A 47656-nucleotide genomic window follows, 5' to 3' on the forward strand; every position below is an offset into this window, starting at 1 on the left:
CGCTCGGCCTTGCGGTCAGGCGCAAACAGATAGACCGCCGCCGGCGGCTCAGGCCCGCACCACGGCCGCTGTTCGCGAGCATAGACCCAAAGACGCCCGGTCTTCGTCCGTCCCCGGCCGGGATCGGGCGTGTCGTCGGCGAACAGATGATCGGAAGCAAACACGTTCTTGCACAACCGTTCGTGCAGGGCTTCCAGCCACCAGCATGCGCCACCAACCCAGCCGGCCAGCGTCGAGCGGCTGAGATCGACACCATGTCGGGCAAAGATCTGCGACTGCCGATAAAGCGGGGTGTGGTCGCAGTACTTGCTGACCAGCACCTGCGCGAGCAGCGCCGGCGATGCCAGGCCACCCGCAATCGGCCGCTCCGGCGCGGCCGCCTGCACCACCTTGTTGCAGGAGCGACACGCGTACTTTGGGCGAGCGAAGCGCACGACACGAAGTTGTGCCGGTACCCAGTCCAGCATTTCACCGACGCTCTCGCCGATGGCATGCAATGTCCCGCCGCAGCAAGCGCAGACCCTGTCCTCGACATCGAGCACGATGTCTTCGCGAGGCAGATGAGCGGGCAACGGCTTGCGCCGCGACGGCGCATCCGGGTTGTCCGTAACGACCGTTGGACGGCTCTCCCTGATGCGGCCGATATCACTGTCGATATCCTCCAGACCGAGCGCCAGTTGGTCAGGGTCGATGCGTTCGGAACGGCGCCCGAACTGCATTCGCTGGAGCTGTTTGATGATCGACTGGAGACGCTCGATCTCGCCGCCTTTGTGCTCCATCGCCGTGGCGATATCGCGCACCAGGCGCTGCAGAAGCACTGTATCTGTCGGGAGATTATCGAGATCGAGCTGCATGTTCGATTCTACTCGAGCACGCTGATTCGAAGAAGCAACTTCGCCTTGTTTGATGCGGGTCTGTGTGATTCACCCAGCGAGAACTGGCTTCCACACACGTTCGGGTGCGCGCCAGTCGATGCCTTCGATCAACATCGCAAGCTGTGCCGGTGTCAGCGTGATCGAGCCGTCGTAACCTGCCATCACCGGCCAGACAAAGCGACCCTGGTCGATCCGCTTGGTGAACAGGCAAAGACCATTGCCGTCCCAGAACAGGACCTTCAACATCGATGCCTTCTTACCGCGGAAGGCAAACAGATGGCCCGAGAACGGATCTTTCTTCAGCACTTCCTGGACCAACATGGCGAGGCCATCTATGCCTTTCCTCATGTCCGTGTAGCCAAGCGCCAGGTGCACTTTCACGCCAGCAGGAACAATCAGCATGGCGTGATCTCTCCGCTCTCAACACGCGCCCGCACAACATCGGGATCGCTGCCGACGGGCGCAAAGACACGCCGCCCATCAGGCAGATCAACAGCCATCATTCCTTCCGGCGGTCGTAGATCGAGAGCGGCCGTCGTGTCGTCCGCCAGCGCGACGGAAGCAAGCCTTGCGCGCTTCTTCTGCGCCACGCCGAACTCCACCCGCCAGCGGAATAGCAATCCCGTGACGATGCCGTGCTTTCGGGCGACGCCGGAGACCGTGGCGCCCGGCTGCTCGGTTTCCATCACGATCGCAAACTTCTGTTCGTCGCTGAAGAAGCGTCGGGCCGACGTCGCGGGCGTGGTCGGAGCGTCGTTCACGCCTTCTGTCAAGCTGCTTCTGGAGGTCGATTCCTTAGCACTAGTGCTAGCGACGGGGCGGGCGGAGGGGTGAAGATGCGCACGCCAGTCGATTTCGACCTCGCCGTCGTCCAACCGATCACGCCACGTGCGCAGCGCGTAAGGCGAAAGCGACAGCGCCGCAGCGTATTCGCACACCCATGCCGCTCCAATTCATCGCCTCCACATGCATCGCCCAGAACGCTTGCATGGCGCGATTGCGCACGTCCGTGCTGATGCCAAACGCTTGCCGGCGGCGTTTTCGCAGCCCTTTCTCCCGCTCTTCGCGGCGCTTCTCGCGACGCAATTCCGTCTGATATTCCGTGAGCTTGCGTGCAGCTTCCTCGCCAGCAAGAACCTTGAGCCAGCGCGTGAACGTGCCCTCGTCCAGCCGATGCTGACGGCAATACGCCTTGCGCGAAGTGCCGCTGCGCCGCCAGGCCTCGATGTGAATCGACCACGATTCGCGCCTGGCTTTGTTCTGGAAATGTTTTGGACCCACCGGAGATTCTCCAGTGCAGCAGAGAACCCGAAATGGAACGAGAACACACCATCGAAAAGTCGTGCAGGATTCGGACGCTTACAGCCGACCGGGGATGGCAAGGGAAAAGGCCGGCCGTCGGTCCGGCCTATGTGGTTGGTTGTATTGGGGGATATGGTCATGCGGGCGATGCCTCCTGCTGGCGCTTTCCGCAAGTTCTCGAGCGCAATCAATGCCTCGCGCGCCATACACCTGCGCAAGAGCAAGATTCTCAGCCGTGACGTCACGTGATAACGACCTGCGGATCCGCCCCGGCCGCATCCACCACGGCAACCGCGGGGCCAAGCGCCCGAAGAGCTTTGTCGGGGAGGTGATGCGATCTGCAAAGAGGGCGGGTCACGTCGGCAACAGTTTCCGGTCAAGCCCGGCCCACAGTCGTTCCCACTTCGGGCGCGGCCGTCGCGCGGCAGTCTCGATCCGCCTGCGCTCGAATGCCCGGCGGGTCGTGACGAAGGCACGCGTTGTGCGTCACAAGGGCTCGCGTTTTCGGTCGGCACCCCTGCCCAAGCACATGGCCTATCTCAAGCGTGATGGCGTAACGCGTGAGGGCGAAGCCGCGGGCATGTTTGACCAGACTTCTGATGCGGCGGACGAGCGAGCCTTCGCCGCACGCTGTGAAGAGGATCGTCATCACTTCCGGTTCATCGTCTCGCCCGAGGACGGCGCCGCGCTGGGGGACCTCAAGACATTCACGCGCGCGCTGATGCGTGACGTTGAGAAGGATCTCGGAACCAGGCTCGACTGGATCGCGGTCGATCATTGGAATACGGACAACCCGCATGTCCACATCCTCATCCGTGGGCGTGCTGATGACGGTCAGGACCTCGTGATCAGCCGCGAGTACGTCAGCCGCGGCCTTCGTGATCGGGCAGCGGACCGAGTTACGCTTGAGCTGGGGCTGCGCAGCGAGGACGAGATTCGCGCAAGCCTTGAGCGGGAGGTCGATGCGGAGCGCTGGACCAGCCTCGACCGTGCGCTGCGGGACATCTCCGACGCGAATGGGGGAGTGGCAGATCTCAGGCCGGGCCTGGATATCCAGGATACCGACCTGCGCAGCCTGCTGCTTGGCAGGGCCGCCAAGCTGGAGCGCCTTGGCTTGGCAGAGCCCGCAGGCCCCGCCTGTTGGACCTTGAAGCCTGGCCTTGACCAGGCGCTTCGCCAGATCGGCATGCGCGGTGACATCATCAAGACGATGCACCAGGCCTTAAGCGGGGCTGGTCGCGAGCCGGACATCAGCACTTTTGCCCTGCACGGCGAGGAGCCCACGGATCCAGTGCTCGGCCGATTCGTCCAACGCGGTCTCGACGATGAGCTCAAAGGGACCGCTTATGCGATCGTCGCCGGTATCGATGGTCGTATGCACCACCTACGCTTCGGCGATATCGAGATGACCGGCGATGCGCCGGCTGGCGCCATCGTCGAGGCACGCGCCTACGATGATGCGAACGGGCGCCGGCGCGTGTCGCTCGCCATCCGGTCGGACCTGACCATCGACGAACAGGTCACCGCGAAGGGCAGCACTTGGCTCGATCGCCAACTCCTCGCCAAGGATCCGCCGCTCAGCCACGGCGGCTTCGGAGCCGAGGTGCGGGAGGCGATGGAGGCCCGCGTCGATCACCTCATCGAGCAGGGCCAGGCCCGCCGGCAGGGGCAGCGCGTGCTGTTCGCACGCGACTTGCTCGCGACATTGCGGCGTCGAGAACTGCAGGACGCGACCGCCAAGCTTGCCGCTGAAACGGGGCTTGACCACCGCTTGGCTGCTGAGGGCGATCATGTTGTAGGCGTGTACAGACAGCGGGTGACCCTTGCCTCGGGCCGCTTTGCCCTGATCGATGATGGCCTCGGTTTCCAGCTCGTGCCATGGCGGCCGGCTTTGGAGCAGCATCTCGGAAAGCAGGTGACAGGCGTCATGATGCCAGGCGGCAGGGTCGATTGGGATTTTGGTCGTAAACGCGGACTGGGCCTCTAGCGCCATCGCCCGGATACTCTGTCCGATTTCTGCGCAGGGACCGCACAACGCACCCTTGGGTCGTCTTGTCCTTGATGTCGCGCGGGTAGCCTGCTGCATCTCTGCTATGTCGACAACCAAAGTGCTTTGGGGCCAGATCACGCTCGTCCTTGCCATCGTGCTCATCACCACGTGGGCAGCGACGCAATGGGTTGCCTGGAGGCTGGGATTCCAGCCGCGACTCGGGCCCCCCTGGTTTGAGCTCGGCATGCCCATCTACCTTCCGCCCGCCTTCTTCTGGTGGTGGTACGCATACGATGCCTATGCTCCCAAGATCTTCGTCGAGGGGGCCTGCATCGCGGCGTCCGGCGGGGTGATCTCGATCATGGTCGCCTTCGGAATGTCGATCTGGCGAGCGCAGGAGGCACAGACCGCGGCCACCTATGGCTCTGCCCGATGGGCAATGCAGAATGAAATTCGCGGCGCGCAGCTCCTGGGGCCGGACGGTGTCGTGCTCGGTCGTTTTGATCGCTACTACCTTCGACACGATGGCCCCGAGCACGTGCTCTGCTTCGCGCCCACGCGATCGGGCAAGGGCGTCGGTCTCGTGGTGCCGACGCTTCTGACGTGGCCGGGCAGTTGCATCGTCCATGACATCAAGGGCGAGAACTGGCATCTGACATCAGGTTTCCGCGCCCGCCATGGAAAGGTCGTGCTGTTCGATCCGACCAACCGCAACTCGGCAGCCTATAACCCTCTCCTGGAGGTACGCCGCGGGGAGTGGGAAGTTCGGGACGTCCAGAACATTGCCGACGTGTTGGTCGATCCGGAAGGTGCCTTGGAACGGCGCAACCATTGGGAGAAGACCAGTCATTCCCTGCTGGTAGGCGCGATCCTGCACGTCCTTTATGCCGAGCCAGACAAGACCTTAGCGGGTGTCGCAAAATTCCTGTCGGATCCCAAGCGTCCGATCGAGGCGACCTTGCGCGCGATGATGTCGACGACTCATCTTGGCGATGCCGGCGTTCACCCGGTTATCGCCTCTGCGGCGCGAGAGCTTCTGAACAAAAGCGACAACGAACGCTCTGGCGTGCTTTCAACTGCGATGTCGTTCCTTGGGCTCTACCGTGATCCAGTTGTGGCGCAGGTAACGCGCCACAGCGACTGGCGGATCCGCGACCTGGTGGAGGCAGACCAGGCGACTACCCTTTACCTCGTCGTACCGCCATCCGACATCAGCCGGACCAAGCCACTCGTGCGGCTGATCCTCAACCAGATCGGCCGCCGCTTGACGGAGGATTTGAACGCGATGGGACGTCGGCATCGTCTGCTGTTGATGCTCGACGAGTTTCCGGCTCTCGGCAGGCTGGATTTCTTCGAGTCAGCGCTCGCGTTCATGGCTGGCTACGGGCTCAAGAGTTTCTTGATCGCCCAGTCCCTGAATCAAATCGAGAAGGCCTATGGCCCGAACAATTCGATCCTCGACAACTGCCACGTCCGGGTGTCCTTCGCCAGCAACGACGAACGTACCGCCCGGCGCGTGTCGGAGGCGCTGGGAACAGCGACCGAATTGCGCGCCATGAAGAACTATGCCGGCCATAGGTTGAGCCCGTGGCTCGGTCATCTCATGGTGTCGCGGCAGGAGACAGCACGTCCGCTTCTGACGCCCGGCGAGGTGATGCAGCTACCACCGGACGACGAGTTGATCCTGGTCTCGGGGTGTCCACCGATTTGTGCGAAGAAGGCGCGCTATTACGAAGACCCACAATTCCGCGGGCGAGTGCTTGCACCGGCTCTATCCGGGACTGTTGAGAACCTCGTCCGATCGCCCGACGACGACTGGAGCAAGCTGCCCCTGCCGGGCAACTCGCGCGGCGGTCAGATGCCACTTGCTCACGGCAAGGACGGCAAGTCCGCGGACGATCCGGCCAATGGCGGCATCAGGCGAGAGCCGGAGCTTCCCGAGCACGAAGACGTGGCGCCAGATCGGACTGCCGTGAAAGCTGAGTTCGAGTTCACCGACGAGGATTCCGATGATGACATCCAGCGCGCAAGCGAATTACGTCACGCAGCCGCCGGCGTCGCCCGTCAGGCGGCGATGGATCCTGATGATGGCCTTGATCTCTAAGGTGAGGCGATGCGGAGCAAACATACATTTCGCCTGCCCCCCGATCTTGCCAGCCAGTTAGCGGACTACGCGAACCGGAAGCGAGTGCCACAGGCCCTCGTCGTCGAATCGGCGCTGTCATCATTCCTGTCTCCGGATGGCTCCGAGCGCATGGAAGCGGCCCTCGGCCGGCGATTGGACCGGCTGACGCGCCAGGTCGAGCGCCTCGAGCGTCACGTGACGATCTCGAATGAAGCGCTGGCGTTGTTCGTTCGCTTCTGGCTGACGGCGACCCCACCCCTGCCGGATACCGCACAACCTGCTGCACAGGCCAAGGGGCGCGAGCGCTATGAAGGGTTCATTGAAGCGTTGGGTCGGCGGCTCGCACGAGGCCAGAGCTTAGCGCAGGAAATCACCTTGGACGTCGAGCCGCGTGTTCGCTCGAGCGACAAACCTGATCCGGCCTGAGCGCCCGCCGCTTCTTTCTTATCCTACGCCAGATTGCGACATCGATGCCTGTGCGGTTGAAGCAATAACGGAACTTCTCCTTCTGTGACCCTGCAGCCCTCGAAGACGGCTCATTCGTTCGATCGGATCTCGCCTCGCTGATTGCGAGCGCGAGCTGCACCGATCGATCTAGTTGCACGAGGAGGGGAGATCATGACGGTCGAAGTCGAACGCGACGGACAGGTCAGCCTGAGTTTGGATCAAACAGAGGCGAACACTTCGCCGATCCCGCCTCGAACCAGAAAGCTCAGCGTTCAGCTCTCTGAGACGGTTTTCGAACGGTTGGAAGCTGCAACCGGCCGGCTGGGCGCCGGCAAGAGCACGGTCGTACAGGCCGCTCTCGAACGTTTCCTGAATCAGGCTCCGCAGGTGGAAGTAATGGTGCACGAAGCCTTCCATCGGATCGGCGATCAGATTGAACGCCTGGAGAGCGAACTTGCGATCATCGCCGAGACGGTCGCGTTGCACGTCCGCTATCACGTCACGGTGACGCCGCCGATGCCGCCTTCGCAACAGGGCGACGCGTGTGTGCTGGGCTATCGGCGGTTCAAGGCCCTGGCCGAGCAGGTTGATCGGCGTGTGCGCTCGGGCCGGCCGCTGATGCGGGAGACGATCGCCAGTCTCAGTATGACCGAGCGCGACGTCCCTCCGCCTGAGCGCGATGGGGAAACCGTGTCCGGTCGTTCAGAAGATCAGGCCGATATCCTCCAGGACGCCGCTCCAGACGTGGAATCCAAGCAGACGGCTGCCGTCCAGGAGGACGGCAGCAACCGCAACTTTCGAAATTTACCAAACGCGTTCTGCAGACTCGACTGAGTCGGCTGGAAGGAGGGCAAGCCAGGTCCCGCTCGTCCCATCTGCCGCACCCACAATCCCCGAGGCAAGTGCCGCGGGGCGACTTCCAATATCGCGGTTGATACTCGGCGTTTTTCTGCCGTTTGCGGCAGGCTACTATCTCTCCTTTCTGTTCCGAACGATCAATACGCTGATCTCTGAACCACTATCGGTGGACCTTGGTCTGAATGCCGGTAGTCTCGGGCTGCTAACATCAGTGTATTTCCTGATCTTCGGGGCCGCGCAGATTCCTATCGGAGTCTTGTTGGATCGTTTTGGTCCGCGCCGGGTCCAGAGCGCGTTGATGCTGGCCGCGGCCCTAGGGGCCGCTCTGTTCGGTGCCTCGACCGGATTCCTGTCGCTCTTGCTCGCCCGCGCAATGATTGGGCTCGGCGTCGCGGCCGCATTGATGGCTGGGCTGAAGGCGATCGTCCTCTGGTTTCCCAGAGAACGGGTCGCGCTGATGAACGGCTACATGATTATGCTGGGTGCTTTGGGTGCGGTGACGGCAACCCGACCTGCCGAATGGTTGCTGAACTCGACGGGTTGGCGCGGAATATTCGAGGTTTTGGCGATCACAACGCTCGCAGCCGCCCTTCTGATCTTTCTAGCGGTCCCGGAAAGCAAGATTGCACAGCAAGCGCGACCGGCCGGACTTCGGCTGGAAGCGATCTTTACGGATCGCCGTTTCTGGCGAATTGCACCTCTTTCGGCGAGCTGCGTTGGGTCGGCTTGGTCGTTGCAGGCATTGTGGGCCGCGCCCTGGCTCAGGGATGTCGAGGGACTGAACCGCGAAACCTTGGTGACCCAATTGTTCGTCACGGCGATTGGCGTATGCGCCGGCGCCTTGCTGCTGGGCACGATTGCCGACCGGTTGCGAAGACGTGGTATCGGTTCGGAAACGCTGCTCGCAGTGATGGCGTTACTGTTCATCTTGGCTGAGCTCACGCTGATCCTGCGTCTACCGCTCCCGTCGATGTTGCCATGGTCAGTGGTTGCCGTTGTTGGCGCCGCCACTGTCCTTAGCTACGCGACAATTGCAGAATACTTTCCAGCCGAGCTCGCGGCTCGCGCCAATGGAAGCCTAAACGTCTTGCATTTCGGGTGGGCCTTCGCGGTTCAGTGTGGAACTGGACTCATACTCGAGCAATGGCCCGTTCAAGATGGGCACTATCCACTGATAGCCTACCAAGTTGCCTTCGGGTTGAGCGTTGCCGTACAGGTCGCGTCGCTGGCTTGGTTTGGCGTTTCCTGGGTTCGAGAATTAGGTGGCAGGACCGTCAGATCCCTCTTGCATCACCGCTCGCGACAAGGTGCTTCGTTTGAAGTAACCGCTCCGCCTAGCGATATCCCGATCATGGAGGCGCACGAAGACACGGAATGGTAACGTCTGTCGCTTCTATGAGGGCGCAGGTCTTGGAATCGGAGGCCCTGTAGGTGCAGCGATAGGCGCCGCCATCGGCTTATCGCTCGGATTCGGCACAACACAAGGCGTTGTTTTTGCGATCAGTAGAGCGGTCGCAGATAAGGCCGACGACAATGACGGCGGAGACACGATTTGCAACCTGATCTTGCACAAGCACGGCATCGCTCCGGCCACGGCACGAGGAAAGATGGCGCTTGCGCCGTCGATGAAAACGACGGAACGGGGCTCCTCCAAACCGCGAAATCTAAGTGATTGTTTTGAATCAACTTCTTAAGCGGTGTGGAGAGGGAGTTCGTTTGTAGCTACGGTGACAAGCTACGGATGACACTCCAACCCACTCCAACTACGGCAGCTCCTGGTGCGCAAGCAGACCAGAGAGCACTCCTGGGTTGTTTGGGGGTAGGACAGGGAAGGGACGACCCGATACCCGGGCAGAGCTTGTTCCGAAATCTTCGGCCGTTCGGAGATCTGGACCACGCGCCAAGCTGCTACATCGACGCGCGGCTTGCCGATTGTTGGAACGGTCGTTTGCGCTGCAATAACAAATTCACTGGCACGAAAAATGCTGAGCCGCCTCGGCGATGGCGAGCGCGAAGTTCGCCGGGCAGACGGAGGACAACATGAGAGCCCAAGTATTGAGAGCGTATGACGAAAAGCTGTCCAACGATCGGTGGGTCAGCGAGGAAAAAGTGCCGGATCCCAAGCTAACCAAATCGACGGACGTCATCGTCCGTATCGGCGGCGCTGGCGTATGTAGGACTGACCTTCATATTATTGAAGGCGTCTGGAAACCGCATATGGATCCAACCGGCGATAAACTGCTACCCATCATCATGGGACACGAAAATGCGGGCTGGATCGAAGAGGTTGGCAAGGAAGTTGAGGGCCTGAAGAAAGGTGACCCGGTTATCGTTCATCCGAAGATCACCGGCGGCACGTGTCTCGCCTGTCGCCGTGGCTTCGACATGCACGGTCCCGGCACGTTTCCGGGTCTCGATTGCAACGGCGGCTACGCAGAATTCTTATGCACCTCGGAACGAAATATCGTGCCGCTGCCGCGGACACTTGCTCCGAAGGATGTAGCGCCCTACGCGGATGCGGGCCTTACGGCCTATCGCGCAATCAAGAAGGCCACGCGTCACCTTTTGCCAGGCGAATTCTGCGTCGTTATCGGAGCGGGTGGGTTAGGCCACATCGGAATCCAATGCCTCAAGGCAATGTGTGCTGCCGACGTTATCGTGGTCGACAAGTCCGAAGCGTCGCTGAAATTGGCCGAAAAGTCCGGCGCCGATCATCTGGTGAAAGCTGACGGCAACGAAGTGGCAGCATTGCTGGCTCTGACTGCCGGAAACGGCGCGGAAGCGGTGATCGATTTCGTCGGCGAGAAGGGCACGACATCCAAAGGCCTGGCGATGACCCGTCCGATGGGCAGCTATTACGTCGTTGGCTATGGTGAGGACATCCGTGTTCCGACCGTCGACATGGTGATTACCGAGAAAAACATCATCGGAAATCTGGTCGGCACATGGGCCGAGCTAACGGAGTTGATGGCCCTCGCGGATCGAGGTTTGGTTGAACTCGCCACCGCCGAGTATCGCCTGGCGGATGCGAACAAGGCGTTGCACGATCTCAACGCCGGCAAGATTCATGGACGCGCTGTTTTAATTCCTTGATTCAGAACCACGTCATCCATCGCGAGAATGCACTTCTCGCGGTGGATTTGACGGCCCTCCGTCTGTCCAGGTGACCGCACACAGACTGCTCATGTTGCGGCGCAAACGCTGCGAGTGCTGGACGGGTACCCCGCGCGGTTCGCACAAAGTCTCATTTTGCGTCGTCGTCGCAATCTGCAACGCGACCGGTCTCAGGGCGACACCCGCAATCATCCAATGTCGCCCAGCTCTGTCTTCTGCTGCTCAGAAGACGATCCGAAAGAAGCCCTCGAACGATCTGGCACGGCCGTTGCACACCTCCTTGCAGGTACTCGCCGGCGAAGCACACCGATACGGCCAAGAACGAGCCGCTTCGCCTTGAGGCGCACTTCAGAGGCAAACTCTTGCGCCTGGCGTCCGTATCCGCCGCGAGACATTGCAAGCCAACGCCATCGCTGACGCCGCACTTCGCGTGTGGTCGCGGTGCTATGTGGAAGCTCGGAGAATTATTCGCGCGATATCGACAGGAGGCCAGAATGGGCAAGAGCTCCAAGAATCCTCACCACGGTTCAGCGGGTTGCTGCGCCGTCTGCGGCGGAAAGTTTGGGCTTATTCGTTACTACTGCTGGCGCACGGCGCTCTGCTCCAGGAAGTGCGTCGCCCGGTTCAGAGTGCGCAGGGAGGCCGACCATAGATGGCTCCGCTGGTTGCGAGCCGCTTAGGTGTTCAACGATGACATAGTGGCATTGTAATGCTTCGCATTGGGACGCGCCACATGAGGTTCATTCTGGTGAACGGCAGGACGCCATGTCCAAAAACGTTCTGCATGCTTTGCTGTGAGCCAATACATGCAAGCTATCTGAAAGAATTCAGTACCGGATTGCCCTTTTGCGATCATGATTGTTACGCCCTCTATTCCGGCCGCTGGATGTCGAGAGTTGGGCAATCAACGCACTCAGCCGGCGTGGAAGACTATCGCTAGTTCGAGCGGGCGAACAAGGAACCAGCTCGCAACGCGCGGCCGCCGGCATGAGCGAAAGAACGCCGATTGCAAAGTGCGGCCAAGTGATCAATCTAGAGGAGCGCCGAACCATTGGCCCCCGTAGGAGAAGCGCTGCCACGCCGTCGTTTCAATCTCGATGAGATGCACCAGGTCAAGAGCGCGTCATCCAACATGTAGTCTGCTGGTGATCCAGGGATGTGCTGTCGAAAAGTCAGGACCGGTTTCGATCTGCACCTATCGCCGACAAGTGCTTGCTGGCCGGATGAGAGAGGACCTTTAAAAAGTCTGTCTCTGGTCCTCTCAATGCGCCATCGATCAACAGCGAACAAAGTAATTTCGGCATCCAGGCGACCGATCGATATTGCGGCGCAAACATTGCGGTGCAAAATAGGCGCCCATACGCGTCACTGAGATTCTCATTTTGCAATTCGTGTCGCAAATTGCATCTCAGTTAGTCGCGACCCAGGCATTGTGGCCCCTCGGCGTTCGCTCATTTCCCCACTTACTCAATCAGAAATTACTCGGCGGGCCCCCAAAGACGCGCTGGCACGCCCATTGCAAAGCTCTTGGCACAACAACGCCGACTGCTCCGTCTGGGGCGAGCCGCGAAAAGAACGAGGGAAGGGGATGCTCAGCTGAAGGCGCGCTTTCATGCGGGATGGGACAATTGCGATCGGGGGCCGCTGGGTCCGAAGATCGTCCCTGATCATCGCTGGAGGGCTCCACAGTCATCCTATGACCCTTGCCGATATCAAACGTCCGGTCGTGCGAACGGCCGCGAGGTGGCCCGTAACGCACGGGTAAGCACTGCCCGGCCCGTCGAGGTCCTGGGCAGGCGGAATATCGAAGTGGTCTCTGACCCGATCAGGAGGATAGACTAGATGTCTGGAACTTTAACACTCAACAAGATCACCGCTCAGCGCGGCATTTCCGTCGGCGAAGCTGCAAAGAAGATTGCGGATCTCGGGTGGAATCCGTCCTACGTGCAGGAAGCGATGACCTTCCCCACGGACTACAAAATCACGAAGGCGCCGAAGGATCCGATGAAGCAAGTCCTTCGCTCCTACTTCCCGATGCAGGAAGAAAAGGACAACCGCGTGTACGGCGCGCTCGATGCTGCTTTGCGCGGCGACATGTTCCGCAACGTCGAGCCGCGCTGGGTCGAGTGGATGAAGCTCTTCCTGGCGATCATCCCGTTCCCTGAGATCTCCGCTGCGCGGTCCATGGCCATGGTCGGGCGCCTTGCCCCGGGTGAAGATCTGCGCACCGGCTTCACAATGCAGATGGTTGACGAGTTCCGCCACTCGACAATCCAGATGAACCTGAAGAAATGGTACATGGAGAACTACATCGACCCGGCCGGGTTCGACATCACGGAGGAGGCGTTCGGGAAATGCTACGCCACCACCATCGGCCGCCAGTTCGGTGAAGGATTCATCACCGGCGACGCGATCACGTCGGCGAACGTTTACTTGACCGTGGTCGCCGAGACCGCGTTCACGAACACGCTGTTCGTGGCCATGCCATCGGAAGCGGCCCGCAACGGCGACTATGCGCTGCCGACGGTTTTCCTCTCGGTTCAGTCGGACGAGAGCCGCCACATCGGCAACGGCCACTCGATGCTGATGTCGATGCTGAAGGAGCCCGAGAACCATCTTCTGCTCGAGCGCGACATGCGCTACGCGTTCTGGCAGAACCACGCCATCGTGGATGCCGCCATTGGCACCTTCATCGAGTACGGCACCACCAACCGCGACAAGACCAAGGAGTCCTACGCGGAGATGTGGCACCGCTGGATCTTCGAGGACTATTATCGGACCTACATGCTGCCGCTCGAGAAGTACGGCATCAAGATCCATCATGACGACGTTCAGACCGCGTGGAAACGGCTGACCGAGAAGCACTACGTCCACAAGGTCGCGCAGTTCTTTGCGGTCGGCTGGTCAGCGAACTTCTGGCGCATCGAGGCCCAGACCGACAAGGACTTCGAGTGGTTCGAGCACAAGTACCCGGGTTGGTATGCTCAGTTCGGCGAGTTCTGGAAGTGGTACGAGAAGCTATCGCATCGCGGCCAGACCAACATCCTCTTCAACAGCGATGTCGGCTATGTCTATCCGCATCGTTGCTGGTCGTGCCTGGTGCCTTGCCTGATCCGTGAGGATATCGTCACGGATGAGATCGACGGCAAGCTCTACACGTTCGCCCATGAGATCGATCGCTGGACGGCGGTTGAAGCTTTCGCCGGCGAATATGAGGGGCGTCCGACCCCGGCGATGGGACGGTTCAGCGGCCGTCGCGAGTGGGAAAGCGTCTATCACAACGTGGATATCGCCGACGCCATCAAGGATCTGGGCTTCGTGCGTACCGACGGCAAGACCCTGGTCGCCCAGCCGCACCTGCGCTTCGACGAGAAGGAAATGTGGACGCTCGACGATGTCCGCGGCCACATTCTCAAGAGCCCGCTGCTCACCCTGCGGGAGATGAGCCCGGCCGACCGAGAGACGCATCTCGCCGACTATCGCAAGGGATTCACCATCAATCCCTGCAACTAAGCGTGGGAGAAGGAGCCGGCTCCGCTGGCTCCTTCCCTGCCAATCACCGGAAGATTCGCAAGCCTTGGTTTGAGGAGGCCCCTATGGGCGCGCCCGCTAATGTCGTTCGCCTGCACCCCGTAGGCATAGAATTCGAGGTCGAAGAGAACGAAACCGTTCTCGACGCCGCTTTCCGCCAGGGCATCGCACTGCCGCATGGTTGCAAGGAAGGCCAATGCTCAGCATGCAAGTGCGTGCTTACCGGCGGCGATGTGGAGCTGAAGAAATACTCGACGTTCGCCCTCAACGAGATAGAGCGCAGCCAGGACTACATCCTGCTGTGCAGGACGCTGGCCTATTCGGATCTTGAAGTGGAGCTCCTCAACTACGACGAGGAGGTGCTGTCGAAGTCGATCCCCGTCAAGGACTTCACGGGCACAGTCACGAGCATCTCCGCGCTGACCCACGACATTCGGCGGCTCGAAATCTCGCTGGAGCAACCTCTGAAGTTCTGGGCGGGTCAATATGTCGACATCACGCTCCCGGGGGCAGAGACGATTACGCGCTCGTTTTCCATGGCAAATTCGCCGGGCGAAAGCCAAAAACTCGCATTCATCATCAAAAAGTACCCGAACGGACGCTTCTCCTCCCGACTTGACGGAGACCTCGCCGTCGGAACCGAGGTCGGGATCAAGGGACCCTACGGGACCTGCTTCCGGCGAGAAAACAAAACCGGAGCCATGATCCTGGTCGGCGGAGGATCGGGAATGTCGCCGCTGTGGTCGATCCTGCATGATCACATTCGCTCAGGCGAAGTGCGTCCCGTGTATTTCTTCTACGGGGCCCGTACGCAAAACGATCTTTTCTATCTCGATCGATTCAAGGAACTGTCCTCGAAGCATCCGGAGTTTACGTTCGTCCCGGTGCTCTCCCACGCTGTCGACGACGCAACCTGGCATGGAGAAAAGGGTTTCGTGCACGAGGCGGTCGGAGCTCACCTGCGCACTTCCGGATATGGCGAAGACGTCGACGTCTATGCCTGCGGTCCATCGCCCATGATCGAGGCGCTCACGCCGGTGCTGCAGATGAACGATGTCGAGTCTGATCGCGTCTTCTTCGACAAGTTCACACCAGCCAATAACTGAAACTTTAATCGAGATTTTCCGCGTGTCGATCCAGCAAGTGTAAAGCCACCAATGGGAGGAGAAAGACTATGACTGCCGTTCCAAGCGTTTCAGCGGGCTCCGGTGCAGCAGGCGCTGCGGTGTTTCCGGACTCGGACAGCCGCAAATATCGGTACTTCGAGCCGCGCAGCAAGCGAGCGACGCATTACGAGGACGTGACTGTCGACGTTCAGCCCGATCCGGAGCGCTACCTGTTGCAGGACTGGATCATCTCGTTCTCGAACGGGAAGGGTGCCTACACCAAGGACAACACGGCGGCGCTGAGCTCGAATTGGCATGCCTTCCGTGCTCCGGACCAGGAGTGGGAACGGACCCATTACCAGCGGCAGTCCAAGATCGAGGCGATGGTTCAAGCGGTGATCGCCAACGGCCGCAAGTCCGGCGCGCCGAAGTCCTTCGACAAGGCGTGGATCAAGATCCTGCAGAATCATCTCGGTGCGTGGAAGCATGTCGAGTTCGGGCTCGGCACTTCGCTGATGCAAGCTCAGCGTTACGGCTACACCCAGATGATCAACAACGCGACGCTGACCAACTCGTCCTACAAGCTCCGCCTCGCCCAGGATATCACACTCTATCTGGCCGAAATCGGAATGGATATTCCGAGCTTCGACGACGCAGCCGGCAAGCACACCTGGCTCGAGGACAAGGGTTGGCAAGGCACTCGGGAAGCGATCGAGTCGATCATGGGCTCGGCCGATTACCTTGAGCAGTATTTTGCCACCAATATCGTGTTCGAGCCGCTCGTCGGCGAACTGTTCCGTAGTGGCTTCTTGATGCAGGTGGCCTCATCGAATGGGGACTTCATCACGCCGCCCGTCATCTCGGCGGCTGAAGCCGACTACGAGCGCAACCTCGCGAATACGATCGACCTGATGCATCTGCTCGTCACCGACAATCAGCATGCCGCCCACAACAAGAAGCTGTTCCAGGGCTGGGTGAACAAGCATGTGGCGCTTGCCAACAAGGCGGCCGCGGGCCTGCAGCCGATCTGGTCGCAGCCGCATTCGAAGCCGGTGCAGTACGCCGACGCCCGCGCGCAGTCCGTCGAACGCATCAAGAAGATTCTCGGCGAACTCGGCCTCACCCTTCCCAAGGAGTAAATTGCAATGTCCGTTGCTTCCAGAGCTGCGACCAACCAGAACATCTTCCAGAAGATGGGAGACCTTCGTTTCGAACAAACGATTTCCCATCAGTGCGGCGTCACGATGAACGACAGCGTGGAGGCGCGTGCCATCGCCGAGTTCATGGGCAAGAAGCCGAACGTGACCGTGACCTATCAGCCAGCCCTGATCCGCATCGACGGAGAGGGCAAGCTGATCTTCAAGATGGACGAAATCAGCGAGATTCTCGGGAAGGAAATGACAGCCGAGATCTTCGAAGTGAACACCTCAACGCATTACGGCCGAATGGTTCGCATCGACGACAATACGGTGACCCTGTTCGGCAACATGGACGAGGTGTTCGAATACATCGAGTAACCGTTTCTCCCGAGACTGGGTGGGGCTGCATCCACCCAGATTGCAGCTCCACCACTTTCTCGCGCGGTCGGTCGTTTCCGACATCGATGAAAAAGCACCTATAAACTTTGGAGACTATCATGTTCATAACCCCTTCTGGCGAGGACGTGTTCGTCATCGACGGTCACACCCATTTCTGGGACGGCAGCCCGGCGAACCAGCTCAACATTCACGGCAAGCAATTCATTGATTGCTTCTACGCCTATCACACCTCGCTCAGTCCGAAGGACAAGCTCTGGCCGAAGGAGCAGTTCGAGAAATACAGCGCCGAGCAGATGTATCGCGACCTGTTCGTCGATGGCCCGAACGATATGGCCATCGTACAGTCGACCTACCTGACGGAATTCTACAAGAACGGGTTCAACACCATCGACCGCAACGCCGAGATGGCGAAGAAGTACAAGGATCGCTTCATCGTCAATGGCGCGTTTGATCCGCGGGACGGAGAGCGTGCGCTCGAGTACATCCATTACATGAAGGAGACGTTCGGCATCAAGGGCGTCAAGCTCTATACGGCGGAGTGGAAGGGCGATTCGCGGGGCTGGAAGCTCACCGATCCCAACGCCTATCGCTGCTTCGAGCTCTGCGAAAAGCTCGGTATCAAGAACATTCATGTCCACAAAGGGCCGACGATCATCCCGCTGGACAAGGATGCGTTCGATGTCCACGACGTCGATCACGCAGCCACCGACTTCCAGGGGCTGAATTTCATCATCGAGCATTGCGGCTTGCCGCGGCTTGACGATTTCTGTTGGATCGCGGTGCAGGAGACCAACGTCTATGGTGGCCTGGCGGTGGCGCTGCCGTTCATTCACGGCCGCCCGCGGTATTTCGCCGAAGTGATCTCCGAACTCTTGTTCTGGGTCGGCGAAGACAAGCTTCTTTTCGGCAGTGACTACGCCATCTGGACGCCCCGTTGGCTGGTCGAAAAGTTCTGGAACTTCGAGCTGCCCGAGGATCTGAAGCAGGAGCACGGCGTCGATCTCACCCCGCAGGCCAAGAAGAAGATTCTGGGTCTTAACGCCGCGCGCCTTTATGGCGTCGACGTCGAAGCACAGAAGGCGAAGCTTGCGAAAAAAGCTCACGCGGTCGCAGCGGAGTGATGAGGATGGGCGAGGTCCTCCAATATCGTGACCGAAAGACCAGCGAGGTGTGGGCACGCCTCGCAACGGTCACGGATCCCGAGCTAGACGAGTCCGTGACCGACCTTGGGTTCGTCGAACTCATCACCGTGCATGACGATGGCGGAGTCGACATCGTTTTTCGCTTGCCGACCTACTGGTGTTCGGCGAACTTCGCATTCCTCATGGCCGACGACATGCGTCAGGCGGTGTCAGCGCTGCCGTGGGTACGTCATGCGCGACCGCAGCTCCGGGATCACATGGTCGCTCAGGAGATCAACCAGGGCGTCAGCGAGGGGAAGTCATTCGCCGACGCGCTCAAGGAGTTTGCACCTGGAGGCTCTCTTGACGACTTGCGCGAGAAGTTTCGCCGGAAGGCGTTCGAGCGGCGACAGGAGTTCATGATCCTGGCGTTGCGCGGCCTGGGTTACGAGGATCCGGCGATCTGCCGGATGACCATGGGCACCTACGATGGGGTCGACTTCGGGCCGGGAGACGTTTCGCGTCAGAAACTGCGTTATCGTGAGCTTCTGCTTCAACGGCACCTCGCTCATCTCCCCGACGATCGCGCTTTCGTCACTTACGAGGGCGACACCATCAGACGTCACGAGCTGCCCCCGTATCTGCAGCGGCTGCGGGGGGTGCGGATCAATATGGAGTTCAACAGCTCACTATGCAGGGGTCTTCTTGCTGCCCGTTATCGCGAGCTCGGCGGGAGCAGTACGGAACGGACATCTGCATGCGGGGCTTGTGGCAGTGGTTGTTCCGCGCGGACCATCGGGCTGCATGGGGCTACCGAACAACGTACCGTCGCGCCCGCGTGAGGCGCGTCTGCGAGTGCCGAAAAAGGAGCGGTCAGCAAGTCCGCCCGACCTGACAAACAACAGACCACGTGGGGAGTGAAACGCGATGCCAAAAGTTCTGCTGCATGACGTAGAAGCCCGTCGCGCTCTTGCGCGCGGAGTCCAGAAGCTTGCCGCTGCAATCGAATCGACGCTCGGTCCGAAGGGCATGAACGCGATGGTCGACAGGCCGATCGGTACGCCTATCGTGTCACGAGATGGCGTTACAATCGCCTCGGAAATCGAATTGCCGGATCGTTTCGAGAACATGGGCGCGCAGGTGGTGCGCGAGGTCTCGAAGCAGACCAACGAAGTCGCGGGCGATGGAACGACGACCGCGATGGTGCTCGCGAACGGTCTCATTCAAGGAGGCGTTGCGGCCCTGGAACGCGGCGCCAAGGCCGTGGATCTCTGTAAAGGTATTGACCGGGCCGTCGAGGTCGTTGTCGAGACCCTGAAGAGTTCGGCAATCACCGTATCGGATCGCAAAACGCTGCAAGCGGTGGCGACGATTGCGTCGACCGACGCCCATCTTGGTGGATTAATCGCCGAGGCAGTGGAGCGCGTCGGCAAGGACGGCATCATCAGTTCCGAGTACGGGTTGACGACCAGCACGACGCTCGAGGTCGTTGAAGGCATGTCGTTCGACCGCGGCTACATTTCCCATCACATGGTGACGGACGTCGCGAAGATGGAAGTGGTGCTGGATCAGCCCTACATCCTTCTGACCGACCTGAAGATCAAATCGCCGAGCGAGCTGTCCGCGGTGCGTACGTCGGTTGCCACGACCGGGCGGCCGCTGGTGATAGTCGCTGAGGAGATTGCGCCCGAAGTCGTCGTCACACTGCTTGGCGATAGCAACCGCGGCAAGGTACTGGTGGTCAATCCGCCCGACTATGGCCACTGGCGCAAGGCGATGATGGACGATCTTGCCATCATGACCGGCGGACGCGTGATCGCCCGCGAGCTTGGAGGCAGGCTGGAAGAGGCGAACCTTGCCGATCTCGGTACTGCGCGGCAGGTTCGGGCCAGCGCGCGCGAAACGGTGATCATTCGTGGCGGTGGCGACGATGCGGCGATCGCGGCGCGGCGCCAGCAGGTGGCCAAACAATACGACCTGGCACCACCTAATATCGAGCAAGACAAGCTCAAGGAGCGGCTCGCAAAGCTCTCAGGTGGGACAGCCGTGATTTTCGCCGGGGGTGTCACGCCAGTGGAACAGAAGCGGACGATCCAGTTGATCGACGATGCACTCAGCGCGGCGCGTGCGGCAGCCGAAGAGGGCATCGTGCCGGGAGGCGGCACGGCGTTGGCGCAGTGCGCGCCGGTGGTTGCTCGCACGCTCGGCAACGTCAATGGCGACCTGGGCGAAGGAATCAAGCTGGTGCGCGAGACGCTATCCCGTCCCGCCGCGTTCATTGCCCGAAACGCGGGGCATGATTCGGAAAAGGTCGTGGCCGACTTGCAGCGCGCGCCGGCGGGTGTCGGCTTCGACGCTGCCAACGGCAAGTTCCTCGACATGGTCTCGGCTGGCATCGTCGACCCGGTCCGAGTGACATACACCGCCCTTCGAAACGCGGCTTCCGTGGCCACGCTGGTGCTGACCACCAACACGTTGGTTGCAGACGTGCCGGAGTACATCGATCCGACACAGGGGCCGGCCCTAGGCGGCGGGGCAGAGAAGCTTGGGCGTGCATGAGGCACGTGTGCGCGGTCCGTATTCCGCCGCGCCGGATCCGGCGCGCGGGACACCGTGGCCAGATACTCGGATCAATCGCAAACCTGAGCGAGCGGAGAGGGGCGGATCGGGCGCCTCGGCATCGAAATATCACCATGGAGGGGAAGTCATGCGTAAGTATGTTGCAGAATTCATCGGCACGTTCGCACTCGTGTTCTTCGGCTGCGCGACCGTGATCTTCATGAGATCCGAAGTCGGTTTACTGGGCGTGGCGTTTGCATTCGGCCTGTCGGTGGTCGCGATGGCCTATTCGATCGGGCATATCTCGGGCGCGCACCTCAACCCGGCCGTCAGCCTCGGCGTGCTCGTCGCCGGTCGGATGTCGCCGCGGGATTTCTCGGGCTACATCGTCGCACAATTCATCGGCGGGATCGCAGCTGCAGCGGTGCTGTATCTGATCGCGGAAGGCAAGGTCGGAGGTTACGACGTCGCAGCGAACGGTTTCGCCCAGAATGGCTGGGGTCAGTATGGCGTACTCTCCGCGTTCGTGTTCGAGGCGGCGGCAACCTTTCTGTTCCTGACCGTGATCCTTGGTGCAACCCAAAAGGGTGCGGCGTCGGTCTACGCGGGTTTGGTGATCGGCCTCACCTTGGTTGCGATCCATCTCGCAGGCATCACCGTATCGGGCGCATCGGTCAATCCGGCGCGCTCGTTTGGCCCTGCATTGTTCGCTGGCTCCGATGCGCTGTCGCAGGTGTGGCTCTATTTCGTGGCACCGTGCGTCGGAGCCGCACTGTCCGGTTACGTGTTCAAGGCCGGCGTGACGCGCGAGATGGTGGCGACAGCTTGAGCTCCGCGATCGCGTGATTGGGCGGTGACAATGATCTAGAACGAGCTACAATCTTGGAAGCTCCGGCATGCGCCGAAGGAGGCGGCACAACAAGCCTCCACGGCCATCCGACTGACCGGGGAAGGAGGAGACCATGGTCCACATCATTTCAAAGCGCGACGGTCCGTGCCGCGAGGAGGCCGCGGCGAAGGACTTCATTCAGAAGAACTGCACGAGGATCGACGCGCTCGCCAACCATCTGACCGGTGGGCGCTGGCAGGAGTTGCGCAATCCCACGCCTCCTCCGCAGCCCCAGCCATCAGGCAAGCTGTGGTACACGCCGCCGGGCCGTCCAAGAGAGGCGGAACCCTACGTGCGGATCAGCCTCAACGGCCGTGTCGTGATCGCGGATCTCGGGTCGGGGCGGCAACTCCATTTTGTCGGCGAACTGCGTGGAAAGGGCCAATCGCGATACTTCGCCCTGGCGACGCGGGAGAACGGGATCTTCGATCCGCTGGATGATGGAATCCGGAAAGTCCTCGCCGATCTTGAGGGCGTGAGCGTGCCCGACGAGACGTCCGAGCAGAGCTTGGAACAAGTCATCGCAGGCCGTCTCGGCCTGGATGCCGTCGCCAAAATCGCCGAATGATCTCCGTGAGCCGGGCCTATGGGAATGACGATCCCGGTCAGGTTCGGTTCAGGTCGTTTCTGCCGATCGGGTTGTTTGCCAACTTAGGTATGGTGCTCCAATGCTGACGGAAACGCTCATGGCTAAGCCGCCGTTCTCCCTGGAAGGCTACAAAATTCCGGACGCAACGGATGCGGAGCAGGGACAGCCATATGATGAACGAGAGACCAATAGGGCCTGGGAAGACTTTCTGACGTTTGGCGACCTCAAGCGCGAGAACGCGCTTGTGCGAGGTGTCATCGAGAAATCATGGCAGCGCAGCGTCAACTCCGGGGTCAATGCGCATTGCAAGGGCAGCAATCTCGTGGCCTCGCCGGACGATCTCTACGAGCTGCGTCTGAAGAATGATGACTTGCTGGGTTCGAGCGCTCAGACGTTCCGCCGCGTCGCGGAAGTGCTCGGCGACGCCGCGACGATGCTGGTTATCACCGACAGGAACGGCGTCGTGCTGGATGTGGGAGGCGATCAGCGGACGATTGACGCAGGGCACGATATTCGCCTCGAGGTCGGCGCCGCCTGGGGTGAGACGGTGACCGGCACCAACGGCATCGGCACTGCGCTGGTCACGGGAAAACCGGTCCATGTCCATGCAGCCGAGCATTTTTCGGAAGGCATCAAAGCCTGGACTTGCGTCGGTAGCCCCATTCGCAGCCCCATCGACGGCAGCATCATTGGCATCATTGATTTTTCCGGACCTCAGGCGATCTTTCACCGGCACAACGTCGCACTGGCGGTGATTGCGGCCAATCACATCGAGCTCGCGCTCTCGGAAAAGATCCGCCTTGAAAGAATACGGCTGCTCGAGGCCAGCATTTCTCGAATGCCGGGGATGGGCAGCGCGGACGGTGTGGTGATCCTGGATCGCTTCGGTCGGGTCGTTCATCACAACGACATGGCGTCGGTTCGCTGGCAGCGGATCGCGCAGTCTCGCGACTTGACCATCGGAACTCAGCTTCTTCCGAGCAACGAAGGCCTTCTTGGCAAAGAGCTGGCTAGCGGGTTGCCCGACGAATTGCGCGACCAGCGGATCGAGCCGCTGTTAGTCGACGGGGTTGTGAAGGGAGCGATGCTCGTGCTTGCATCGAGGCCACGAATAAATTCCGCTGCGCCTCAGGTGTCGCCGGCAACTCGTGCAGCCATCATGTCGGCCAAGGAAGCGATCGTCGGATGTAGCGACGCATTGCAGGATGTGGTCGAGAAGGTTGAGCGGGCGGCACTCGGCCGGACGGCTATTCTGCTCGAAGGCGAGACTGGAGTTGGCAAAGAACTGTTTGCTCGTCTCGTTCACGCCGCCAGCCAGAAGACCGGCAAGGAGCCTTTCGTCGCCTTCAATTGCGGTGCGGTCTCGAAAGAGCTTCTTGGCGGTGAATTGTTCGGACATGCCCCAGGCGCCTATACCGGCGCGACGCGAGAGGGAAAGCCGGGCCGCTTTGAATTTGCCAATGGCGGCGTGCTCAGCCTCGACGAGATCGGCGAGATGCCGCTGGATCTGCAGCCGTACTTGCTCCGCGTTCTGGAAGAGCGTGCGGTGTACCGCCTCGGCGACAACAAGCCGCGTCTGGTGGACGTCCGGCTCGTGGCGTCGACCAATCGGAATTTGAAGCAGGAAGTGGCGGAAGGACGTTTCCGTAAGGACCTGTATTTCCGGATCGGCGTTGTCAAGATCACTATCCCGCCGCTCCGCGAGCGCTTGGGTGATGTCGAGATTCTGATCGATCATTTCAACCGACAATTCGCGGAGATCTATAGCACCGAACCGCTACGTTTCGAGGCAACCGCAATGGAAATGTTGCGGCGTTATAGCTGGCCGGGGAACGTCCGCGAACTGCGCAATCTGATCGAGAACCTAGTGCTGATGACGCTCACCGGCGTGGTTACGGCCAGGGAGTTGCCCGAGGATTTCCTGGAAGCAACACCGGCCCAGCCGAGTCCGGGCGCCTTGCAGACAGGGCATGGCACCACGAGACCCGAGGGCGAAGAGATCGCTCGCTTCGATGATATGGAGCGTCGTGCCATCGAGAGGGCCGTCGCAAATGCAGGCGGCAACATTGCAGCCGCGGCCGAGAAGCTAGGGCTCTCGCGTGCCACTCTGTATCGCAAATTGCATCAATATCGTTCACGGACCTGAGGACAGGATTGGGCATGGCGACGGTCTGGGACGGACAAAAGGGGGCAGAGGAGCTAGCCGCTGCGGCGCTCGCGTCGGAGATCCTTTCGCGTGCGGACCGCGACGTAACTTTCATGGTGCACTTGGTTGGCGAAAGCCAAAATCTGCTGGTTAGGCATTTCGTGGTGTTCATCGAGACCGAACTCGCGAAGCGCGGCATCAGCTATGGCGCGCATCCGCTATTGCGTCCTTTCATCGAAACGCATGCGCGCGAACTGACGGATTTTGTTTTGCAGGGCATTGGTTTGCGGCATCAGTTCGGTCTGCAGGCGCTTGAGACCATGGCTGGCGATCCATCGCGGTTGCTGAGGGTTGATCTATGGGACTCGCTGGAATCTCACATCAATGATGCGCAACGCCACTTTGCATCGGGCGTGGGTGGCCTGCAGCGGATCCTGGTCCAGATCGAGACTGATGTATGAGCACCGGTCCCCTGACCGTTGTCGAGATGCTGACCCAGCGGCTGCGGGTCGTTCAGGAGATATCGGCCGCCCAATCGCGCAATCTGCTCAACCGTCAGCTTAGCGGCGGCGCCGAATTCGATATTCAGGGCATCGAGCAAGAGATTGCGGCCTCCGGCAGTCCACATGAGCTCGCCAGGACCCTCGCGGATGCGCGCGAGCGCTTGCGAAAGGCGAATGCGGCAATGACAGAATGCGACGCTCATTGCGCCGCGCTGGAGCAGCGTCTTGAAGAGCTAGACAGGTGGATTGCCGGTGAGACGATCCGAACGAGAGGCGACGATGGATACGATGGAAGCAGAGATCGCGACGCTCTATGAATTGCTTGGGCGGCATTGGACTGTGGGTACGGCCGTTACAAATACGGCCTTCGATCCTGCGGGACAGGGAGTTGCGTTCGCGCTCGCCGATGGAGCGTTGGCGGTAGCTCCGCTAACTGACGTTGAGCCGGCGCAAGATCGCTGTCGCGCGGCGCTCGACGACGGCCGGACGGCGATTTCACCGCGACGGAAACCAGTGCCGCCATTGATGAAAGTGATAATCAGCGATGCTCCGCTTCACCTCGCTCCGCTCGGGGCCTCGGATTTCGTCGCCAGTGATCACGGCCGGCTGCTTCGGGTGTCGGCGTCCGGCGTCACACGGGTGGTCTCGAGCAACGGGGCGCCTATCGATCTGATTGCCCCGGTATCGGCGGGGGGCATCCTGACAGCTTCCGGCGGGTCAATCATATTTTACGATTCCAATGGTGAGGTCGCCTGGCTGCAAGAGCGGGTCGGAGGGCATGCGTCGGCAATGGCTGTATCGCCGGATGGCCGGCGCTTTGCGATTGGAGCCGACGGCCGTCTGCTCGTCCGTAGCTTTGGGCCACGACCCGAGCCCTCCGCCTCATTTGAGTTGGGCACAGTCTCAGCCTTGTCGTGGAGCCCGGATGGGAGCTGGTTGGCTGTGTCAGTCGGCAAAACTGGGATTGTTTTGGTGCGTCTTGCCGATGCGCGGATCGTCCGGATTCCGACCTATCCCGCAACCGTTGCCTCTCTTTCGTGGAGCGCGGACTCCCGCGTCCTCGTTACGAGCGGAGCCTATCGGATGATCGCATGGGACGTTTCCAGCCTTGATGACGAAAGCGATCAGCCGGCGAACCTCGCTACGGGGCGCGCCCGGTTCGTCCTCGTCGAGACGGTGGATATTCATCCAGAGCGTGGTCTGGTTGCGGCAGGTTACGCCGACGGCATGGTCGCGGTCGCGAGGATCGGACAATCCGACGAATTGGTCGTCAGGTCGCCTGGTCGAGGCGCCGTCCACACCCTGCGTTGGTCTAGCGACGGCCAGCATCTTGCATTCGGAACAAGCGACGGGGAGGCGGCGATCGTGACGTTTCCTCCGTACATTTTCAAATAGTTGACCCGGTGCCACGCCAGAGAGCGTTGCCAGCATCATCAGGAGACAAAGTTATGACAGCTACTCGATCGCACAACGAAGCCGAAAGCAAGGATCAATTCTTTCAGGAGTTGGCGGAACTCTCGGAGCGTATGATCGCTGCGCATGGAAAGGAATTTTCGATGGGCGCTTTGGTGCTGGCCGCAAGGTTCATCGCTGAAAATAAGCCCTTTGAGCGAAGTGCAGCAACGCAGTGACGCGGGCTTCTGCTGAAGGCGAAAGTTATAGTTGGCCTTTGCGATGGCCGTTTCCGAGGATATTGGCGGCGCGCCTGATCTCACGGCGGTCTTCGTTATTCTCACCTGTGTTCTTGCCGCTGCGCTGGGGGACGTTGTGCTCACGACGCTGCCAATCCGTTCGAGCCTCGCACGGGGCGCTCTGCTCGGCGTGAGCGCCCACGGCGCCGGCGCCGCAAAGGCTCACGATGTTATCTGTTTGGCCACACTCGACGGGCTGCCGAAAGCGCGCTGAGCAGGCTCTTGCGGAAAGGGCGAACGTTGACTTTGCGTGCGATGTCACCCGACGTTGCTGCGATGAGATCGTTCTGCAGGACCATGATCGACGTGGGTGTATGCTCACGAGCATAGTTCTCGACCGCGCTATCAATAACCGCGGACGGGTCTGAAAGCTATGAGTTGCTTGCGGCAGCCCACTCCGCACCGTGACGTTCGAATGACCACGGTTGGCCCATCGCGCCGTTCTCCGTCGCTAAAATCATTCGTTCTCGGACTAAAACGAGCCTAGGTGAAATTTCTGAGTTCCTCCGGCCCAATCTTTCTTTTCCTACGCCAGGCCACGAGCGTAGTCAGCCTCTCGTTGTGCTGATTGGTTTTCTGCTTTTTCTAATCCCCCTCTGAGGCGCTTGGTTTGCTTTCAGTTGTTGGGGGACAGCGGTGCCAATCCATTCTCTTCAGTCGGAGGCAATCTCGCGTGGGGCGCGAATGCTGCGTACGGCACTTGGCCCCGCCATCGCACGCTTTCTGGAAGATTCGTCGATCGTTGAAGTGATGCTCAACCCCGATGGCCGGTTGTGGATCGACCGGCTATCAAACGGCCTCATGGATACCGGCGAGAGCCTGTCAGCTTCCGACGCGGAGCGCATCGTCCGGTTGGTTGCCCATCATGTTGGTCACGAGGTCCACGCCGGCGCGCCGCGCGTGTCGGCCGAGCTGCCCGAGACGGGTGAACGTTTCGAAGGCTTGCTGCCGCCGGTCGTCGCCGCCCCGGCATTCGCGATCCGCAAACCAGCGGTGGCCGTGTTCTCGCTTGATGACTACGTCGCGGCCGGAATCATGGCCTCGGACCAGGCCGATGCGCTACGCGTGGCCGTCACCGCTCGTAAGAACATATTGGTCGCAGGCGGCACCTCGACCGGCAAGACGACACTGACAAACGCGCTGCTTGCGGAAGTCGCCAAGACTGCCGATCGCGTCGTTCTTATCGAAGACACGCGAGAGCTTCAGTGCAAGGCACCGAACCTCGTCGCTTTGCGTTCACGGGATGGTGTGATCTCGCTCTCCGATCTCGTCCGTTCGTCGCTACGGCTGCGGCCTGACCGTATCCCGATCGGCGAAGTCCGCGGAGCGGAGGCCCTCGACCTGCTGAAAGCCTGGGGCACCGGCCACCCCGGTGGAATCGGCACCATTCATGGCGGAACCGCGCTTGGCGCTTTGCGTCGGCTCGAGCAGCTCATCCAGGAAGCCGTCGTCACTGTCCCGCGCGCCCTCATCGCCGAAACCATCAACGTCATTGCCGTGCTCGTCGGCCGTGGTGCCGATCGCCGGCTTGCAGAACTGGCCCGTGTAACCGGGCTCGGGGCCTCCGGGGACTACAGCCTTGCACCAATGGGAGATCAACCATGAGTTATCGTTCGTTTCGCGCAAGGATCATCCCTTCGACCGGGGCATTCACCGGGTACTGCCTGATTGCCGTCCCCGCGTGGGCCGCGGGCTCCAACATGCCATGGGAGCAACCGCTCAACCAGATCCTGCAATCGGTCGAAGGTCCCGTTGCCAAGATCATCGCAGTCATCATCATCATCGTGACGGGCCTGTCGCTGGCATTCGGCGACACGTCAGGCGGTTTCCGCCGGCTAGTTCAGATCGTGTTCGGCCTGTCGACCGCCTTTGCCGCCTCAAGCTTCTTCTTGTCGTTCTTCTCATTCGGCGGCGGCGTGGTGATCTGATGGAGGGGCAGGTCACAGGATTTGTCGCGCCCGTGCATCGGGCCCTGACCGAGCCGATTCTGATGGGTGGCGCGCCGCGATCGGTTGCCATCCTCAACAGCACCTTGGCGGCGGCGCTTGGCCTTGGGCTGCGACTTTGGCTGGCGGGTCTTCTGCTCTGGTTCGTCGGTCACATGATCGCGGTCTGGGCCGCTAAGCGCGATCCGGCCTTCGTCGAGGTCGTGCGCCGGCACGTTCGCATTCCCGGTCATCTCAGCCTGTGAGTCCTCCCATGATGAATCTTGCCGAATACCGACGTTCAACGACGCGCTTGGCGGACTTCCTTCCCTGGGCGGCCCTCGTCGATGAGGGAATTGTTCTGAACAAGGACGGGTCGTTCCAGCGGACCGCAAAGTTTAGAGGACCGGATCTCGACAGCGCTGTGCCGGCCGAACTCGTCGCAGTCGCCGGTCGTCTGAACAACTCGCTTCGCCGCCTTGGATCTGGATGGGCGGTCTTTGTCGAGGCACAGCGGCATTCCGCGGGCGCCTATCCACAGAGCACGTTTCCCGACGTCGCATCGGCCCTGGTCGACGCGGAGCGGAGAGCGCAGTTCGAGGAAGCGGGCGCCCACTATGACTCAAGCTACTACCTGACGTTCCTCTACCTGCCGCCCGAGGAAGGCGCCGCGATGGCAGAGCGTCTTCTCTATGAAAATAGCAGCCGCACGGTCGGCGCCGACGCGAGAGAGGTCCTGAGCGGGTTTGTCGACCGGACCAACCGCATACTCCAGCTCATTGAAGGATTTATGCCGGAATGCGCCTGGCTCGATGATGAGGCAACGCTGACCTACCTGCACTCCACCGTTTCGACCAAGCGGCATCGGGTGCGCGTGCCAGAGATCCCCATGTATCTTGATGCGTTGCTGGCCGATCAGCCCCTGACCGGCGGCCTTGAGCCGACGCTGGGCGAAGCCCATGTGCGCGTCCTGACGGTTGTGGGATTCCCAACGGCGACCACACCGGGGATCCTCGACGACCTCAACCGTCTTGCGTTCCCGTACCGCTGGTCGACCCGGGCGATCATGCTCGACAAGACGGATGCGACGAAACTTCTCACCAAGATTCGTCGTCAATGGTTCGCCAAGCGGAAGTCGCTTGGTGCGATCCTCAAGGAGGTGATGACCAACGAGACTTCCGCACTTCTCGACACGGATGCGCAGAATAAGGCCATCGATGCCGACGCCGCGCTCCAGGAACTGGGAACGGACCAGATCGGCGAGGCCTTCGTCACCGCGACCGTCACCGTCTGGGACAGGGATGCGCGTGCCGCCGACGAAAAGCTGCGCCTCGTCGAGAAGGTGATTCAGGGGCGTGATTTCACCTGCATGATCGAGACAGTGAATGCGGTCGAGGCTTGGCTCGGCAGCCTGCCGGGGCACGTCTATGCCAACGTCCGCCAGCCCCCGGTCTCGACCCTGAACCTGGCGCATATGATTCCGCTCTCAGCGGTATGGGCGGGGGAGGCGAGGGACCGTCACTTCAAGGCGCCGGCTCTGTTCTTCGGCAAGACGGAGGGATCGACCCCGTTTCGGTTCTCCCTCCACGTCGGCGATGTCGGGCACACCTTGGTCGTCGGCCCGACGGGCGCCGGCAAGTCGGTGCTGCTGGCGCTGATGGCGCTGCAATTCCAGCGCTATCCGGGTTCGCAGATTTTCGCTTTCGATTTCGGTGGATCGATCCGGGCGGCCGCGATTGCCATGGGTGGTGACTGGCACGATCTTGGCGGCGCCGTTGCCGGAGAGGTCTGTGAGTTCGTCTCCCTCCAGCCGCTCGCGAGAATTGACGATGTCGCTGAGCGCGGCTGGGCTGCCGAATGGATCATTTCGATCCTGACCCGCGAACGGATCGAGGTCACACCCGAGGTCAAGGACCATGTCTGGTCGGCCCTGACGTCGCTGGCTTCAGCGCCGCTTCCGGAACGAACCCTCACAGGTCTTTCCGTCCTCTTGCAGTCGAATCCATTGAAGCGGGCACTCCAGCCCTATTGCCTGGGCGGTCCCTATGACCGGTTGCTCGATGCCGAAAGTGAGCGATTGGGCGAATCCTCGGTCCAGGTCTTCGAAACCGACGGATTGATCGGTACCGGGGTTGCGCCCGCCGTCCTGTCATACCTGTTTCATCGGATCGAGTACCGGTTCGATGGCAGGCCTACCCTGCTCATCATCGATGAAGGGTGGCTCGCGCTCGACGACGTCGACTTTGCCGGCAAACTTCGCGAATGGCTGAAGACACTGCGCAAGAAAAATGCCTCCGTAGTTTTCGCAACTCAATCGCTGGCGGACATTGACGGCTCAGCGATCGCACCCGCCATCATCGAGAGCTGCCCGACCCGGATCCTGCTTCCCAATGACCGCGCCATCGAGCCACAGATCACCGCGATCTATCGCCGCTTTGGGCTGAACGACCGACAGATCGAGATCCTCGCCCGCGCGACACCGAAGCGGGACTATTACTGCCAGTCGCGTCGCGGCAACCGCCTGTTTGAACTTGGTCTTGGCGAAGTGGCTTTGGCCTTTACCGCCGCCTCCTCGAAAACCGACCAGGCGCTGATCGAAAAGGTGCTGATCGAAGAGGGCGGCGAGAATTTTGTGTCTGGTTGGCTTAGAGCCCGAGACATCGGATGGGCCTGCGATCTCATTCCACATCTCACCAATCTGGAGGCCTCCTCATGAGTTTCGTCCGTCGTGTCGTAGCGGCAGGCGCCATCGCTATCGTTCTTGCCGGCAATCCCAAGCCGACATCTGCGCAATGGATCGTGTTCGATCCCAACAATTACGCGCAGAACGTGCTGACTGCCGCGCGTAGCCTGCAGCAGATCAACAACCAGATCACGTCATTGCAAAATCAGGCGCAGATGCTGATCAACCAGGGCAAGAACCTGGCGATCCTGCCGTTCTCGTCCCTGCTGCAGCTCGAGCAATCGATTCTGCGGACCCAGCAATTGCTCGGACAGGCTCAGCGCATTGCCTACGACATCCAGCAGATCGATCGGGCGTTCTCGACGACGTATGCGCCGGCGTCGTCAAGTTCGTCGGACCAGGCCCTGGTCGCCAATGCGCAAGCGCGGTGGCAGAACGCGGTCGCGGGACTGCAAGACGCGATGCGGGTGCAGGCCTCCGTCGTCGGCAATCTCGACACCAACCGAACCCAAATGTCGACGCTCGTGACCGCAAGCCAAGGTGCGACCGGCGCACTCCAGGCAAGTCAGGCAGGTAACCAACTCCTCGGATTGCAGGCCCAGCAGCTCGCCGATCTCACCGCTGTCGTTGCTGCACAGGGACGAGCTCAGAGCTTGGAGTCCGCGCAGCGCGCCGTCGCACAGGACCAGGGCAGGGAGCAACTCCGCCGCTTCCTTAACTCGGGCCAAGGTTATCAACCCGCAACCGTGCAGATGTTTCACTGATGATGACAGACAGGTTCGACCACATTCCGATCGGGGCGGCGGCACTGCTCCTCGCCGTGGCCGTCGGCGCCTGCGCATTCCAGTTGCGCGGTGGCGCGGATCAGACCGCCGCTGCTGCGTCGGCTACCCAGGAATCCGATCCTCTCGCATCCAAGCTCGGGCAGTGCCGCACCGTCAACTACGAACAGAAGGATGCACTACTCGAATGTCGAAAGGTCTGGGCCGAGAAACGGCGTCAATTCCTGAGCCAGAGAGAGGGCAGTGCACGGCAAGTGATTGATGGAGCGTCAGCTAACAGCCCAATTCCACCATCACCGAAGGACGAAAGCCGTCTGCCGTCCGGCTACCCCTCCGTGCCGACATCCGGAAGGGATGAGCGATGAACAGCACCGGTGTCATCGACCAGTTCCTGGAAACCTTCACCCGCTACATCGACTCCGGATTTGGGCTGCTCGGCAGCGAAATCGGCTATCTCGCGACCACGCTCGCGGCGATCGACATTGCGCTAGCTGGACTGTTCTGGTCCTGGGGCGGCGATGAGGACATCGTCGCTCGCCTCGTCAAGAAGACCCTGTTCGTCGGCGTCTTTGCTTATCTCATCGGCAATTGGAATGGCCTCGCGCGGATCGTGTTCGAAAGCTTCGCCGGCCTCGGCCTAAAAGCCTCCGGCACAAGCCTTTCGTCCGCAGATTTCTTGCGTCCCGGCCGGATTGCGCAGGTTGGCCTCGACGCCGGGCGGCCGATCCTCGAGTCGATCTCCAGCCTGATGGGCTATGTCAGCTTCTTCGAGAACTTTGTCCAGATCGTCGTTTTGTTGTTCGCCTGGGTCGTCGTCCTGCTCGCCTTCTTCATCCTGGCGATCCAGCTCTTCGTCACCCTGATCGAGTTCAAGCTGACGACGCTGGCGGGCTTCGTGCTGATTCCCTTTGGCCTGTTTGGGAAGACGGCCTTCGCCGCGGAGCGAGTGCTCGGCAACGTGATTTCTTCCGGCGTCAAGGTTTTGGTGCTGGCCGTGATCGTCGGCATTGGTTCGACGCTTTTTGCGCAGTTCACGGCGGGATTTGGCGGTAACCAGCCGACCATTGAGAGCGCGATGGCACTGGCGTTGGGGGCGCTCTCATTGCTGGGTCTCGGCATCTTCGGACCCGGCATCGCCAACGCGATCGTTTCTGGTGGACCACAGCTCGGCGCCGGTAGCGCTGTCGGCACCGGCTTAGCGGCCGGCGGCGTGGTTGCGGCCGGAGCCGCGCTCGCATCCGGTGGCGCCGCGCTGGCTGGAAGTGCCGTGGGAGGAAGCCGCGCCATTGCGGGCGCCACCTTGAGCCCCTTCCGTGCAGGAGGTCAGTCCGGCGCTACCGAAGCAACCACAGCAGCTTCGGTTAGCCCCCTACGTACCGCTGCCGTCCACTCCGGGGGACCGAGCGGCAGCGCAGGCGGTGGCGATTCCGCATCGTCCGAGACAGCACCTGCCTGGGTGCGCCGCATGAAACGGACACAAACAATCAGTCATGGAGCCTCAAGCGCCACGCAGGCGGTACGCGCTGGCGACCACGGCGGAGGTGGCGCTTCCGTCGATCTCTCACAGGGCGAGAGCTAATTCCTGCGATCACCCATCTGCCGCTCCCATTCATCTCCTGAGGTCAAAGCATGTTCAAACGATCGGCCGTCCACTATGGCCGCACGCCTGCACCGGTCACCCCCTATCAACGAGCAGCTCAGGTCTGGGACGACCGCATCGGCTCGGCGCGAGTCCAGGCCAGAAACTGGCGTCTGATGGCATTCGGCTCTCTGTTCCTGTCCGCCGGTTTCGCCGCCGCGCTTGCTTGGGAGTCCGCACGGGGCACCATCACCCCCTGGGTGGTCGAGGTGGATCATCTAGGCGAAGTGAGAGCCGTCGCACCCGCAGATGCTTTCTACCAACCCAGCGATCCCCAGATCGCCTTTCATCTATCCCGGTTCATCGAGCATGTTCGCGGCCTTCCCATGGACGCGATCGTGCTGCGCCAGGATTGGCTCCGCGCCTACGACTTCACGACGGACCGCGGTGCTGTCGCCCTCAATGACTACGCGCGCAACAACGATCCCTTCGCCAGGGTGGGGAAGACCCAGGTGGCCGTCGAGGTTTCCAGCGTCATCAGAGCGTCTCCAGAAAGCTTCCGCCTGGCCTGGATCGAACGGCGCTACGAAAACGGCCAGATCGCCGCCACGGAGCGGTGGAGCGCAATCCTCACGATCATCTTGGAGCCGCCTCGCGACGTCGATCGCCTGCGTAAGAATCCGCTCGGCATCTACGTCAACGCCATCAACTGGTCGAAGGAATTGGGATGAGCATGCCCTCCATTTGTCACACCTCGGGAATGTTGCCGCGAAGCTTGGCGTCGGCCCTCTTGATCTCGGTCTTCGCGCTCGGCGGATGCACCACCTTCAGGCCTCCACAGATCAGCTACGACAACGATATCCCGCCGCCTCCGGATCCGCCGACGGTGAGCGACGATCGGCCGCGACCGCTCCACGTGCCGCTCTCCTGGACTCCGGCGCGCGGCGGCAAGCAGAAAGAAGCCAAGGAGCCGATCGAAAGGATCGAGATCGCCAACGATGCGGCTCGTGTTCAGCCCCGCAAGGCGGCATATTTCAACGCGGTGCAGGTGTTTCCCTATAGCCCGGGCGCGCTCTATCAGATCTATGCCGCACCGGGACAGATCACCGACATAGCGCTCGAGCCGGGTGAGCAATTGATCGGATCGGGACCTGTCGCCGCCGGCGATACCGTGCGCTGGGTCGTCGGCGACACCGAGAGCGGCAATGGGGATACTCGCCGCGTCCACATCCTGGTCAAGCCGACCCGTCCGGAAATTGCGACAAATCTTGTCGTCAACACTGATCGGCGCACCTATCTGCTCGAGCTGCGTTCCCGCGAAAAGCCGTACATGCCTTCGGTGACCTGGTTCTATCCCGAAGATCGCACGCGTGGCCGGACCATGCCACCAACGCCGTTCATCCCCGATCCGACCCAACGCCGCTATCGCTACACCATCGAGGGCGACAACCCGCCCTGGCGTCCCATCAACGCCTACGACGACGGACGCAAGGTTTACATCGAGTTCTCGCCAGGCATCGGACAGGGTGAGATGCCACCCCTTTTCGTCATCGGGCAGGACGGGAAGACCGAGCTTGTCAATTATCGCGCTTTCGGAAGCCTACTGATCGTCGATCGGCTGTTCGCCGCTGCCGAGTTGAGGCTGGGAGGTGAGAACCAGCAGAAGGTGCGTATCGTCAGAGCCGATGGGAGGTCCTCATGAGCGGCACAAGTGGTGGTCCTACGAACCAGAATAATGTGCCGTCGCGGGCGCAGGACGACGCTTCGAAAGCTTTCCAGTTACGCCCAGAGCGGCCACACGTGACGCGGCTCTCGCGTAGGGTCTTGATCGGCGGCTCCGCACTACTCATCGTCGTGATGTCGGGAGCCGTGTTCTTGGCGCTGCAACCCAGCAAGAAGCGTGCTCCTGCTTCGGAAGAGCTCTACTCGACCGATCATCACAGTGTCGCCGACCAGCTTGCCGGCTTACCAAGGGATTACATCGCAATCCCGCCGCCGTTGGGACCGCCTTTGCCCGGTGATCTGGGGCGTCCGATCGTTGCCGCGCAGGCGCAGACTGGTCCACTGGCGGTTGATGCCGAGCAACAGCGCGTGAACCAGGAGAGCGAAGCGGCTCGCACCAGCAAGCTGTTCGCCTCAACGAATGTCCGGCCGCTCTCCGCAACAACGGCGCCGAATGACGCTCCGACGAGCGGGACGGCCTCGTCCGACGAAGCGTTCGCGCAGAACGGCCAGGACCGAAAGCTCGCGTTCGTGAATGCGGCGATCGATCGACGCACCACGAGCCCCGATCGTCTGGTCAAACCCGCATCGCCGTTCGTAGTGCAAGCAGGGGCAGTGATTCCTGGTGCGCTGCTGACAGGAGTCCGCTCAGATCTTCCTGGCGTAATCACAGCTCAGGTGACCGAGGCGGTGTACGATTCTCCTACGGGCCGGGTCCTGTTAGTTCCCCAGGGAGCACGGCTGATAGGTACGTACGATAGCCAAGTCGCATTCGGGCAATCGCGTGTGCTCCTAGTCTGGACCAGGCTGATCATGCCCAACGGCCGCTCCATCGTGCTGGAACGGCAGCCGGGAGCCGACGCTGCGGGGTATTCTGGCCTTGAGGATCAAGTCGACAATCACTGGAAGGAGTTATTGGGCGCGGCCGCGCTCTCAACTCTGCTCGCCGTCGGGACCGAAGTGAATTCTGGGAGCGACGTCAACAATAGCAACAGCGCCATCATACAGGCGCTGCGGCGGGCAGCGGGAGATTCTCTCAATCAAACCGGTCAGCAAATCGTGCGGCGTAGCCTCGACATCCAGCCGACACTGACCATACGTCCAGGGTTTCCGGTACGGGTCGTTGTGAACCGCGATCTCGTGCTTGAGCCGTATAGGAGCTAAGAGCATGGCCAAACTTAAGCTCGGTGCGATCGCGGACGATAAGCCGGTCAAGGTCACGCATGAGCTTCCGGCAAAGGTACATCGCGATCTGATTGCGTATGCCGAGCTGCTTGCGCTCGAAAGCAGTCAGCCTGCCGGTGACCCCGTCAAGTTAATCGCCCCCATGTTGGCGCGCTTCATGGGGACCGACCGTGCCTTCGCAAGAGCACGCAGGCAATCTCACGCCTCAGGCAGGAAGGGATAGCGCTCGGCTAGCAATTTGAGAAAATTGGCGAGCGCGGCGTTTTCGTTGTCTTTGCGAAAAGCACCGAAACGCCGAGGCGGCTGAAGTGTAGGCTGACCACCGATTGACCACCGAAACCCGGTACTGTGCGCGGACAACGGCTGACCGACGCATTATTTTGGGCGGGGAAGATGACCGAGAGCTCATTGAGCCCGATGCGCGGAATGCCGCGACACCTCAAAAGGTGAGGGCGCTTAAACAACATCTCTCGGCCTTGTGCCGCGGGCATCGACGCAGGTGGTGTTCGGCTGGTCAGGCGCTTTCGATAGCACAGATGACGGATTGCCGATGATCGGCGGTGTACCTGGATGCAGGAACATTTTCGCCGCGTTCGGTTATGGCGGCAATGGCATTACCTCTAGCTTCCTCGCTGCCGAGTTGATCGGCATGCTGCTTTCAGGTGGCACGTCGCCCCTGCTCGACGATTCCGCCATCGACCGAGATGTTTTGTAATTAGAGCCTCGAACTTGTGAAGTACCTTGGGCACTCGTGCGCGCCCCTGAAACAGCCAACCTTTTGTTCGTCCAAGACCTATCTGGAAACTGGCGGCGTCCGGCGGCACTCGCGACGCAGACGAAACATCCCCACCGCGACCACCAGCCACACGAGAGAAGCCGCAAGCAGGCAAATAACGGGCGAGCCCGCAGCCAGAAACAGTACGGTCAATCCAAAGGTGCCCATGGCAACGCTGCCCCACCCGGCGCCGGCGGCGTCCAGCGCCGCCGCTTGCTTGCCGCGTCGGGCGCCTTGCAGTCCTTTTCGTTGTTTGCGTTCGCGCTCGTGCTTTTCGATTAAGGTTGCGCTCGCACAAAAGATGGCCGGAAATGCCAGCATCAACCCTCCGACGGCAGGCCCGGCCAGATTGCCAACAACCCCAGCAACCACCGTCGCCAATCCGCCGAGGGCGAAGCGGGTCAGGTATTCAAAGGGCGTGCTTTCCTTGAGCGCGGCGAATTTGACTTTCACCACCATCGTCAACCTCAAGATTGTCAGCCTATCAGGACTTGCTCGAGCCCAAGCGCGATAAGTGGCCAAAGCACCAGCGCAGCCAAGGTCGATTGCAGTGCGGACCAGTTGAGACGCATCAAGAGCTGACAAACAACAGCACTATACGCCGCCAATGCTATGGCGCCGAGCATCATTGAGCGGCCCTCAATCGCGACATAGCTACCGCCATGCTTGGCAAAGGCGAGGGCAAGGGTTGCAAGCGCAACCGAGGGTGCGGCACCAAGCAGGCCGGCAAAACTCTTAGGTCGCAGCACGTCGCCCACCATGGCAAACAGCGAGACGACTATGCCGCCGATCAGGAAGCGCAACGCGTAGTCCACCTTTCCTCCTTAGGACCCCGGCAACAGCATGCTGACCGCCATACCGACAATGCAAAGTGCCATGGCGACCGTCGATGCCCATCCGAGCCAATAGAGCCAACCGCGCACAAGCAGGTCGCCCATGACTTCAGGCTTTCGCACCAGCAGCATCAGCATCGCCATGACGGGTGCCGCCAAGACGCCGTTGATCACGGCGCTCCAATACAGTGCTTTGATCGGGTCTATCGGCGTGAAATTGAGCGCGACGCCAAGTCCCACGGAGGAGAAAGCCATAACGCTGTAAAAGGCAACGGCCCGCTTGGGCTTGCGGGCGAGTCCAACCGGCCATTTGCGGCCTTCGCCAATTGCATAGGCGGTTGATCCAGCCAGCACCGGGATTGCCAACAAACCCGTACCAATGATCCCGAGCGCAAAGATGAGCTCGGCAAAGGGGCCGGCGATCGGCTTCAAAGCGGCGGCCGCTTGAGCCGACGACTGGACGTCGGTGATGCCCTGCGGGTGAAGCGTGGCTGCAGTGGTAATGATGATCGCGATTGCTATGATGTTCGAGAACGCCATGCCGACCATCGTGTCGATCCGAATACGCCAGAGTTCGCGATCCTTCGTGCGCGCGTCCTCCTTCAGCGGCTTTTTCTTTGGATCGATGCGCTGCTCTTCGGCTTCTTGCGACGATTGCCAGATAAAGAGATAGGGCGAGATGGTCGTGCCGAGAATGGCGACCAGCGTCGTTAAAAAGGTGCCGCTCCATTCGATTTTCGGGATGACGAGACCCGCAATTGCCTCTCGCCAGGGGACTTTGACGACGGCCAGCGCAATGACGTAAGCAAAGAGAACAAGCGTCAGCCATTTGAGCACGGACACATAGCGCTCGTAGTTCATGAAAATCTGGGCCAGCACCGAGATCGCGGCAAATGCCGCGACATAGAGCGCCGCCGGACCACCGATGACGAGACGTGCGGCATCACCCATCGCACCAAGATCGGCGGCAACATTGATCGTATTGGCAACAAACAGTAGCCCGACAAGAAACCAGATGACCCAGCCGGGATAGTTTCGGCACACATTGCCCGCAATGCCATGGCCGGTGATGCGCCCAATGCGTCCAGATATCTCCTGAATCGCCACCATCAAAGGATAGCTGAGAAGCATCGTCCAGCCGATGCCGAAGCCAAGCTGCGCGCCGGCCTGGCTATAGGTACCGATGCCGGAGGGGTCGTCATCCGATGCGCCGGTAATGAGCCCCGGACCAAGACGTCTCAGGAAGCTATCCTTTTTCACAGACGTCTCTTCGCCGTCCCTAGCCATAAACTCCTCGTCCCCGCGATGCGAGAGATCTCTCTTCACATTCGAAAGCAATCAGGATCTCGCTCGTAAGCGACGACTAAAAAGTCCCGCGCCTTGCAAAGCGCGGGACAGGATTAACGTTGCAACGGAGCCGCTTCGCTAGTGGTGCCAGAAGATGGCTAGCAGCAGAATGATCGGCAGCGGCACGCCAAGAAGCCACAGAAGTGCACCTCGTCCGAAACCCATGATCTCCTCCTCAGACCGGTTGTCCTGTTTCTAAACGCAAGACCAATGGCGCCGTTCCATGGAAGGAACGTGCGGCGATCGGCTTGATTAGAGGAAAGGCGAGTGCTGCATTTTCCGATCGCATCCTTAGGCCGGTTGCTGCATCGCAGCGCGTAGCGCCCCATCGGCGACCTGTGAGACCATCAATGAGTGTACGAATTCATCCCACGAAAGCCGACATAGCACTCGCGCGCACAATCGCACGCAATACAAGGCGCGCGCCGGAGGAGGCCTCGTCACTTCTGACATGGGGCGCTGATGGTCACGTGCTGACGGCCTTCGCTATCGGTTGGTGGTTCTACTACCGGGCAAGGCCACCGGCGCAACGTGCCGCGAGCAACCATGTGCTTCTGACGACGCTCGGCGCCGTCTTGCTTCCCCATCTTTTGAAACGGCGGTTCAATGAGGTGCGGCCCGATCGCCGTACCGTGCAGGGCCACTTGCACGGCGTTCCGCTGTCCGGCCGCGCTCTCGATGCGTTTCCCTCAGGTCACGCGGTGCATGTAGGCGCGCTCGCGTCCGTCGCTACCGAGCTGCCGCCGGCCAAACGAAACCTTGCCTGGACAATCGGTGCCCTGTTGGTCGGGACACGCGTCGTGTTGCTTGCGCATTGGGCGAGTGACGTGATTGCGGCCTTGTCATGGGCATCGTCCTTGAGCGCCTCATGCGCCTTCTGACAGGTTTCGGGCGCCTCAGAACGGAACGATAAAAATGGGGCAGTTGCTCGCGCCTAGACGGCGGTTCGATCATGCCGAAGTTGCCTGCGGAGGTCCAGCTCCGAAGCTGGATTTGGCGCCAACTGACCGCAGCGCCGGTCTCTGTCATCGTGCGCGTCTCGTGAGGAACCTCCTGTCACCGGCGACAATTATGGAAGTGGAGGAGTCATGAATCGTGAGAGCGGTCCAAAACGGCGGGCCAGCCTTGATGGATGGAGCATCGCCTCGGCACTTGGACTGATGGCGGCAGCTTTTCTGGTCGATCGCCTCGCGCCGGTTCGGACCGAAGTGGCGCGCAAGGCTGGCGATGCGCCCACGACCCAGGACTTGCCGCCGACATCCGGAACGAAGCGCGATGCATCGGCTGCCGGGCTTGCTACGGAAGTCGAAGACCGCGGGCGGCAGGCGAGCTCACCCACAGAAATACCGGCGAAAGGATGGAAGGACGTCTTGCTGCGGGTCTATGCCAATATCGGCGATCACCGCGTCCTGGCACTCGCCGCCGGCATGACCTACTACAGCATCCTTGCGATCTTCCCGGCGCTCGCCGCACTTGTCGCCATCTACGGAATTTTCAGCGATCCCGGCAGTATCGCGAAGCATCTGGACAAAATCTCGAGCTTCGTGCCCGGCGGTGCCATCGACGTCGCACGCGAACAGCTTACGCGTGTGGCAACCAAGGGAGATCGAAGCCTTGGATTGACCTTTCTCGCCGGACTGGTGATCTCGCTCTGGAGCGCGAACGCGGCGATGAAATCTCTTTTCGATACGCTGAACATCGTCTACGGCGAAAAAGAAAAAAGAGGTTTCTTCAAACTGAACGTTATCTCGCTCGCCTTCACGGTGGCTGGAATCGCCTTTGTACTGAGTGCGCTTGCTGCGGTCGTCGCGGTGCCGGTTGTTCTCAACTATCTCTATCTCTCGAACTTCGCCGACCTTCTCATCCGGATTGCGCGGTGGCCGGTCCTGCTCGTGGCCATTATGCTGGCGATTTCATGCATCTATCGCTTCGGGCCGAGCCGCGAGGCGCCGCGTTGGCAATGGATCACACGGGGCGGTGCTGCCGCCACCATTCTCTGGCTCGGCGCTTCAGCGCTGTTTTCCTGGTATGCGGCAAACTTTGGGACGTTCAACGCGACCTACGGGTCGCTCGGTGCCGCGATCGGCTTCATGACCTGGCTTTGGATTTCGGCGATCGTGATTCTCCTGGGCGCCGAGCTCAATGCGGAAATGGAGCATCAGACTGCGCGCGACACCACAACCGGTTCACCCAAACCTCTTGGCGCCCGGGGGGCCAGGATGGCCGACACTGTGGGAGCCGCCAGGGGTGAAGCCTAGACAAGGGTGAAGCTTAGATAGGCGGCGTGCGATGTGAAGTTCGGCCAATTTCTGATTAAAAATATCCCGCGCCGTTGCGCGGGATATCTTTTGCTTGTTCAGTGCCGAAGCAGCCAATGGAGCCGCAGGACGGCTTCGCGGTCATTACTTTTCGGGATGGCCTGTGCCGGGCTTGGTCGTCTTCGGCGCCTTGCCGTCTTCCACCCGGCCTTGGTTGCGCAGATCGCGGCCTTCCTGGGCCTTCTGTTGGCTCTCGGCGGATTTGCCGTGCTCGTTCATCTCTTCCTTGATGTAGCCGGCCCCTTCCTTGACTTTGCCTTTGACGCTCATTGTTCAATCCCTCTCGTTTATCCTGGAAATCTCGTACGAGACCAATGCGGCAGCCGCGACTTTGCTCCCGCTCGGAAGAAGAATTCGGGATCCAAAACGGCGTTGGCGCTACGTCAAATTGCGGAACCCGAAGCGAGAACTTCATCTCACACACATGGTGCAGCGCGGTCTAAATCATCGACTTGAGCTTCTTCGCATCCGCCGGTGCCGCGCTCTTCTGGTCGTTGTCGAAATACACATAGACGTCGCATCCTTGCCGCTTCCAGGACTTGATGCGCTTGGCCCATTGCAAGAGTGCCGACTGGCGGTAGTGACCGTGATACCGGCCACTTGGCCCATGACCTCGCACATAAACGAAATCCGCCGTACGCGTCCAGGGTGAAGGCGCATCATGATGGTCGGAAAGACACAGCGCGATATTCTCGTCGCGCAGCATCCGAAGAATCCGCGGCACGTACCAGCTCGGATGACGAAACTCGAAACTGTAGTGACGCTTCCTCGATAAGAGCTTGAAGAAGGAAGCGAGACGATCGGCGTTGGCCTCAAATTGCGGGGGAAGTTGAAACAGGATCGGTCCGGCCTTGCCGCCGAGCCGTGAAAGGCGATCTTCCAAAAGTTCGAGGCTGTTTACGGATCGATCGGAGAGACGTTTCCAGTGTGTGATGAATTTGGAAGCCTTCCAGGCAAACACGAAATCCCGACCGGTTTGGTCTCGCCAAGCCTCAACGGCGGCATGAGTAGGCGTTCGATAGAAGACACCGTTAAGCTCAGTCGTTTCGAATTGATCGGAATAATAGCGAAGCTGGTCTTTGAATGGCAAACCATCAGGGAAGAACGGCCCGCGCCAGGACTGATAGTGCCAGCCGGATGTGCCGATGAGAACGCGGGCCATATCGGAAGATGATCGCTTCTACTAAGCTCACGATCTACGTCGCTTGGCCGCCTTGCGCCGATTGTAGGGAGACTGGTTCACAGGCGGCTGCGAAATCCCCTCGCGCTGTGCCTTGCTGCGAATGGCCGCAACCGGTCGCTGAAGCTTGATACTCATGACCCCGGTCGGGGTGTTACCGCTGGCAAGCTGCCTCAACTTGCGCAGATCGGCGCTCGACGATGGCTGACGCGAACGACGCTTGTAGGCGGGATTGGCTTTGCGCGGTCCCTTCTTTCCGATCGGCGAGTTGGGTCGCTTCCACGCTGCACGTGCCATAAGGATCCTCCGTTAAGTCTTTGAAGAACGGACAGATCAGGATGATTGTTCCGAAACCGGGATTAAAAGCGGGCCGTTCGGCAAACTGCCGCAAAGCACGGTTGGGTTGGTGCGGCCCAAGCCTTCGGCCTTGGAACGCTCTACGCTGACGGAGCGTTTGTTTCTCTAAGAGAGCAAGCCCTTACGAATGGAGCCGCTCGCGTGATCAGTCTGGCAAAATGGTACGATCCGATCTCGGAGCGCTTGATTGAGCCGCGCGACACGCGCCCTGCGCCGTCAGTGTCCCGCGAAGCGGCAAAGTGCGAACTTCACGAAGATCGCGAAGTCCAACGCATCTGGCAGGCAGTCATCGACTCCGCGCATCATTGAAGTCCTTATGAGTGGAAGAGCCAAACCCGGCCTTAGGCATTCGGCGCCGTGGAGCTTGGCACGGCGCCTTTGTTATTGATCCGCACAGCAACTAAGCGGCTTCCCGCTGCTCCTCTTCGGCCTCGAGGTTGATCACGGAAGTGGCGAGCTCGGACAGGGCGTGATCAGTTGCTTCCTCCTCATCGAGCGTCGCTTGCAACAGCCGGGCAGCGTCCGCCATACCGAGCTCTTCGGCCCAGGTGCGTAAGGTGCCGTAACGCGAGATCTCGTAATGCTCGACAGCCTGCGCAGCCGCCAAGAGGCCGGCATCAAGCGCGGGGGCGTTCTTGAAATCCTTCATGATCTCGGCGCCCTCATCGGTAATGCCGTTGATCGCTTCGCACGTCTTGCCGCGGGCCGGCTTGCCCAGCATTTTGAATATCTGCTCGAGGCGCTTCACCTGGCCTTGCGTCTCGCGGAGGTGTTTGTTGAAGGCGGCGGTCAAATCCTTCGAGTGGGCGGCCTTCGCCATCTTGGGAAGCGTCTTGATGATTTTGTTTTCGGCGAAATAGATGTCTTTCAACGTTTCCAGGAATAGGTCGCTCAGTTTCTTCGGTGCCTGACGTGGCCGTCGCACCGACGATTTTTTGGCTGCTCGTTTCTTCGCTGATTTGGCCATGGATCATCCTCTTCACGTGGGCGTGAAAGCGCGTCGCTCATCACCGCGATCAAGACTTCGCGAGCATGAAAGTTCCTCGGCCAGGGATGCGCCGATTGCCAGATAAGCGTTTGTCATAGCGCCGGCCGTTCGGGCAAGCGATCTGGCAGGACACACCGCGAACCGTTGAATAGATGGGAACGGACAGACCGGCAGCCGGCTTACCGGTCGGTACTCGCTTCATGATTCCCGGCGAGACCTTCCGCGAAGGCCCCAGCTTTCCACCGGCTGGGGCTTTCCACCGTGGGACGCACCACGAGGTTCGTGATCCGCGCCTTGGTAAGGAACCTTTGCCTCTCGATCGGCTTGCCGAGAGACGATTGTGAAACCGCCGCCAGAATAGTTGCGTACACAAGGTAGCTCCGCAGGTAAGCCGAGTCGTACAATGAATGCTGAAATCGATATCTTTGAAAAGCCGATCCGCCGTATCCGGGACACTTGCGGGATGATGGGCCTTTTGGCCGAGTTCGAACGAAAGCTGCCGGCGCTCGAGACACATCTGGAAGAGCTGGTCGCCCAGGACGAGACCAGCGAAGAGCGTCTCACGGTTAGTGGTCTGGCATTCATCAAGCAGATCCCCTGAATTCCCCGCCGATCGCCCGCTTATGCGAATCCACGCGATGCTCAATTGATTCGTCTTGCAAGCAGGCCACCATAGGATTCTGAGCGTCCATCGGCACCAACAGAACTTCATTGACCCGCACATCAGCCGTGGCGCCGCGTCGAAGCCATCTTCGTCAACCATAGCGATTGCTTGGATAATTCGTAGATCGAACCGAGGATCTCCGCACCTTCCAATCGGAGGGACTCTTCTAAATCGGTGGCGAGGAAATATTCATCCTCGACGATCAAGACGCGACAGGCTCTAGTCATCAGGCCACCTCAGAGATGTTGATGACGGTCCGTTGCCTCCTTTTTCGCTGGGAAGTCCCGCAGCCAATCTTTGGCTGCCTGCTCGCAAACGCGCCCGTTCCGACACAAGGACACCGCGATCGCCTTGTCGGCGCGATCAAGCAGTGCGTCGGCTTCCGCGCTGAGCCACGCCATCGCTTTTCTCCCCTGCACTAGGCGGGAGCGCGACCTGTCTCTCAGCCACCGGCGCCTAGGGGGAAGCCTCGGCCAGTGACATGAAAATTATCGACACGTCAGGCGACTTTTTCATCTTAAAACAGTAGCTGACCTAAGATTTGCTCTCCCGATCCCCTCTCGGCGGCGGCAAGTCGAGATTCCAGCATCCGAGGCGGCTCGTGACGTTTCGGCTTTCGTCCAGTATCTGCATCGATCGCCTCAGGCTCTCACGGGCTTGCACCACAATTTCGAGGTCACTTTGAGTCGCCGTGAAAATCCGAAATCTTGGAGGTTGAGGTACTTTGTTTGGCATGGGTTGCCAATCCGTGCGCAATAGCTTCCATAAGGAAAATACAAGGCATTCCCGGGCGAAAATCAAGATGCTGCCAACAGTGATCGGCTGCCGCCCGAAACTTCAAGTTTCGATTACCGGCCAAGAACAGTATCCCGGCCAGTCGTTAGCGAATTCCCCTCAACGGAGGCGAGCCACGCATGCGGAGTTCGCCCTAATACGTGCCGGCCAAAGCTGCGCGAGGGAATTGCCACCCTGTACGCTGGGGCGTGTCCGGCGCTCCTAGGCAGGCTAGCGCGGGCGGTCGCCCGAGTATGCGGCAGCTCATATTGCTGAAGGCGCGCGACGCCTGCCTGCCTCTCATGCTGTCCGAGCCACAGTACGAACAAAATGTAGGTGCCGGTGAGCGCTGCAACGCCGAAGTATAGGCCTCTCATTTCGACTAAATGCCCGCCAAGACCTATGTTCCTGCGCGGACAGATAACCCGGACGAACGGGGATCTTACAGGGCAAACGGACTGGCCGTAGGGCTCGCAGGGTTGGCTGCTGCGAGGTCCGGTTCGGATTTGCCTCCAATGCCGGGCCTCGCTTTTGGTGCAAAAGCGCCGACTTCGGTCCCGCGCACTCGGCCGCCGGTTCATGCTGGCTAGCCGTATTCTGCTTAGGCGGTAGATTCATGTTCTACTCGTTCTGATCTCGTATCTGCCTCTCTGCCTCAAACCAAAAATCCCAGTCCCGCCCTGAGGGACATCCGGCTTGTTCCCAAAGCCGGTAGGCTCTCGTCCGGATTTTGCGGCGCCGCGAAGACAGGAGGAGCTTGTGTTTCAGCTGCTCGGCGAACCGCAGCAGCCGCTGCACCGTAGACTCATCCCTGATGTAGGACGCGGCTCGAGTTGCGAGTTCAATTTGGTGCTCGAGCCGTTCTTGCTCAGGATCCATAGGACCATGGTCCTCTGCACAAATACGGCGCAGACCAAATTTTGTTCGCGAATAACCTATGTTAGAGCGAAAATTTTTTGTCTGTTGCCATACCCTTGCGCGGGGGCATCGGGCCATGGGGGCCGACTATGCGAGGCTACAGGATCTACGTCCTTGGGGACGATGACCACATTAAGGACCGAATAGAATTTCGCTGTCCCGACGACGAGGCGGCCAAGGCACGTGCTAGGCAACTCAAGGACGGCCAAGCAGTCGAGCTGTGGCAGGACGACCGCCGCATTGCAGTGTTCAGGCGTTCCGACAGGAGCTCATAGCTCGCGCTCCATTGCTGGATGGCTTCGGTTCTTGATCTGATCCAAAACGTTTGCCGGCCACGGCGGTAAGGCCGATCGCCGTGCTTAGAGACCTTCAAGGTCCATGCGACACGCCGCGCGGAATAGGTCTGGCCCGATCTCGCCACGCTCGAACGGCGCGACAGTGATCCCGTGAGGTCGGCGCGCCAAGACTCCAGGTTGGCTTTCTGCATGTGCAGGGGGAGGGGGCGCAAGTCATCGCCGCCCATCGCGAGAATGTCGAAGGCGTAAAGCTGCACCTCGTGATCGTGCTTAGGGAGTGGAGGGCGTTGAAATCGGAGATGCCGACGACGCCGAGGATCACGGCTTCGCCATCGATGACGAAATGCTTGTGCCGGTTCTTCAATGCGGCCTCGGCGACCCACGGAGCGCTTGGTCCAATCGCTGCCGTTGCGTGGAAACAGGCGAACACGCTCGCTCTCCCGGATAACCAGCATCCGATAGCCGTCGTGCTTCACTTCATGAAGCCAATCCGGGACCCCGACGGGACCTGCTTGCCGGCAGTCGCCAGGCAGAGCTCGCACGCCATACGCATGGCCTCTAAAATAGGATTTCCGGGGCTTTTTTGGAGTCGGGAACGAATGGCGTTCTCGATGTGCTCCGGTCACGCCCCCCTAGACCGGAGCGCGACCAAAAGGCCCCAGCTCGCCGCCCAAACGGCTGGGGCCAATTTTATTGTTCAAATGAACTGGGCGTAAGGTCGCTACTTAGCGAACCGCCACGGGGAAGAACCGGCAAGCTGGCAGGTTAAGCCGCGCTCCCGATGGATGACCATCTCGAGGAGCAGATTGGCGCTTTTGGGAAAAAACAGACATCAAACGGCAGGCAGGATCGGCTGTGTCGGTCGCGAATGACCCAACTGTATGGTCCGGCCGTGCGGTGCAAGAGGTTTCATCGACCTGGTTATGCGGTCTTGCATTACTGTATC

At 60.5% G+C, this 47656-nt stretch carries 49 protein-coding genes and 1 pseudogene; 36 read left to right on the plus strand and 14 right to left on the minus strand.

From position 1 onward, the window contains the following. From tnpC to tnpA (Q2941_RS33015), 4 genes are all read right to left on the minus strand, one after another. The coding region (tnpC, locus tag Q2941_RS33000) for an IS66 family transposase (RefSeq protein ID WP_458195022.1) at positions 1-854 on the minus strand (854 nt) is incomplete at its 3' end. Between the two features lie 69 nt (positions 855-923). After that, entirely contained in the window at positions 924-1277 is a 354-nt protein-coding gene (gene tnpB, locus Q2941_RS33005) for an IS66 family insertion sequence element accessory protein TnpB (RefSeq protein WP_247833365.1), read from the minus strand. Further along, a complete protein-coding gene (gene tnpA / locus Q2941_RS33010) occupies positions 1271-1636 on the minus strand; it encodes an IS66-like element accessory protein TnpA (protein WP_458195023.1) in 366 nt (121 codons plus the stop codon). The genes tnpB and tnpA (Q2941_RS33010) overlap by 7 nt, the downstream gene beginning before the upstream one ends. A 118-nt stretch (positions 1637-1754) precedes the next feature. Next, entirely contained in the window at positions 1755-2156 is a 402-nt protein-coding gene (tnpA, locus tag Q2941_RS33015) for an IS66 family insertion sequence element accessory protein TnpA (protein WP_458195024.1), read from the minus strand. Positions 2157-2412: 256 nt separating this feature from the next. On the opposite strand from tnpA (Q2941_RS33015), the gene Q2941_RS33020 reads away from it, so the two are divergent. The 33 genes and pseudogenes from Q2941_RS33020 (at position 2413) to Q2941_RS33180 (ending at position 36975) form a co-directional block, all read left to right on the plus strand. Beyond that, the gene (locus tag Q2941_RS33020) at positions 2413-4164 is read left to right on the plus strand and encodes a relaxase/mobilization nuclease domain-containing protein (RefSeq protein WP_458195026.1); all 1752 of its coding nucleotides are present in this window, start codon (positions 2413-2415) and stop codon (positions 4162-4164) included. Positions 4165-4270: 106 nt separating this feature from the next. Beyond that, positions 4271-6271, plus strand: a complete 2001-nt coding sequence (locus tag Q2941_RS33025) for a conjugal transfer protein TraG (protein ID WP_458195027.1) — start codon at positions 4271-4273, stop codon at positions 6269-6271. Between the two features lie 9 nt (positions 6272-6280). Beyond that, positions 6281-6718, plus strand: a complete 438-nt coding sequence (locus tag Q2941_RS33030) for a CopG family transcriptional regulator (RefSeq protein WP_254107662.1) — start codon at positions 6281-6283, stop codon at positions 6716-6718. Positions 6719-6910: 192 nt separating this feature from the next. After that, positions 6911-7573: a hypothetical protein gene (locus tag Q2941_RS33035; protein ID WP_458195028.1), complete on the plus strand. Its 663-nt coding sequence runs from the start codon at positions 6911-6913 to the stop codon at positions 7571-7573. Positions 7574-7661: 88 nt separating this feature from the next. After that, positions 7662-8978: an MFS transporter gene (locus Q2941_RS33040; RefSeq protein WP_458195059.1), complete on the plus strand. Its 1317-nt coding sequence runs from the start codon at positions 7662-7664 to the stop codon at positions 8976-8978. 659 nt (positions 8979-9637) lie between these two features. Further along, positions 9638-10690, plus strand: coding sequence for an NAD(P)-dependent alcohol dehydrogenase (locus Q2941_RS33045; protein ID WP_371933098.1), 1053 nt, complete (start codon positions 9638-9640; stop codon positions 10688-10690). Between the two features lie 1863 nt (positions 10691-12553). Next, positions 12554-14224, plus strand: a complete 1671-nt coding sequence (locus Q2941_RS33050; protein WP_254107656.1) for an aromatic/alkene/methane monooxygenase hydroxylase/oxygenase subunit alpha — start codon at positions 12554-12556, stop codon at positions 14222-14224. Positions 14225-14307: 83 nt separating this feature from the next. Continuing rightward, the gene (locus Q2941_RS33055) at positions 14308-15348 is read left to right on the plus strand and encodes a 2Fe-2S iron-sulfur cluster-binding protein (protein ID WP_254107654.1); all 1041 of its coding nucleotides are present in this window, start codon (positions 14308-14310) and stop codon (positions 15346-15348) included. 68 nt (positions 15349-15416) lie between these two features. Then, a complete protein-coding gene (locus tag Q2941_RS33060) occupies positions 15417-16487 on the plus strand; it encodes an aromatic/alkene monooxygenase hydroxylase subunit beta (RefSeq protein WP_254107652.1) in 1071 nt (356 codons plus the stop codon). Positions 16488-16493: 6 nt separating this feature from the next. Then, on the plus strand, positions 16494-16865 hold the full coding sequence (locus Q2941_RS33065; protein WP_458195029.1) for an MmoB/DmpM family protein: 372 nt from the start codon (positions 16494-16496) through the stop codon (positions 16863-16865). 119 nt (positions 16866-16984) lie between these two features. Continuing rightward, positions 16985-18007 carry an amidohydrolase family protein gene (locus Q2941_RS33070; protein WP_458195030.1) on the plus strand — a complete coding sequence of 341 codons (1023 nt, stop codon included), beginning with the start codon at positions 16985-16987 and terminating at the stop codon, positions 18005-18007. A gap of 5 nt (positions 18008-18012) precedes the next feature. Continuing rightward, complete coding sequence (locus tag Q2941_RS33075; protein WP_256575881.1) at positions 18013-18849, plus strand: metal-sulfur cluster assembly factor; 837 nt, start codon at positions 18013-18015, stop codon at positions 18847-18849. Between the two features lie 85 nt (positions 18850-18934). Continuing rightward, positions 18935-20566: a molecular chaperone GroEL gene (gene groEL / locus Q2941_RS33080; protein WP_458195031.1), complete on the plus strand. Its 1632-nt coding sequence runs from the start codon at positions 18935-18937 to the stop codon at positions 20564-20566. 148 nt (positions 20567-20714) lie between these two features. Continuing rightward, positions 20715-21395 carry an MIP family channel protein gene (locus tag Q2941_RS33085; RefSeq protein ID WP_254107649.1) on the plus strand — a complete coding sequence of 227 codons (681 nt, stop codon included), beginning with the start codon at positions 20715-20717 and terminating at the stop codon, positions 21393-21395. Between the two features lie 133 nt (positions 21396-21528). Further along, positions 21529-22023: a hypothetical protein gene (locus Q2941_RS33090; protein WP_458195032.1), complete on the plus strand. Its 495-nt coding sequence runs from the start codon at positions 21529-21531 to the stop codon at positions 22021-22023. Positions 22024-22141: 118 nt separating this feature from the next. Beyond that, positions 22142-24190 (plus strand): sigma-54-dependent Fis family transcriptional regulator, encoded by a 2049-nt coding sequence (locus Q2941_RS33095; protein WP_458195033.1) that lies wholly within the window; start codon positions 22142-22144, stop codon positions 24188-24190. Positions 24191-24204: 14 nt separating this feature from the next. After that, positions 24205-24651 (plus strand): hypothetical protein, encoded by a 447-nt coding sequence (locus Q2941_RS33100; protein WP_458195034.1) that lies wholly within the window; start codon positions 24205-24207, stop codon positions 24649-24651. Further along, a complete protein-coding gene (locus Q2941_RS33105; protein ID WP_254107644.1) occupies positions 24648-25010 on the plus strand; it encodes a hypothetical protein in 363 nt (120 codons plus the stop codon). The genes Q2941_RS33100 and Q2941_RS33105 overlap by 4 nt, the downstream gene beginning before the upstream one ends. Then, on the plus strand, positions 24973-26088 hold the full coding sequence (locus tag Q2941_RS33110; protein ID WP_458195035.1) for a WD40 repeat domain-containing protein: 1116 nt from the start codon (positions 24973-24975) through the stop codon (positions 26086-26088). The genes Q2941_RS33105 and Q2941_RS33110 overlap by 38 nt, the downstream gene beginning before the upstream one ends. A gap of 53 nt (positions 26089-26141) precedes the next feature. After that, entirely contained in the window at positions 26142-26324 is a 183-nt protein-coding gene (locus Q2941_RS33115; RefSeq protein WP_458195036.1) for a hypothetical protein, read from the plus strand. A 37-nt stretch (positions 26325-26361) separates the two neighbouring features. Then, positions 26362-26556 (plus strand): annotated as a pseudogene (locus Q2941_RS33120) (LrgB family protein); the annotation flags it as partial. Between the two features lie 512 nt (positions 26557-27068). Continuing rightward, positions 27069-27989, plus strand: a complete 921-nt coding sequence (gene trbB, locus Q2941_RS33125; protein WP_458195037.1) for a P-type conjugative transfer ATPase TrbB — start codon at positions 27069-27071, stop codon at positions 27987-27989. Next, entirely contained in the window at positions 27986-28312 is a 327-nt protein-coding gene (locus Q2941_RS33130) for a TrbC/VirB2 family type IV secretion system protein (RefSeq protein WP_254107640.1), read from the plus strand. Before trbB ends, Q2941_RS33130 begins: the two co-directional genes overlap by 4 nt. Beyond that, positions 28312-28575 carry a VirB3 family type IV secretion system protein gene (locus Q2941_RS33135; protein WP_254107638.1) on the plus strand — a complete coding sequence of 88 codons (264 nt, stop codon included), beginning with the start codon at positions 28312-28314 and terminating at the stop codon, positions 28573-28575. Before Q2941_RS33130 ends, Q2941_RS33135 begins: the two co-directional genes overlap by 1 nt. Before the next feature lie 8 nt (positions 28576-28583). Further along, positions 28584-31025 (plus strand): conjugal transfer protein TrbE, encoded by a 2442-nt coding sequence (gene trbE / locus Q2941_RS33140; RefSeq protein ID WP_458195038.1) that lies wholly within the window; start codon positions 28584-28586, stop codon positions 31023-31025. Then, entirely contained in the window at positions 31022-31756 is a 735-nt protein-coding gene (trbJ, locus tag Q2941_RS33145) for a P-type conjugative transfer protein TrbJ (protein ID WP_458195039.1), read from the plus strand. Before trbE ends, trbJ begins: the two co-directional genes overlap by 4 nt. Further along, positions 31756-32139, plus strand: a complete 384-nt coding sequence (gene trbK-alt, locus Q2941_RS33150) for a putative entry exclusion protein TrbK-alt (RefSeq protein ID WP_458195040.1) — start codon at positions 31756-31758, stop codon at positions 32137-32139. Before trbJ ends, trbK-alt begins: the two co-directional genes overlap by 1 nt. Continuing rightward, positions 32136-33353 (plus strand): P-type conjugative transfer protein TrbL, encoded by a 1218-nt coding sequence (gene trbL / locus Q2941_RS33155; protein ID WP_458195041.1) that lies wholly within the window; start codon positions 32136-32138, stop codon positions 33351-33353. Before trbK-alt ends, trbL begins: the two co-directional genes overlap by 4 nt. A 50-nt stretch (positions 33354-33403) precedes the next feature. Then, positions 33404-34084, plus strand: coding sequence for a conjugal transfer protein TrbF (trbF, locus tag Q2941_RS33160; protein WP_458195043.1), 681 nt, complete (start codon positions 33404-33406; stop codon positions 34082-34084). Next, positions 34081-35055: a P-type conjugative transfer protein TrbG gene (trbG, locus tag Q2941_RS33165; RefSeq protein WP_458195044.1), complete on the plus strand. Its 975-nt coding sequence runs from the start codon at positions 34081-34083 to the stop codon at positions 35053-35055. Before trbF ends, trbG begins: the two co-directional genes overlap by 4 nt. Further along, positions 35052-36239 carry a TraB/TrbI/VirB10 family type IV secretion system protein gene (locus tag Q2941_RS33170; RefSeq protein ID WP_458195045.1) on the plus strand — a complete coding sequence of 396 codons (1188 nt, stop codon included), beginning with the start codon at positions 35052-35054 and terminating at the stop codon, positions 36237-36239. Before trbG ends, Q2941_RS33170 begins: the two co-directional genes overlap by 4 nt. Before the next feature lie 4 nt (positions 36240-36243). Then, complete coding sequence (locus Q2941_RS33175) at positions 36244-36483, plus strand: DUF2274 domain-containing protein (RefSeq protein WP_458195046.1); 240 nt, start codon at positions 36244-36246, stop codon at positions 36481-36483. A gap of 279 nt (positions 36484-36762) precedes the next feature. Beyond that, entirely contained in the window at positions 36763-36975 is a 213-nt protein-coding gene (locus tag Q2941_RS33180) for an FAD-dependent oxidoreductase (protein WP_458195060.1), read from the plus strand. 78 nt (positions 36976-37053) lie between these two features. On the opposite strand, the gene Q2941_RS33185 is transcribed toward Q2941_RS33180, so the two are convergent. The 3 genes from Q2941_RS33185 to Q2941_RS33195 are packed head-to-tail and all read right to left on the minus strand — an operon-like array spanning position 37054 to position 39155. After that, entirely contained in the window at positions 37054-37494 is a 441-nt protein-coding gene (locus Q2941_RS33185; protein WP_458195047.1) for a hypothetical protein, read from the minus strand. 17 nt (positions 37495-37511) lie between these two features. After that, positions 37512-37838 carry a DUF3147 family protein gene (locus Q2941_RS33190; protein WP_458195048.1) on the minus strand — a complete coding sequence of 109 codons (327 nt, stop codon included), beginning with the start codon at positions 37836-37838 and terminating at the stop codon, positions 37512-37514. A gap of 21 nt (positions 37839-37859) precedes the next feature. Further along, positions 37860-39155 carry an Nramp family divalent metal transporter gene (locus Q2941_RS33195; RefSeq protein ID WP_458195049.1) on the minus strand — a complete coding sequence of 432 codons (1296 nt, stop codon included), beginning with the start codon at positions 39153-39155 and terminating at the stop codon, positions 37860-37862. A gap of 410 nt (positions 39156-39565) precedes the next feature. Here Q2941_RS33195 and Q2941_RS33200 point away from each other — a divergent pair, with 410 nt between their 5' ends. Both Q2941_RS33200 and Q2941_RS33205 read left to right on the plus strand, forming a co-directional pair. Then, complete coding sequence (locus Q2941_RS33200) at positions 39566-40096, plus strand: phosphatase PAP2 family protein (RefSeq protein ID WP_458195050.1); 531 nt, start codon at positions 39566-39568, stop codon at positions 40094-40096. A 207-nt stretch (positions 40097-40303) separates the two neighbouring features. Next, positions 40304-41473 carry a YihY/virulence factor BrkB family protein gene (locus Q2941_RS33205; RefSeq protein ID WP_458195051.1) on the plus strand — a complete coding sequence of 390 codons (1170 nt, stop codon included), beginning with the start codon at positions 40304-40306 and terminating at the stop codon, positions 41471-41473. Between the two features lie 144 nt (positions 41474-41617). Here the strand turns inward: Q2941_RS33205 and Q2941_RS33210 are convergent, their stop codons facing one another. The 3 genes from Q2941_RS33210 to Q2941_RS33220 all read right to left on the minus strand — a co-directional run bounded on the left by Q2941_RS33210 (position 41618) and on the right by Q2941_RS33220 (position 44037). Then, entirely contained in the window at positions 41618-41803 is a 186-nt protein-coding gene (locus Q2941_RS33210; RefSeq protein WP_458195052.1) for a hypothetical protein, read from the minus strand. A gap of 169 nt (positions 41804-41972) precedes the next feature. Then, a complete protein-coding gene (locus Q2941_RS33215) occupies positions 41973-42695 on the minus strand; it encodes a DUF72 domain-containing protein (protein WP_458195053.1) in 723 nt (240 codons plus the stop codon). A gap of 775 nt (positions 42696-43470) precedes the next feature. Further along, positions 43471-44037: a YciE/YciF ferroxidase family protein gene (locus tag Q2941_RS33220; protein ID WP_458195054.1), complete on the minus strand. Its 567-nt coding sequence runs from the start codon at positions 44035-44037 to the stop codon at positions 43471-43473. A gap of 424 nt (positions 44038-44461) precedes the next feature. Here Q2941_RS33220 and Q2941_RS33225 point away from each other — a divergent pair, with 424 nt between their 5' ends. After that, positions 44462-44659, plus strand: coding sequence for a hypothetical protein (locus Q2941_RS33225; protein WP_458195055.1), 198 nt, complete (start codon positions 44462-44464; stop codon positions 44657-44659). A gap of 122 nt (positions 44660-44781) precedes the next feature. Here the strand turns inward: Q2941_RS33225 and Q2941_RS33230 are convergent, their stop codons facing one another. From Q2941_RS33230 to Q2941_RS33245, 4 genes are all read right to left on the minus strand, one after another. After that, on the minus strand, positions 44782-44928 hold the full coding sequence (locus tag Q2941_RS33230; RefSeq protein WP_458195056.1) for a hypothetical protein: 147 nt from the start codon (positions 44926-44928) through the stop codon (positions 44782-44784). A 30-nt stretch (positions 44929-44958) separates the two neighbouring features. Beyond that, positions 44959-45123 (minus strand): hypothetical protein, encoded by a 165-nt coding sequence (locus Q2941_RS33235; RefSeq protein ID WP_458195057.1) that lies wholly within the window; start codon positions 45121-45123, stop codon positions 44959-44961. Between the two features lie 994 nt (positions 45124-46117). Continuing rightward, entirely contained in the window at positions 46118-46492 is a 375-nt protein-coding gene (locus Q2941_RS33240; protein WP_458195058.1) for a DUF2934 domain-containing protein, read from the minus strand. A 28-nt stretch (positions 46493-46520) separates the two neighbouring features. Then, positions 46521-47165 (minus strand): DNA ligase-like domain-containing protein, encoded by a 645-nt coding sequence (locus tag Q2941_RS33245; protein WP_458195062.1) that lies wholly within the window; start codon positions 47163-47165, stop codon positions 46521-46523. Positions 47166-47656 lie beyond the last annotated feature (491 nt).

Source organism: Bradyrhizobium sp. UFLA05-153 (assembly GCF_054185185.1).

Bases quoted from the DNA above. Each gene is read 5' to 3' on its own strand.
- Q2941_RS33185 (WP_458195047.1), bottom strand. From the start codon at position 37,494: ATGGTGGTGAAAGTCAAATTCGCCGCGCTCAAGGAAAGCACGCCCTTT.
- tnpB (WP_247833365.1), bottom strand. From the start codon at position 1,277: ATGCTGATTGTTCCTGCTGGCGTGAAAGTGCACCTGGCGCTTGGCTAC.
- Q2941_RS33100 (WP_458195034.1), top strand. From the start codon at position 24,205: ATGGCGACGGTCTGGGACGGACAAAAGGGGGCAGAGGAGCTAGCCGCT.
- Q2941_RS33195 (WP_458195049.1), bottom strand. From the start codon at position 39,155: ATGGCTAGGGACGGCGAAGAGACGTCTGTGAAAAAGGATAGCTTCCTG.
- Q2941_RS33035 (WP_458195028.1), top strand. From the start codon at position 6,911: ATGACGGTCGAAGTCGAACGCGACGGACAGGTCAGCCTGAGTTTGGAT.
- Q2941_RS33085 (WP_254107649.1), top strand. From the start codon at position 20,715: ATGCGTAAGTATGTTGCAGAATTCATCGGCACGTTCGCACTCGTGTTC.
- Q2941_RS33135 (WP_254107638.1), top strand. From the start codon at position 28,312: ATGGAGGGGCAGGTCACAGGATTTGTCGCGCCCGTGCATCGGGCCCTG.
- Q2941_RS33045 (WP_371933098.1), top strand. From the start codon at position 9,638: ATGAGAGCCCAAGTATTGAGAGCGTATGACGAAAAGCTGTCCAACGAT.
- Q2941_RS33240 (WP_458195058.1), bottom strand. From the start codon at position 46,492: ATGGCCCGATGCCCCCGCGCAAGGGTATGGCAACAGACAAAAAATTTT.
- Q2941_RS33065 (WP_458195029.1), top strand. From the start codon at position 16,494: ATGTCCGTTGCTTCCAGAGCTGCGACCAACCAGAACATCTTCCAGAAG.
- Q2941_RS33200 (WP_458195050.1), top strand. From the start codon at position 39,566: ATGAGTGTACGAATTCATCCCACGAAAGCCGACATAGCACTCGCGCGC.
- Q2941_RS33090 (WP_458195032.1), top strand. From the start codon at position 21,529: ATGGTCCACATCATTTCAAAGCGCGACGGTCCGTGCCGCGAGGAGGCC.
- Q2941_RS33070 (WP_458195030.1), top strand. From the start codon at position 16,985: ATGTTCATAACCCCTTCTGGCGAGGACGTGTTCGTCATCGACGGTCAC.
- trbK-alt (WP_458195040.1), top strand. From the start codon at position 31,756: ATGATGACAGACAGGTTCGACCACATTCCGATCGGGGCGGCGGCACTG.
- Q2941_RS33055 (WP_254107654.1), top strand. From the start codon at position 14,308: ATGGGCGCGCCCGCTAATGTCGTTCGCCTGCACCCCGTAGGCATAGAA.
- trbE (WP_458195038.1), top strand. From the start codon at position 28,584: ATGATGAATCTTGCCGAATACCGACGTTCAACGACGCGCTTGGCGGAC.
- Q2941_RS33215 (WP_458195053.1), bottom strand. From the start codon at position 42,695: ATGGCCCGCGTTCTCATCGGCACATCCGGCTGGCACTATCAGTCCTGG.
- Q2941_RS33210 (WP_458195052.1), bottom strand. From the start codon at position 41,803: ATGAGCGTCAAAGGCAAAGTCAAGGAAGGGGCCGGCTACATCAAGGAA.
- Q2941_RS33075 (WP_256575881.1), top strand. From the start codon at position 18,013: ATGGGCGAGGTCCTCCAATATCGTGACCGAAAGACCAGCGAGGTGTGG.
- Q2941_RS33060 (WP_254107652.1), top strand. From the start codon at position 15,417: ATGACTGCCGTTCCAAGCGTTTCAGCGGGCTCCGGTGCAGCAGGCGCT.
- Q2941_RS33175 (WP_458195046.1), top strand. From the start codon at position 36,244: ATGGCCAAACTTAAGCTCGGTGCGATCGCGGACGATAAGCCGGTCAAG.
- Q2941_RS33095 (WP_458195033.1), top strand. From the start codon at position 22,142: ATGGCTAAGCCGCCGTTCTCCCTGGAAGGCTACAAAATTCCGGACGCA.
- Q2941_RS33220 (WP_458195054.1), bottom strand. From the start codon at position 44,037: ATGGCCAAATCAGCGAAGAAACGAGCAGCCAAAAAATCGTCGGTGCGA.
- groEL (WP_458195031.1), top strand. From the start codon at position 18,935: ATGCCAAAAGTTCTGCTGCATGACGTAGAAGCCCGTCGCGCTCTTGCG.
- trbJ (WP_458195039.1), top strand. From the start codon at position 31,022: ATGAGTTTCGTCCGTCGTGTCGTAGCGGCAGGCGCCATCGCTATCGTT.
- Q2941_RS33130 (WP_254107640.1), top strand. From the start codon at position 27,986: ATGAGTTATCGTTCGTTTCGCGCAAGGATCATCCCTTCGACCGGGGCA.
- Q2941_RS33205 (WP_458195051.1), top strand. From the start codon at position 40,304: ATGAATCGTGAGAGCGGTCCAAAACGGCGGGCCAGCCTTGATGGATGG.
- Q2941_RS33110 (WP_458195035.1), top strand. From the start codon at position 24,973: ATGGATACGATGGAAGCAGAGATCGCGACGCTCTATGAATTGCTTGGG.
- trbG (WP_458195044.1), top strand. From the start codon at position 34,081: ATGAGCATGCCCTCCATTTGTCACACCTCGGGAATGTTGCCGCGAAGC.
- trbL (WP_458195041.1), top strand. From the start codon at position 32,136: ATGAACAGCACCGGTGTCATCGACCAGTTCCTGGAAACCTTCACCCGC.
- Q2941_RS33050 (WP_254107656.1), top strand. From the start codon at position 12,554: ATGTCTGGAACTTTAACACTCAACAAGATCACCGCTCAGCGCGGCATT.
- Q2941_RS33025 (WP_458195027.1), top strand. From the start codon at position 4,271: ATGTCGACAACCAAAGTGCTTTGGGGCCAGATCACGCTCGTCCTTGCC.
- Q2941_RS33170 (WP_458195045.1), top strand. From the start codon at position 35,052: ATGAGCGGCACAAGTGGTGGTCCTACGAACCAGAATAATGTGCCGTCG.
- Q2941_RS33030 (WP_254107662.1), top strand. From the start codon at position 6,281: ATGCGGAGCAAACATACATTTCGCCTGCCCCCCGATCTTGCCAGCCAG.
- Q2941_RS33115 (WP_458195036.1), top strand. From the start codon at position 26,142: ATGACAGCTACTCGATCGCACAACGAAGCCGAAAGCAAGGATCAATTC.
- trbB (WP_458195037.1), top strand. From the start codon at position 27,069: ATGCTGCGTACGGCACTTGGCCCCGCCATCGCACGCTTTCTGGAAGAT.
- Q2941_RS33225 (WP_458195055.1), top strand. From the start codon at position 44,462: ATGAATGCTGAAATCGATATCTTTGAAAAGCCGATCCGCCGTATCCGG.
- Q2941_RS33235 (WP_458195057.1), bottom strand. From the start codon at position 45,123: ATGGCGTGGCTCAGCGCGGAAGCCGACGCACTGCTTGATCGCGCCGAC.
- trbF (WP_458195043.1), top strand. From the start codon at position 33,404: ATGTTCAAACGATCGGCCGTCCACTATGGCCGCACGCCTGCACCGGTC.
- Q2941_RS33105 (WP_254107644.1), top strand. From the start codon at position 24,648: ATGAGCACCGGTCCCCTGACCGTTGTCGAGATGCTGACCCAGCGGCTG.
- Q2941_RS33245 (WP_458195062.1), bottom strand. From the start codon at position 47,165: ATGCTGGTTATCCGGGAGAGCGAGCGTGTTCGCCTGTTTCCACGCAAC.